This window comes from Dictyobacter halimunensis, assembly GCF_036245075.1.
Window position 1 is genome coordinate 1,151,998 of sequence record NZ_BSRI01000001.1, and the last position, 57,671, is coordinate 1,209,668.

The window sequence follows — 57,671 nt, forward strand, 5'->3', positions numbered from 1 at the left end:
CGTGATCACGAATGGGGGCAAGCGCTTCGCCCACGAGTGCTTCGTTGGTGAAGGGTCCATAGACCTGGGCCGTGTCGAAAAAGGTTACCCCTCGGTCTACAGCTGCTCGCAGGAGAGCAATCATTTCCTGTTTGTCTCTGGGGGGACCATAGTTGATACTCATACCCATACAACCGAGCCCGAGAGCTGAAACTTCCAAGTGGCTCGTTCCAAGTGTACGCTTTTGCATGTTTTCACTGTCCTGTCTTTGTATGAAAAGGCGCAATCATCGTTCTCTATGATCAGCCCTGGTAGTGTTCCTCGCTGACCTGCTCCATCCAATTGGTGGTCTTCCCATCAAGCCGTTCGGTAATGGCAATATGGGTCAGAGCCGTCGTTGGTGTGGCACCATGCCAATGTTTTTCCCCTGGCTCAAACCAGATCACGTCCCCAGGGCGAATCTCCTGGATCGGCTCCCCCCAGCGTTGGACCCGACCGAAGCCACTCGTCACAATCAGCGTCTGGCCAAGGGGGTGACTGTGCCAGGCGGTTCGAGCACCAGGCTCAAACGTGACACGGGCACCACCGACACGGGCTGGATCGGGTGCTTCAAACGGGGAATCGATGAAAACCGTGCCGGTAAACGTGTCGGCTGGCCCATAGCGCGTCGGCTGTGAGCCAGTGCGTTTGATATCCATGCGTTTCTTTCTCCTGCTGCATCTCTCTGCGCCAGATTATTGCTCACCAAAGACGCGTTTAGCGACGGCGATGGCAGACATGGCCTTCGGCCAACCAGCATAAAACGCGAGATGGGTGATCACCTCTTTGAGTTCTGTCTCCGTCAGGCCATTGTCTTTTGCTCTCATCAGATGGCCGGTGAGTTGTTCGGTATTTCCGCCTGCAATCAACGCAGCAACCGTAATCAAGCTCCGATCACGTTTTGAGAGTTCTGTTCGTTCCCAGATGTCGCCAAACAGCAGATCATCCGTGAGTGACACCATCTTCGGCGAGAAGTCGCCAATGAGCTTCTGTGCCCGTGTTGGTTCTTGCGATTCAGACATCTTCCCTCCTTCTTCATTAACCGTCTACCATGCATGTTCGCTCCTGACTTTGTTCTTGAAGAAAAGTCCAGCTTATGCGGTCCAGGCAGAGCATCAGGCGCGCTGCCTGTGGATAGTATAGACCTGCCGAAGCCCAGGGTGATAGAATGATTGTCGAGAATGATTGGAGGATTCTGCAAATCTTCCCGGATGAGCGAAAGAGCAACTAGAGAGGAAATCACCATGGATGAACGAGATGGCCACCAGCGAGAACGCCAGACCGTGATGCAACACGCCTATCGTGAAGAACTGGTGGAGCGGATTGGGCGAGTGGTGCGCGAAGATGGAGTAGAAGAACCACTCCCAGGATTACATCTGGCCCGCAGTTCGGTGCCTTTCCAACCAATTCATAGCGTGGTTGAGCCATCCATCTGCGTGATAGCCCAGGGCAGCAAAGAGGTCTTACTCGGCGAGAGCCGTTACTGCTACGATCCTGAGCATTATCTGCTGACCACCATCGAGTTGCCCCGTGTCAGTCAGGTGCTTTCTGCCTCGAAGGAGCGCCCCTATCTCAGTCTCCGCCTGGATCTGGCTCCCTCCCTTGTCAGCTCCGTCGTTGTTGAGGCCGACTATACCTGGTTGAAACCGCATACTGCGGTCTCGGCAATCACGGTGAGTCCGCTGGATGAGAACCTGCTGGAAGCCTTCGTGCGACTGGTGAGGCTGGTAGATTCCCCTGCCCATGCACAGGTGCTTGGCCCCTTGATCACGCAGGAAATTCTCTATTGGCTCCTCGTCGGAGAGCAGGGGAGTCGGCTCCGTCACCTGGCTCTGCAAGGGGGCTACACTCCCGATATCGTCCAGACAGTCAAGCGACTTCGGCAACACTTCGACCAACCCTTACGCATCGAGGAAATCGCGCAGGATCTGGGCATGAGTGTTTCAGGGTTCCACCACCACTTCAAAGCGGTCACTGCGCTCAGTCCCTTGCAATTCCAGAAGCAGTTGCGGCTCCAGGAGGCTCGTCGTCTCATGCTCTCGGAAAACCTCGACGCCACAAGTGCGGCCTATCGTGTGGGATATCAGGATGCCGCGTACTTCAATCGCGAATATAAAAGCCTCTTTGGTGTCCCTCCCATACGCGACGTACAACGCCTGCGAGAAGAGGCCCTCGCTTTCCCTAACCGATGAGAAGGATGGGCACATCCCATACACAACATGACCTCCCTCACCTGGGCATCCCCTGCCCTCATACGGCCTTGATTGAAGATTCCGACCGGAGCAGAGCATAACTGAGCAAACTCAGCCAGTCATCCGATCAGAAGCGTCCGATAAATCAGGAGAGGGGACCAGTGTACAAGCAGGTACTGAGACGGGACGGCAAGCAGCGAAGATCAGATTACCTTTGCACGTTACCTGCCCACCTCGCGATTGATACAGGTGCGTATTGTTGTTTCAATCGTGGCTAACTTTTGCCTTGGCGGATTGTTGGAGGTCGCGTTGCCTACACTGGCACATGGTCCAATGCATGCGGGCGCAAGTGGATATGGGATGATTATGACGGCCTTTGGCGGCGGCGCGCTGGCTGGTGGCCTTTTGGCCAGCATGCTGGTTGGGCTGAAACGGAAAGGACTGATCGCGCTTCTAGCCGTGCTGATCATGGCCATCATGATCGCACTGCTTCCCTATGGAGGAGTTACAGGTGCGGTGCTCTGCATGCTGATCAGTGGTCTTGTGAACAGCATCTCCAACGTTTTGCTGATTACGTTGATCCAACGAACTATCCCGCGTCATCTCATGGGGCGCGTCATGGGACTGCTCCAGTTTGCCTCGTTCGGCACGTATCCGATCTCCGTAGCCCTGGGTGGTGTCCTGACGAACCTGCTCGGCCCGGCAATCCTCTTCCCCTTCAACGGATTCATCCTCTTCCTGGCGATCCTGTTTGGGATTACACAGAAGGAGCAGAGGAATTTATAAAGTCTTCGCGAAAAAAAGTGGTCATGTATTTTTCACATTCGCAGGCATGAATGGCTATCCTCCAGCACTCTGATAGCGATTCATGCCGTACGTCCATATGCGATAGGAGAGCCAGAATATGAGAGGGCCAACCAGGGGAGCTACCCAGCCGATCCAACCTGGCAGGAACTGCCCACTCTTTGAGAGCAGGGTAGTCGCGGGATAGAAATTGACAAAGGCAAGAGGAAAGACCACGGTCAATGCCACCTGCACCGCGGCACCATAGATCGATATCGGATAAGCAATCGCCGCTTTGATACTGTAATACAGGCCAAAGAGCATTTGAGAGCGAATAACAATGAACGTGAGCGAACCAAGAAAGGTAATAAACGCGGCCTGAAGCAGCACACCGCTGACCAGGATCAGCAGAAAATAGAGAAACAGCAAGGCAGTCCAATGGAACGATAGCTGGGTAGTAGCCCAGATCAGGATGAGACCCGAGAGAATCACATGGGCCGCGTATCCAACGTTATATTTTCGAGCGACCAGGTAGAGATAGGGATTCAAGGGCTGTACAAGCACCCCGTCAAAGGTCCCCTCCTCCACCATCTGTTCGAGTTCTGAAAACGGACTGAAGGTGAAAGCCGCCCCGAGTGCATAGGTAAAAAGGTCCAGGCTGTAGAGAAAAGCGATCTGGGGCCAGGACCACCCGTGGATCGTCTGAAAGCGGCGCAAGAGAAGCCAGACAACAATATATTGCCCTCCATACCCCCAGATTTGAGCCAGAATACCCAGGAGGTATGCTGCCCGATACTCCATGCGCTCTTTCATGCGTAAACGCACAAACTGCCAGAAAACGGAAAGTGACATCGTTATCTCCTTCCTCTGCTTACCCACCCTGAACGACAAGACGCTTCATAGAAGTAGACCAAAGCCATCCGGTGAGGCCCAATAATCCAAGGGCCCAGGCCATCCCAATGCTCAGTGTAAGCCAGGCACTCCCGCCTGGAATTTTTCCCATGTAGAGAGCAGCAGGCACGTAGCCGAGAAATTGAAATGGCAGCGCCTGTGCCACTTCTAACCATCCAGGCGGGAAGAACCAGATGGGCAGATACGAACCGGAAAAGACCGCCATCAGACCGATAAAGGTCCACTCGAAATGCATCGTCGTGAGAAACCAGAAGGAGAGGAGCGCAATTAAATAGCCCAGGGCAAACGAGATCAGTAACGCAATGAGCAGCGCAACAAAAAAGGCCAGCCCAGAGCTAAACGAAGCGGGAGCAGTGAAACCGAAGAACAGTCCTGCGATCAGCAGCGTCGGAAGAGCGGTAAAGATCAGGCGAAACGCCGATTTCCCTAACTGATCGATGAACAGGTACAGCGGATAGTGTAACGGCTTCAACAAATCGAGTGCGATATCGCCCGTATTTAAACGCTTGTTCGCGTCACTGATCAGCCCATTCATGAGCACCGCTGCCACCGCCGTGTTCAGGATGGTGTAGATGATCATATTCGGCAGAGAAACGCCACTCACCGATCCTGAGCCAAGCAGCGCTTTCCAGATCGCGATCTGAATCGCAATCGAAATACAATTGCCCACAATCGACAACCAGACCTGGGAACGGTACGCGAGACTTTTCTTGAATGATTTCACGAAGAACGCCAGATAGGTGCTCATTTCGTAACCGCCTTCCCTCGCGTCCAGGTATCTAATTGTTCCCTTTCCAGAGCTTGCTCTCCCATCGAGTTATAGAGCGTACGGATAATATCTTCTATATCGGTGTCTTCCAACGAGATATCCACCACCGGATACTTCTCGGCGAGAGCGCTGAGGACCTCATAGGTGGACAGCACGGCTTTATCAAATTGGAACTGCTTGCGGGAACCATCGTCCTGGAGCAAGGTAACCCCACTGATCGTAATCGGACCAGGATCATGAGAAAATTCGATCGTGAGGGTACGTTGGTTGCCCAATCGCGTCTTCAAATCGGAGACGGCCCCATCGTATGCTAGATCTCCCTGATTAATAATTACGATGCGAGAGCAAATCTCTTCTATATCCTTGAGATCGTGTGACGTTAAAATAATAGTGACCTCGCGCTCACGGTTGACGGCCTGCAGAAATTCGCGAATGCGGTCCTTGGCCGTAATATCAAGTCCGATCGTCGGCTCGTCGAGAAAAAGAATGTCTGGATCATGCAGTAATGCCAGTGCTATTTCCGCGCGCATGCGTTGGCCGAGGCTGAGTTGCCGTACAGGTGAATGGAGAAACTCTTTCAGACACAAAAGCTCTTCAAAAAATGCGAGATTCTTCGCATATTGATCATGACGAATACGATACATGTGCCGATGGAGATCGAATGAATCGATGACCGGCAATTCCCACCACAGTTGACTCCGTTGTCCGAAGATGACCCCGATGCGCCTGGCATTCTCCTGACGAGCTTTATGCGGCATCCGACCATTGACAAGCACCGTACCAGACGTGGGTACGAGCACGCCGGTCAACATTTTGATCGTCGTCGATTTACCAGCCCCATTCGGGCCGACGTAGCCGACAGCCTCTCCTCGCTCAACCGCAAATGAAATATCCCTGACAGCCTGACGCGTTATATACTCGTGCGTAAATAAGGTACGAATCGCCCCCCAAAAACCAGGGAAGCGACGATGTTGCTGAAACGTTTTGCTGAGGTGATGTGCTTCAATAATAGCCACAGATAAGCCTCCATATGCCGACAAGCGCCCCAAATAAAGAAATAGGCCAGACCGTTCTCTTTTCAATAGAATCTGTACCGCATAGTATATATAACCTAACACATTGTTCTCGTCAAATAGAAGAGCAGCACAACCTTCGCACACCTTTGAATCAGCAACGACTTGACTTCGGTGCCACGGTGTCTCTGCAATCAGCAACCAGGTTTATTGGTGGCCACTTCGGCTTATTATAGCAAGGGCTAGCAGCTCCGGCATCTCTCTATGTATCTATGTGCATCAACATTTTCTCATCTTCAGATCATTACATAGTAGACGCTAAATGTCCCGTACACCTGAAACCCAATGCGGTGATAGAGCGCACTTCCCATTGGGGAGGCTGCCAGCAGACCGATGTGATACCCGCACGATCGTGCCTCATGCAGTGCGACAAGCGTCATCGCTGCGCCAACACCTTGACATCGATAGTGAGGGAGCGTAAAAATACTTCTCAATGACGCCGCTTCCTCACCGCAAAACAAGAGAGACGTCGCCACCGATTCACCATCGATGGTTCCAAGATACAGACGCAGTGGGCTGTGATCGTCAAGGTGCAAGCCGGAGTAGAGGATAAAACACTGCTGAATGAGCTCTTCTAAACATTCAGAGAAACACACACGCAACCATTGTAACAACTGCTCGTGGGTGCAAACACGATGAATGGTTAATCGAGATGATACTGGGAGATCTATGTTCATGTGCAGTAGATCCACAGCCATGATAGGTTCCGTTTCGGCTTGGATAAATCCATGCTCCTCTAAGACCTATCCCACATTGTCTGGATGAGAGGAGGGTCTATGAGAGAATACACGGGCAATCGCTTTCTCCTGCGTAATAGAACTGCCAATGCGCAATGTAGTGAGTTCTTGCTGAGATCCATGATACCAGGTGCGGCGGTAATCCCAGTCTTCCATATTTTTCTCTCTCCATAGCTTTTTTCGCTCAATTCTAGCATGGTAGGAACGAATCGGGCAAGGCAGGCTGCCACAGCAAGAACGCCCATAAAAGCAGTATAATAAATATTGTTTCTCAGCCTACAGACAGTATGATATATGAAGGAGGCAACCGTGGAGATACATCCCCTCGATCAATCAAGCATACAAGAAACCAATCGCGCCGGTTGGAATAAAGCAGCACAACAATTCTATGGAAGCACAGCACTCCCCCTGTATGGTCCATTGGCACCAACAGAGGACGACCTGAGATTGCTTGATCCCATTTGCGATGCTCGTGTTCTTGAAATCGGCTGTGGCAGTGGGCATTCTCTCCTCTACCTGGGTGAGCACGATGCAGCCGAACTTTGGGGCCTGGATCTCTCAGACACACAGATCGGCTATGCATCCGCACTGCTTCAGGAAAAAGGCTATACAGCTCATTTCTTCTCATCTCCGATGGAAGAAAATCCCGGCATCCCGGCTACCTATTTTGATATGGTCATCTCGATCTTCGCACTCGGCTGGACCTATGATCTTGCCCGTACGCTCTCTCTTATCACGTCCTATCTAAAACCAGGTGGAAGCTTCGTCTTTAGCTGGGAACACCCCATCTATGGATGCCTCAAAAGTCAGGATGGCCAGATGGTTCTCAAGCGCTCGTATAGCGATGAGCATCCCATTACACGTTCTTCGTGGGTCAACGATGCAGCCGTCATTCAGTATCCCAGAAAATTGAGCACCTACCTGAATAGCCTCATCGAGGCCGGCTTGATGATAGAACGTGTCATCGAAGGTGACGTCAATCCCTCTCTGGCCACGGAGGACGACCAACTCTTTGAGAAATGGTATTCTCTTGCGCGAGCCCACATGATGCCAACAACATTCATGGTGAAGGCCCGCAAGCCTGGCATCCAACAGAGATAGTCCTTGTGCTCAGATGGCAACGCTAAATCTAATCCCTTGCACTTCTATATATAAAGGAGCTAGAGCTCCTTTTAGACGTCATGCCGAATGGTGTGTATGATCAGTCCGAAAAAAATCTCTTCAATCCCTCCATGCGCTAAGCCCTACCAGTAGAATAGTGTCACGTGTAGAAGCGAATGCACTACAGCTTGTAGCGGCTTAAAGTCCTTTTCGATCATAGTACATATCAATATAATTTCTGGTATACTTTGAGTGGTTGAAAAAATTTAAATATTGTAGAAGTAGGTGAGTTCTTTTCTCACTCCGCAATCTCATTCCAAGGACGAAGAGGGATGAGCTGCCGGCAATATTTCGGAGGTTTCCGCCATCTGAAGCAGGTGCTGAGCAGTAAAGCGATCGGTAATCAAGACATTAATAAAACGGCCCTGTAGGGCACCGCGAATGGCACTCAGCTTCTGCAGGCCGCCCGCAATGCCCACGGCTCTTTTTGCTTTCCTCAACTGATCCAGGCCCATGCCAATCACACGATCATTGAGAGGCGTGACGACGGGATTGCCTGAGGCGTCAAAAAAGCGCAGGCAAATATCGCCCACGGCCCCGGCGGCACGCAACATGTCTAGCTCCGCAGGAGAGAAGATGTTACCGCTACTGGCCAGCAGACCTGATGGTTCCAGTGTCCCAATGCCAACCAGTGCGATCGTCACCTGGTCAAATAGCGACATCGCGGCCTGGACATAGTGATCTTGCAATAAGACAGGGACGACATCGGGTGAGCCAACGATACCAGGCGCGGGCAAGAAGGTCGCGGTCCCACGCATCAGATTGGCCAGGCGATCGACAAGGCGACTGGCATAGACCTCGGCCGAAGGGCTTCCCAATCCTCCGAGAATCTGCAACACACGAATCTGCAATGGACGCGCTAATGGCTGGAGCGCATCCACCATTGCCAGCAGCGTCGAACTCCAGGAGGAGACCCCGATGATGTCTCCTGAACGCAACGTCGTTTCAAGATAGTAGGCCGCCGCCGACCCGATATCGCGCAAAATCTGGTCACTGTGCTCGATGCTATCAACCACGATAGCCTCTTTTAAGCCATACGCTTTTTGCAGCTGTTCTTCCAGGTGAGGGTATACCCCATACGGCATGTTGACCGTCACACGGACGATCTGCTCTCTTTTGGCGCGTTTGAGCAGGCGTGACACCGAGGCCTGCGAAAGATCTAATTTGGCAGCAATCTCAGGCTGGGTCATATCCTGATCATAATAGAGATGAGCAACCTTTACCATGAGGCGGAGTTCATCAATTCGCGCCATGTATTTCTTCCCTTCAAGTACGATGTAAAATTAAAATGCGCATGTGCAACTCTTATGCTCTATGTTATATCACAAAAGCGCACGTGCGATGGCTGTTTGCCACCCTGCATAGAGTGCTTCTCGGCAAGAAGCAGACATGTGGGGCTCAAAAATATTCTGTTGCCTGGATAATTGGGTGATCTCATCAAGTGTCTGCCAGTATCCCGTGGTCAGGCCAGCCAGGTAGGCGGCCCCGAGCGCGGAAACATCAGCGGAGGTATTCTGCAAGACGGGATGTCCGATAATATCTGCCTGGAACTGCATCAACGTTGGATTTTGACTGGCTCCTCCATCGGCAAGAAGTACCTTGAGCTCTGTCTGCGCCTCGGTCTCCATAATATCAAAAACATCGCGAATTTGATAGGCTATCGCCTCAAGGGCAGCACGAGCCAGGTGCGCGGCTGTCGATCCATGCGTCATCCCACAGATCAGGCCACGAGCTGCATCATTCCAATGGGGAGCCCCCAGCCCGACAAAGGCCGGGACCAGGTATAGTCCCTCAGCGCTCTCGACCTGGTCAGCCAGCCGGGCAATCTCCACCGTTGGCTCTTTCGTTCCGAGAAACTCGCCCAACCATTGCACCGCCGCCCCCGTCACAGAAATGTTCCCTTCCAGCGCATAGGTCACGTGTTCCCGATCAAGTGCCCAGGCAATGGTCGTTGAGAGACCGCACTTTGACACGACCATCTCACGCGTTGGCGTCATTAATGATGAACCCGTACCATACGTCGCTTTTACCGATCCGGGGACAAAACCGGCCTGCCCAAATAACGCGGCGTGCGAATCGCCGATCATTGACATAATTGGCACACCAGCCGGGAGATGACCGAGCGCGACGCTGCTCCCAAATCTCGCTTTAGACGGATGCGCGTCTGGCAATGCCGCCCTCGGTATACCAAATACCGAGAGCAGATCGTCACTCCATTCCAGTGTACGAATATCAAATACCTGCGTCCGCGCGGCATTGGTGAAATCACAGGCATGAACACGCCCCCCGGTCAGATTCCAGAGCAACCAGCTATCGACCGTCCCCAGGCAGATTTCACCGCTGGCCGCGCGCTGTTGGCCGTTCTCCAGATGATCAAGCAGCCAACGCATCTTGCTGGCGGAAAAGAGGGGATCTAGCGTCAGGCCAGTACGCTCCGCGATAAACGAGGCCAGTCCCTGCTCACGCAGGTGCGTACAAAAATCCGCTGTGCGCCGACATTGCCAGCCAATCACCGGAGCAAGCGGCCGCCCACTCTTTCGATCCCACATCACGACTGACTCGCGCTGGTTGGTAATGGCGATCGCCTCCGGTCGGGGAGCATCCACCGACGCCAGGCACGCGTCGATGGCCTGGCACACGCTCTGCCAGAGATGATCAGCATCCTGCTCCACCCACGATGGCTGCGGATACCATTGCGCGACGGGCCGCGAACTTTGCGCAACAACGCGCCCCTGCCCATCAATGAGCAGAACCTTGGTATTGGTCGTCCCCTGGTCGATCGCCAGTATCGTACCATTCTCCCTCATCATTGCGAGACCTTTACTTCTATCAGTTCCATTGCCGCGTCAAAGATTCCCTGTGCCGTCAGGCCAAAGTGGTGCAACAACCATGATGCCGAACCGGTAGGCGCGAACACTCCCGGGACGCCAAGGATGCGCATGGGGACAGGGCATGCGGTCACCACGGCCTCCGCAACGGCACTCCCTAATCCACCAACGACCGTATGCTCTTCTACCGTTACAATGCCCCCGGTTTCCCTGGCGGCCGCGACCACAGCCTCTCTATCCAGTGGGCGAACTGTCGACATATTGAGAACGCGAGCTTCGATACCTCTGGCCGCGAGCAGATCAGCGGCCTCTAACGCCTGCGCGACCAGGACACCGTTCGCGATCAAGGTCACATGACTTCCCTCGCGCAGCAGCGCGGCCTTGCCAATCTCAAAGCGATACTGCTCAGTATGCACAAGAGGGACCGGCATTCGGCTGATGCGCAGAAACATCGGTCCACTGGTTGTCGCCGCCACCTGGACGGCCTGCACCGTCTCTATCGGGTCCGCTGGCACGATGACCGTCATATTGGCAATCGCCCGCAGCCAGGCCATATCTTCAATCGAATGGTGGGTTGGGCCCAGTTCACCGTACGCCATACCACTACTCATGCCACATAGTTTGACGTTCGCGTCAGAATAGGCAAGGTCAGCTTTAATCTGCTCAAGCGCACGCGCGGTCAAAAAAGGCGCCGCGCCACAGACGAAGGGGATCAGACCTGCATGAGCTAGCCCGGCCCCCACACCAACCATATTCTGCTCAGCAATACCAACGTTGATCAATCGATCGGTATAGTTCTTGCCAAATTGCGTCAGTTTGCTAGAGCCAACGGAATCATTGACCACGGTGACGATACGCTCATCCTGCTCGGCCAGTGTCCGCAGTGTCTCTTCAAAAGCATCGCGGCAATCATAAAGCTGGGTCATAGAACTTCCTCTTCCAATTCCTTCAGGGCGATGGCGAGTTCTTTCTCGTTGGGAACCCTGTGATGCCAGGCGACGTTGTCCTGCATGAATGAGACACCTTTTCCCTTATGGGTGTGCGCGATAATACAGCTCGGTTTACCCTGTTCAAGTGGAAGGCTTGTAAAGGTCGACAACAACTGTTCGTGATTATGCCCATCAACCTCGCGCACCGACCACCCAAAGGCTCGCCATTTGTCGGCAAGCGGATCAAGGTGCATGGTATGCTCGGTCAGGTCACCTTGCTGCAAGCGGTTGCGGTCAACGATCACCGTCAGGTTATCCAGCTGAAAATGGGCCGCTGACATGGCAGCCTCCCAGTTACTGCCTTCTTGTAACTCACCATCTCCGGTCAGCACAAATACCCGCCACGGCTTGCCAGTCATTTTCGCCGCCAGCGCGGACCCAACCCCCACGGGCAACCCGTGGCCGAGCGGCCCGGTATTGGTCTCGATACCGGGCACTTTCTTCCGATCTGGATGCCCATTCAGCCTTGAGAGAGGTTGAACGAATGTGCTGAGCTCGTCGACGGAAAAGAAACCAGCATGCGCCAGGGTAGTATAGAGCGCTCCTGCGCAATGTCCCTTGCTCAGGATAAAACGATCCCGATCAGGCGCCTGGGGATGGAGCGGATCGATATTGAGCACGCCAAAGTAGAGGGTGACCAGGATGTCGGTGGCCGATAAATCGCCACCGACATGCCCAAGCCCGGCATCATGAATCATCTGCACGTCTCTGCGACGCACCGTGTTTGCCATTTGAGACAGCGCATTGACGTTATCTGTAATCATCAGTCATGATCCTTTACCAGCCCTGTTCCCAATAGCAGATCAAGGACTACGCGCTGCGCGGCGAGCGCGTCGTGTCGCCCCTGCGCCGCGGCCAAAGCATTGAGGTCCAGGCGGTCCAGTACACGCTCAAGCGCACGGATGGTGAGAATGCTGCTCCGTGCAGCCTCGACAGAGTTCTCTCGAAATGGAAATTGATCGAGCAACAAGGGACCTTGCCACTGAATCGTGCGCAGCGCGGCAAGAAATTCAAGCGTCTCGATCAGGTGAACCGTCCCAACAGCCATATCGTCGTCCCACTCACGCCAGTTATCATTGAGCTCTATGCTGACCAGTTTGCCACGCCGCGCGACAAGCTGTACCGCCTCGGCCGGCGTCTCTTTGGCGAAGAAGGAGTGCCCCAGATCAAACACGATGCCAACATTGTCCACACCCATATCCTCGATCGCCAGCAGGGTACGCGCCGAAGAGTTGAAAAACATATGGCTCCGCGGCTCTTTGGCCTTATATTCGATGGCAAACTGCATGGAGGGATCGCTCTGTGCCACGCTGCGAATCCCCTCAACCGAGTTATCCCAGAGACGCTGATAGTCAACCTGAAAAGGATAGTCAAAACCATCCTGGCCGGGCCAGAACTTGACATAGCGCGCATCAAGCTCATGCGCGATCTCTATCGCCTTCGTGCCCAGATCAATGGCCTTTTGCCGGATCTTCGGATCAGGATGGGTGAAGCTTCCCAGCTGAAATTCACGCATATAGAGGTGCGGCGTAATGGCCTGGGCTCGTATGCCCGTTCGCTTCAGCGCTTCCCTGACCTCTGCGACGGTAACACCATCGCCCGCGAATGGATAGTTAATATCAAGGACGCGAATATCTCCTACTTCAGCCGCTTTCTCAATCGCTTTTATGGTGTCGACTTCCGGCCCATAGGCATCGGTCGCATAACGATCAATGAACTGCTGGAACATCCAGATACCTGCCCCAAATTCGTAATTGGCCATAGTGTCCTCCCAAACATATATTCAATGTCCAATTTTTTATACATGTATTACATCAAAGAAAACTCGCTAGTCAGCACGGCGCAGGACGAGCGCGTGGTAGGGCTTCCCAGGCAACTGCACGACGGCGTTGCGCACAACCGGTTCATCCAATGGTGTGACGGTCATGTCCCAGATATTGATCACCTCGCCCTGGTACCGTTCGCCTTCCGGCAGCCTGAACGTCATCTGCGCTGGCTGATGGGTGCCGAAGTAGGTCAGGTAATACTCATGGGGCTGCCCGACGCAGGAGAACATAAACAACACATCCGGGATCGGATCGAGGCCAGCGGCCGGGCTCTGCCCCGTGACCTTGCGGAAGAACGCAAGGCGAGGTGCGCATTCTCCATGCAAGACGCCACCCTTAGCCCACCAGAGAATATCTTCCGGGTGCAAGAATGTGTCCCCATGACCAACATAGCCGCCATGGGCCGTCCCCTCCCAGAAGCGGTGGACCATCTCTAAGCCAGAAATATTGCCCCAGCCATACGGGATGTTGCCCTCGTAGCAGCATTCATCGACCACGACAGGCTTCTTGTACTCTTCGCGCCAGGTAAGGGTGTGGGCCAGGTCCGAATGCTGGATGCTCTGGTGCGTCACCCAGGGCTTCGCATGGTCATAAAATCCATGGCAGTTGTGGATCGAGCGCAGATGCTGATAGGGGTCGCGCTCCTGCACGATGCGGAAGAAGCGATCCCAGTCGTCCATCGTCTTACTGCGCATCAGATCATATTCGTTCGCCATCGACCACCAGACGTTCCGATAGGCGGAGAGGCGGGCCACGATATAGCGCAAGTAGCGATCATCGAGCTCGGGGCTCATCGTCGAAAATCCCCAGCGATCATAGGGATGGAAGAGAATGATATCAGCTTCAATACCCCGCTCCATCAAATCGGCCACGCGCTGCTCAAAATGCTGAAAGAAGGCCGGATCAAAACGGCTAAAATCAAACGACCAGCCTTCAAATACATCGGCGTCCCATTTCCCCTGCCACTTACTGGACCCGCGTGAGAGACAGGGGAATGGGTAGAACTCGGGCTCGTTCTCGTTAAAGGCATAGTGCTTGGGGAAGACGCACATCCGCAGCTTATTAAAAGGAGCGCTACTCAAGGTCGCCAGCGTCTGTTCCTCAAGTTCATCTCCCTGGTGCGTCCAGGCGTAACAGGTCGTACCGAGCTGCTTATACGGTGTGCCATCGGCATAGGCAAAGTGATAGGTATGGGCGACACGCACGGGACCATGATTCCCTGCGTCAGGAGCATGGCAGCTAAAGCTCCCTTCGACATCGCGCAGCTCGGCACAGTTACTCTGCGTGCGATACATCCACTCGCCCTGCGTATCCGGCATAAAGCGGATGCGATACGTGCCGTCCCCATCGTAGAAACCATCCACTTCAATGGCGCGGTGCTTATACCTAAACTGGGCAGTGAGCTCGACGTCCTGAAAAGGATTTCCCTCCCCAGGACCATGCAGCGTTACTTCAAAGATCCCCCACTGTTCAACACTTGCAGTTTCGTTCACCATCGTTTCCCTTCCTTAATAATATAGATACAGATAGGAAAATATCGTTATAGGCATTTCGACACGTTCTCAATCATTCCTTACGCGTTCCCACTTCTGCTTGAGGGTAGGAATCGAGCTTAAGAGCAGCCGTGTATAGGCGTGTTGTGGATCGGACAACACCTGCCTGGCCTTCCCAAACTCAACGATACTCCCCTTGTTCATCACCACAATGTAATCACTGATGTAATAAGCTGTGGCAAGATCATGGGTAATATACAGAATGCTTGTTTGGTACTCCTGCTTGAGCGAGCGGAAGAGGTTAATAATAATCATACGCCGCGAGGCATCGATCATGCTCACCGGCTCATCGGCGACAAGAATGTTGGGATTCGGGATGAGGGCCCGGGCCACCGAGATGCGCTGCAGTTCTCCACCGGAGAACTGGTTGGGATACTTGCCCCGTACGTCTTTGTATTCAAGCCCAACTGAGGACAGGACCTCTTCCATCGCCTCGATCGCTCGCGCTTTGTTGAGGCGTTTAACCCTCGTCGCCGTCTCATACAAATAGGAATCGATAGTGCGATAACGGCTAAAAGCCTCGAACGGATTTTGAAAGATGGGTTGAACCATACTCAGAAAATCCGCTCTGGCCGGCTTTGCGCCCTCCCCTGCTATCGGCTGATCGTAGATGATGGCCTTGCCCGCTGTTGGCTCCACCAGTCGCAATATCACCTTGGCCAGGGTCGTTTTGCCGCTGCCAGACTCCCCAACAACGCTGACGATGACCGGTTCGTCGCTCTCAATAGTGATGTTCACATCCTTGAGGGCCTGGATATCGACATTGCGTGGAAAACTGCCCAACCGGTACGTCTTATTGAGATGCTCGGTTTTCAAAATGGTCTTCATGCTGTCTTCTCGCTCACCTTCTGCTCATTCCCCGCATAGTGGCAGGCGGCAAAGTGCCCCGGCCGATGCTCAATAAAGGCTGGCTCTTTCTCGCGACAGAGATCCGTGGCGAGCGAGCAACGGGCGGCGAAACGGCATCCCTGCGGGACACTCCACAGGCTGGGAGGGCTACCTGGCACGCCCTGGCGCATCTGATCATCTCCGACCATCGGCAACGATTCGATCAGCATGCGCGTATAGGGGTGCAGCGGCTGCGAGAACACCGTTTCGGACGATCCATATTCCACCGCTTTGGCGGCATACATCACCAGCATGCGATGCGTGATCTGATAATGGACCCCCATATCGTGGGAGACAAAAATGATGGTGTTGCCCATCTGCTCCTGCAGGTTCATGAGCAGTTGCAAAATACTTTTCTGCACCACGACATCCAGAGCCGTGGTTGGTTCGTCCGCCAGAATGATTTCTGGCTGGAAGAACGTAGCCATCGCCACCATGATACGCTGCCGCATCCCCCCCGAGAGCTGATGTGGATACGAGTCGATCGACTCCTCCGGCAAGCCTAACTGCTGAATATATGCCCGTACCTGCGTCAGAATTTTGGCTTTGTTCCTTCCCGGACCCTGAAAATCCACAAACTGATCACGAATACGCGTCACGGGGTTCAACGAGCTCATCGAACTCTGAGGAATATACGAAATGTGGCGGAACCACTGCCTGCGGATCGTCTTACTGGTGATCGCTTTCCCTCGCTCATCGTTCAAGCCATACTCAATATTGCCCGAGGAGAGCGTCAGGGGAAAGCCCAGGTCGCCGTAGATCACTTTCATCAGGGTTGATTTGCCGCAGCCAGATTCACCGGCAATCCCCAGAGTGATGCCGTCAGGGATCTCCAGATTGATCCCATCGACCGCATTAATACTGCCACGCCGCGTGGTATAGGTGGCGACAACATTATTCAATCGGATCATTCGACACCTCGTCTCGTTGCAAAGGATTCGTTGTAGCCGGTAGATATCAGGAAGAGGCCCAGGAAGAGCAGCACGGTCGCCACAATTGGCGCCACGATCCAGGAGAGTTGCCCGATAAGCAACGCATTGTAATTCAAGGCCCAGAAAAGAATCGACCCGAGGGTGGGGACGGAGACCTTCGAGAGCCCGATGACCGCCAGGGCTGCCTCGGTATTGATCGCGAACAGGATCGTATTGATGAAATGCACGACCATGTACGAGTAGACATAGGGGAAGATCTCTCGGATCAGAATATCGAAGGTCGTGGCCCCCGAGAACTTCGCCATGTTGACAAACTCGCGCTCCCGCAGCGACAGCGCCATCGAACGCACGGTGCGTGCCCCCCACGCCCAGCCAAAGATGATCAGGATCGCTCCGATCACCAGGAATGACGTATTTCCTCTCACCAGAGCACTTAAGACAATCAAGATTGGCAACACCGGGATCGTAATAAAGGCATCGATGAACAGCGTGATAATACGCTCATACCACCCTCCGATATAGCCCGCGCTGAGACCCATGATGGTTGAAATAATGGTAATACCCAGGCTGACAACCACGCCAAGCAATAACGAATTGCGCACGGCGAACACCAGGTACCAGAAGATGTCCTGCCCCAGAGCATTCGTTCCGAGCAGATGTTGTCCACTGAGGGGCAAATTCTTCAAGTACGTTCCTTGCAGAGACGGGTCGACAGGCGTAAAGAACGGCAGAACCAGGCATCCAATCACGAAAACCGCCAGAATAGCCGCCCCTAGTACGAGGCGTACATTGCTCGTCACTCTCCGTCGCTTCGTCGGCACCGCGCTGGCCGATGCGGCATGCCTCACTCGTCTGAGGCGAAGACTCAGATTCATAGCTATCACCTATATCGAATACGTGGATCGAACAGCGGATACACGAGGTCAAGAATCAGTCCGGCGGTCGCAACGGCGATGATCGACATCGTAATCGACCCATAGAGCAGGTTGTAGTCTCCGCTCCCCGCCGCGGTTCGCATCAACAGTCCGAGTCCTGGATAAGAAAACAACATCTCGGTAATCAAGGCCCCGTTGAAGATCGTGCCGATCGAGAGCACCAGTGACGTAATCTGAGGAAGCATGGCATTGCGAAAGACGTAGCTGCTCATCCTCGTCCAATCCGAGGTCCCCTTCAGACGCGCAAAGACTGCGTAGGGCTCTTCTTTCGTCGCGTATGCCAATGACTTCATGCTCAAGATATTCCAGCCAAACCCCGTCAGGACCAGGGTTAACGCAGGCAAGGCGGAGTTATAGAGGATCGTGCTGATCTGCCCAAACGATATCCCCGCCGTCTGAAATGTGGCGGAAAGCGGGAAGATCGGCCAGACATAGGCCAGCAGCAAGATCACCGACAGCGCCATCACGTAGTAGGGGATGGGATAGAGCACCACACCCACCACTTCGAGCACAGTCGCGGCCCGATTGTTGTTAAAGTACCCCGCAACCAGCCCGATACCATTTCCCAGCAGCCAGGCGATAATCGTCGTCGAGACCAGCAATCCGATGGTCCATGGGAGCGCGGCAAAAATCATCTGCGATACTGGACGTGGATAGGACGAGAGAGAGGGACCAAAATCGAAATTCAGCACGATCCGCTTGAGATACGTGAGATACTGTGTGACGATATTGCCATTGAGCCCATAGAGTTGCTCAAGCGAGACACGCAACTTCTGGGTTGCCTCAGGCGTGAGCGTCTGCCCGGCCTGGTTCTGCATCTGCGCAATGTAGTTGTCGATCGGGTTACTCGGCAACAAGCGGGGCAAGAAAAAGGTAATCGTGATCCCGATAAACAACACGACGATGTAGGTCACAATTCGTTTCAGAAGATATTGCAGAAAACCCATGCTACACCTTATCCGTGAATGATGAGGGTCCCGTAAAGCGACCCTCATCCTACCTGCCCTACTATTTTCCGGTCGGCTGGATATGCAGCACGATCATCTTGGCCGAACTCCACCAGCTATATGGCGCCGAGTAGTAGTTACTCTGCTTGGGAAAGCCCCTCCAGTAGTAGCTATTGGTGGGGATCGTCGTGGGAATGTTCATCAGGTTAATATAGGCCATATTCGTGATGAACTCTTTAGAGATGGCCTGGCCATTGGCGATGAACTGCGGCGACGATGAGTCCATATGGCTACTCGCGTTGAGCAATGAGCTCACCGTGGGATCGTTCCAGCGGAAAGGGTTGCCATTGATCGACGTATTTGAGTCGGCAGGCAGCAGGTTGCTCGGCTGGATGCTGCGCCAGGAGTTCAGGTAATTCGAATTGAAGACACAGCTATTCCAGTTGAGCTCCATCGTGAGCTTGGAATTGGTGTTCTGCACCGTGGTAAATTCGCCATTGTCCACCTGCCGAACGTTCACCTGGATACCGGCTTTCTTCCAACTGTCACCAATCGAGAAACCGATGCGCTCCATGACCGTATTCCAGTCACTGGGAACCACCAGTTCCGGCTGCCAGATGCTACCATTGGGTAAGGTATACACACCGTTACTGTTCTTCTTGATCCCCACCGTGCTCAACAATTTCTGGGCTTCAGCCGGATCATACTTCCACCAGCCAAGGCCGAACGCGTCACTGGTTGCCTGCCCGGCCTGCGGCAGCGCTGAGGCTGAGTTTCCTGCCGACTGCAGTTTGGAAGACAGCTCATTGGCAAAGCTCGGATCGTAGGGATGATACCCATCCGACAGGGTCAGGTCTTTGAGCCAGGATTGCAGGGGATTAAAGTACAGGGGCCGCAAGATATGCGTATCTGACATCGGTAGGGCCGATGCTCTGAATTGCCCATTGAGTGCGTTCATACCCACACCCTGTAGATTCAGTGTCAGAGCCAGGGCCCAACGAACCGCCGCCTGGTTGAAAGGAGCTTTCTCCTGATTCATCAGAATGCCATAGGAACAGGCGTCACCCATATCGTTGAAGGGCATGGTTGAAGAGAACGTTGAAATAGCGGAATTCTTCGCCTCGGCGCCCTGAATGCTATCCGGGCTCATAAAGGTATCGACATCGTACTGATCTTTGATAAAGGCCAGGGTACGCGTCTCTTCAGTCCCAAAATCTTTGTAGAGCACATATTGAGCCTTGGGCTCACCCATCCACCCCCATGCGGAACGCTTCCAGTCCGATCTGCGCTGCCAGAGCTGCCAGTAGCCGTTCTTATCGTAGGATTTCACGGTGTATGGCCCCAGGGTCACAGGATTGGTGTTCAGGAAGGTCGATACGTCCGCCTGCTTCTCAAATACGTGCCTGGGAACGATGATAAATGCAGGTCCCCAGGTGTAGACGCCCATGACGGTGACAAAGTCGTAGGCCGGTTTCACGGTCGTCACTTCGAAGGTGTATTTATCGATCTTTTTGTATGACTTTACGTAGTTGGTAATGACGCTGACACCCGAACCGGTCAGCTTGCTCTTGTCCTTGAAGTAGGTGTCCAGTGTATAGATGACATCATCAGTCGTCAACTCAACGCCATCACTCCAATAGATGCCCGGCTTCAGTTTCACACGAAAGCCCGTATGCTGGCTGTCCAATACCTGTGGAAAACCATCGGCAAGCTCGCCGTACGAGTGACCCGTGGCAGTGTTCATCTCCCAGAGCGATCCCCAGCCAAGCTCACGGAAGCCGCGCCAGACGGCATATCCCGACATCATGGGGTTCATGTTGTCCGGATTATTGGTCTTGCCGTCGAAAGTTTGAAAAATCAAGGTCTGGTTACGTGGGGTACCGACATCGGTCATGACCCCTGCCGGTGGACTGGTATTGGCTGACATACAGGCACTCAAATTCAACACGACAACGAAAAATAAGAGAGGGTAGCGCATCAAACGAAACACTTTTGCCACGAGAACCTCCTTGTTGAGGCTATTTACGGCACATTCATCTGTGCCGATACACACCTGACAATAACCCGTGCAATACAACTTGAGATCTGGCTACGCAGTAGGAAAGCGTCCCTTCCTCGTGCTCAGTGGCTTTGCTGATTGAATAATTATTCAACCTTGAAATTATATTACGTCAATATTAGTAAGTATATGGATCAACTTACGGGTTGTCAAGTGGGTTGTATCGCAAAAAAGGAGAGTCTTTTAAGACGATCAGACAATCCTTCGAGACAATTGAACATAGATGTTCTCGGCGTCCGAAGATATACTCTGTTTATACTTGCAATTCGCAAGTGACCTATCCTCTTAAGCAGTTCTATCAAATACTTCAAGATACAGAGGAAAGAAAGGATCAGGAAACGTATGAACATCACAGGCAAAACCATTTTGATCACAGGCACCAATCGCGGCCTTGGGAAGGCGCTGGTTGAGGAAGCATTAAAGAGAGGCGCCAGGCAGGTGTATGCCGGTACGCGTGTTCCATTGGAATATTCAGATGAGCGCGTCGCGCCTTTGACCCTGGATATAACAAACGCAGCCCTGATTCAGGAAGTTGCTGAGCAGGTCACCTCTCTTGATATCCTTATCAACAATGCCAGTATATCGCTTTCTGAGAATTTGAACGATCGGACTGCGATCGAAGAGCATCTCGCCGTCATCTTCTACGGCACCTACGACATGACCCAGACCTTCCTGCCGCTCCTCACTCATTCTCGAGGAGCTATCGTCAATGTTCTATCCGTGGCTGCCCTGGCCGCCTTACCAGTCATTCCGCCCTACTCAATCGCAAAGGCAGCCACGTTCAATCTGACACAATCACTACGCGCTTTGTTGGCCGGACAGGGTGTAAGCGTTCATGCCGTCCTACCTGGACCGATAGATACCGAGATGTCCAAATCCCTGGACATACCAAAGGCTTCTCCAGAGTCCGTCGCGCGAGCTATCTTCGATGGAGTAGAGAAGGGAGAGGAAGACATCTTTCCCGATCCCATGTCTGCATCCCTGGCAGAGAGCTGGCGCAGCGGTGCAGTCAAGGAACTTGAGCGCCAGAATGCGACCTTCGTAGTCGCAGAGAAATAATGGATGATGAACCGAGGAGCCTCAAAACCGGACGGTTTTGAGGCTTAGCCCTCCACCTATCACGAGAAAAAGAAGAACGTCTTTCCCAATTCCTCGCGCTTACCGCGCATCGCTTGGGTAAGTTTCATAGAACGGATGTGTACTCACTGTGCGGCAGAGCGTATCGCCGAGTCGAGATCCGCCCAGAGGTCGTCGGCGTCCTCGGTCCCAACACTGAGTCGGAGGAGCGAGGGTGGAAGGTGTCCCTGTCCTGGGATCGCAGCTCTTCGTTCCATCGTTGATTCCACTGCTCCCAGACTGGTGGCATGGCGAATAAGCCTGACGTTTCGGCAGACTTCATCAGCAAACTCAGCTCCTCCATGCACATCGAACGAAATGATGGTTCCAAAGCCCTTGAGGACACGTTTGGCAGTTGCATGCGTCGGATGTGAGGGCAAGCCTGGATACCGAACATAAGTGACCAGTGGGTGCGCCTCAAGCCGCTCTGCAAGCATCATGGCTGTTTGCTGGGCCTGTTGTAACCGAAGCGCGAGGGTTCTCGCACCACGAACAGCCAGGAAGGCTTCAAGCGTTCCTGGTGTCGCACCTGTAAGCTCACGGGACCTCAAGAGCGCATGCCAGAGGGCCTCATCCTTTGTTGTAGCGACCCCTGCTAATAAGTCGGAGTGGCCACCAATAAACTTGGTTGCTGATTGCAGAGATACCGTGGCACCGAAGGCAAGCGGCTGCTGATTCAAAGGCGTGGCGAAGGTGTTGTCTACGGCGACGATTGCTCCAGGCTTGCGTGGTGCCGTGCAGACAGCCTCCAAATCTGCAACCGCGAGCAGGGGTTCGAGGGAGATTCAAGCCAAATGAGGTCAGCGACGCTGCAGGCGTGAATCCAGCCAGCGGTATCATCCACTGCCACACGCTGCACCGACCAACGTTGTCTTTCGGCACCTGCTGCGGCTAAGCCTGCAACCCCTTGATAGCAATCATCGGGGAGCATCACAACGGCACCAGCCGCAAGCTGATCAAACACGGCGGCAATAGCGGCCATGCCGGAGGCGAACGCCACGGCCTTCCCAGACTCAAGCCCACCAACGATTTCTTCAAGTGCTTCCCAGGTTGGAGTCCCATCATCACGTGCATATTCACGCCCCCTGCCGATGATAAAGTTTGATGCGGGGACCAGCGGGACGTTCAGTGGAGCGCCAGGTGAAAATTCGCGGCCTGGCGAGACGAGCCACGATTGCGGTTTGATTTCAGATACGCGTTTATCCATGGTTTCTCATGCCTCCAAATAGGAAGATCTTTGCTGGACGAGCAACGCTTTCAGCTGGATACGTTTGTCTCGCTGTGCCAGGGATTCTCGCAGGTCTTCTCGCACAACGGCAGTTCTTCTTCGATTATCATGCCTTACTTTACTCACTCTAACTCCGATTGACAAGTCTCTGCCATTCCCTCGAATGGACAAAACAGGGGGCAACTATCCGCTTATGGAATGGTTTCTCTGGGAAACAAGACCAATGGGAAAATTGCTCGAGCAAAGCGTATGTTCGACGACCAGAGCCATTCCATCCCTGAAATTCGCGCCGCCATAGGAATCTCCCGCGCAACATCCGTGAAAGCTCTTGCCGAGAGATGAACGGACGCGTGCGACCAATCTTCTCTTTTGGACACCTATTTGAGAGGTTCCAGAATCACACAAAATGCGGAAGATCCGGAGCATGTTGGGATTTTCCAGATGCGAACGGAAGAGAGCAAGATAGAAGATGTTTTTCCTGATCGACTTCTGGTAGGCTATCCGTACTTGCTCTTTGCACGTACCCTCCAGATGATAATGGAAGCGGCAAAGCAGGCAGAGCGATCTGGTCATCAAACCAAAGAGTAAAATGACTATTTTCCAGCATAAGAAGCAATTAACAACTTAGGAGTGATTTAATGAGAAGATACATTGTTCTCTATTATGCGCCGCTGGCAGTAGCAGAGCGGTTTGCCCAGGCAACACCTGAGGAAGCCATGAAGGGTATGAAGTTCTGGATTGACTGGGCAGAGAAAATAGGACCTGCACTGGTTGATCCGGGAAAACCACTTGGTAATGCCGTGAAGGTGACAAAGACCGGAACTACGAAAACCGATAGCAAGATCATCGGCATGTCTATCTTGCAAGCCAACACCATGGATGAAGCATTGGAAATGGTGAAAGGCCATCACCATCTGCATTGGGCAGAGGACTGTGAAATAGTGGTTCTCGAGGAAATGCCAATACCTGAAATGCAAATGGCTCCTGGCGCGTAGCTGCGAAATTTCCGAATTTCTGTCCTGGCCGCAAATCCAATGAATTAGATGTTCATCAGCTTTTCTAAGCGGAAGCAGGCGCGCGATCGGGGGATTGCGGAAATATCGCACAACATAAGCTGGGACTGAGCGGCCCCACGCAAGCGCAAAACACCTCACCCGAAACATCAAACGCCGGATAGTGGAAAGCTATCAAGCACAAAGAATATGCCAGGCCTCCCAGCACGTTGATACAGCAGGTGCTGGGAAGCCTGGCGGGAGCAGCGTCGACTACAAGGCTCGTGTCCAATTTGGCGCGCCCTGCCTATCGCTGAGCTTCTCTATCATCAGCATGGCAGCACTCCTGGAACTCGCAAAGCAAGCCTCAGCCTTTTCCCCTTCCGGGCCGACCCAATCGCCCGCGACATAGAGATTGGGGAGTCCTGGAACCTCTGGGCCGGGACGCCCGGAGAGACCACCATATCTCGCCTGGACAATGGCATTGGAGGCAATCATATGCGGCAAGAAGGACTGCTCTACGACTTCAGCCCGCCAGCCAGGCTGCAAAAGATCCATCAGTGCTTCCAGCTCTTGCCTGTTCACCTCTGGTTCCGCCGATTCACCGGGTCGCAGATATTTCATGAGATGGATCAAAGCGCTCCCCTCCGGCGCGAGATGTGCCGAGGCGGAATGCACCGAATAGTAGAGCGGACGATCCACGCACAAAGCGGTAAGGTTCTCTACTCTGGGGAGGCGGCGTAGAGCGATATCGAGGCAGGTCACAGAAGCCGGAATCGCCTGTGCAGCGAAGCGTCGCAGCACCTCGTGCGTCCCATCGGCAACCAGAGCACAGGCCGTCTCTGGATCAGTGGCAAGCACCACCGCGCTTGCATCGTAGCCTGAACTATCCGCCAGGCGCACGCGATATCCTTCTCCAGCTACTTCAATCGCCTTGATCCTGGCCTGCGTGATGAGACGTGCTCCCGCCTCCTGCGTTTGTTGTCGGAGACCATCCACCAGTGTTTGCCAGCCACCATCTAGATAGCATACCTGCCTGATCATCAGAGAAAGGGCCAGACCGGCAGAGAGCAGATCAGGTGCATCGGTATAGGTTGAGATGCGTGCTCTTGCAAGAAGAATCTGGCGGACCTGCGGATGCTGGACCTCCTGTTCGAGCCATTCCTGCATGCTTATCCCCTGGAGCTTCTCAAAGTTCAGGTGTGGGAGAAGACCAAACACGTGCGTCAATTCTTCTCTGACGGTGTCTGCCAGGAAAGGTATCTCCAAAAGGGATGCTCCAGCGGGCATGAGATGGAGCTTCCCATCCGCAAGGATAGAGGCTCCGGAGGGCTGCGATTGTGCAGTGCTGCTATAGGAAACGCCAAGTTCACCCAGCACCTGGTCACCTGATCCATGCAAACGGAACGCATGTGCTCCCTGATTGAAAAAGAAACCATTCTGCTCGCGGGTCCTGGCACGTCCACCAAGGGTGCTGGCCTTCTCAAAAAGCGTCACGGCATGACCGGCTCGCGCCAGATAGGCGGCGGCTGAGAGGCCCGAGAGGCCGCCGCCAACAATGATCACCGGAGATTGAGTATGTGGATGTGTCGTCATCAATATGTCCTTTGCTTCCTTTCTGTCTGTTAAAAAGCTACGGGCAGAGCCGTCAACCCCCGTACGTTGCTGCTGAGCCGCCAGGTGATGATCTCGCGGGGAACGTTCAGATGCAGGGCAGGCATACGTTTGAGAAGCGTGGTAAAGGCAATCTCTCCCTCCAGGCGAGCCAGCGGTGCACCCAGACAGATATGGATGCCTTGCCCAAACGCGATGTGGCGGCCCAGCGTACGCACAATATCCAGTTCGTCTGGCTGCGTAAACTGCGTCTCGTCCCGGTTCGCCGAGGAGAGCGCGATCAACAGGACATCGCCTTTGTTGATGGGCTGCCCGGCGAGTTCCAGATCCTCGGTGGCAAAACGCGCTGCCCCCATCGTAACTGGCCCATTGAAGCGCAAGAGCTCTTCGACGGCAGCCGGGACCAGGCTCAGATCGGCCTGGAGTTTCGCCAGCTGATCGGGGTGATCCAGCAGCGTCAGGGTGCCGATCCCGATCAGGTTTGAGGTCGTCTCGTGGCCCGCGAAGATCAGCAGGGTAATCATCGAGAGCAGTTCGTCCTCGCTGAGATGGTCTCCTGCTTCTTTCATCTGCACGAGCTGGCTCGTCAGGTCATTGGCGGGATGCTGCCGTTTCTCCACGACCAGTTGCCTGGCGTAGGCGGCAAACGCTCGTATGTGCGCGAGGCTCTGCTCATCTCGCCTGCCCAGACCAGGCATTCTTCTTGCCAGCGCCTCAGACCAGACGCGGAGTTGTGGCTGATCTGCGTGAGGAACGCCCAGCATCTCCGAGATGACATTGATGGGCAGGGGATAAGCAAAATCCTGGACAAGATCCATCTGGCCCTGATCTTGCACCGCATCGAGCAGTTCGTCGGCCATGTGCTGAATAGTGGGACGTAAGCTTTCAATATACCTGGGAGTAAAGGCTTGAGAGACCAGTCGACGCAGTCGCCGATGATCTGGTTCGTCCACCGAAATCATCGCGTCCCGGAAGAGGAAATCAGATGGATCGGAGAGTGCATCAACGCTGTTTGCCATGAAAATATCTTCCATGCCAATGGACGTGGGATTGACAGTAAAGTGAGCCTGATCTTTGAGCACGCGCACGGCATCTTCCATGCGCGTAATCATCCAGGTCTGGTGCCCCGCTCCTATGGGCAGTGGGAGTGGCACCAGTGCGCCTTGCGATCGCATCTGTGCGAGCATCGGAAAAGGGTTCGCGGCAAGAGCGCCGCTCAACAGGCCAAAAGCCATTTCATCAGACCCTGTCCGGGGTAATCGGTTCTCCATACTATCTCCTTATTCCCTTGTTTTCTCCGTTGCCTGGGGCACCGAGCCCGCAAGCGGTGTGTGGTCAAGGTATCTGACCTCGTAGACGCGCTCGGCGAACTTCCAACCGTCCTCAGTGCGCTGGTAGCGGTCGTGGTATACGGCGTAGTTTAGCCCGGACCTGCCGTCGCGCAGGCGCGCGAGCTCACTGATGTAGGCCCGACCGACCGCGGTGGAACCCTCCAGTTGGATCGTGCCTGGATGCGTCGTTTGCACGAAGTAGTCCCACTGCCCCTGCAACCGCTTGCTCCCGGCACGGATCTGCTCCCGGCCAGTGAGTTCGACAATGGGGGGTATCCGCCACACGCCGTCCTCGGTGAACAGCGACGCCAGGCGGTCGGGGTCACGCATCATCACCGCGTCAGTAAACTCGCCGCGCAGCGCCTCGATCTCGAAGCGATCAACAATACTCTCTACATTGCTCATTGATTTTCTCCTTCATCTAAGTGCTTCAATCGCCATGACTCCTCGGAGTCATGCGCACACCATCTGTCTTTCACGGGCGTTCTCGTGCCTGCTCACGCACCTTCCACCTGGCTCGTTTCAAGCAAGAGCAGCACCAGGCCAGGCCCGATAAGCTGTAAGAGCACCCTATAGAGCACCGACTGATCCGGCAGCACTCTTAAGAGCCGCGTGGCGCCAGTCTCCTGCTGCTCGATGTGCAATTTCCCCAGACACGTCTTGCCAGGATGGCTCCAGATGTTGCTGGATGCGAACGCGGTAGTACATCGGCCTCCTCCTCTGTCTCAGTGGAGTGCTCTGCTTATGGGGAAAGTATAGATGGGCGTGTCCTCCAACACAGCCCTCAAAAGTGGAAGAAAAGGAGGAGTTTTGAAAGGCAGGATAACACCCTGTTGGGGAGAACGGGAGGCTAGAGCAGCGAGTGGGCACGCGCCAGGACTACTGCCTGTGTGCGGCTGCTCGCTCCCAGTTTGCCGAGTAGGTGGCTGACATGTTTCTTGACGGTGTCCAGGGAAATCACCAGGGTCTGAGCGATATCCTGATTGGAGGTTCCAGCTGCCAACAAGCGCAGGACTTCCTGTTCTCGCCTGGTCAGGGAAATCCCCGACACAGAAGGGATGGCCGATGACTGCTGGACCGAGGAAGGTGCATGCTCGGATGTGGGTGCCCCCTCCAGTGATCTGTGCTCGTCCGACTGCTCCTGCTCGAAGGCAGCGAGCAGCTTTGCGATGAAAGCCCTGGTAGAGACTGCCCATTCAGATTGCTGGGAACGTGGGGTGAACAGCGCCTGGAGCGCCTCCCTCATCGGTTCGCCTTCATCCAGGTACACGCGCAGGTAGCCTTCTGGCTCCGTGAGAGCAAAGAGGCGCTCCGCGATCACGCGTACCTGCTTGTGCTGGTCTGCCTGGTGCAGCGCTACCAGCAACTGCGTTAGATATGTTATGGTGATCCTGACATTATCCGGCCGATCCAGGTGTCCGCTCCAGCGTTCCAGCAAGTTCAATGCCTCGCGAAAGCGACGCTGCGCGAAATACACGCGGATCACGATCGGGAAGGCGTCATAGAGGTTCCTGTTCCACGGTTCCTCTGGAAAAAGGACATCACTCACCCAGTCAGACGCCTCCTTGAGCTGTCCTTGCGCCAGCCACCATTGGGCTCGCAGCGTCAATAGCCAGTCTGAGTAGGTCCAATAGCGTTCGCACTCTACCAACTGCTCCAGATCATGCAACGCCAGCTCGGCGAGCGACCACTCACCCCTGGCGAGTTCGACCTGGATTAAGCAGGCGTATCCCATTCCGAGCACATTCAGATGCGGCCAGGCTGTGGCGTCCTGCACGATTGTGTACAGCAATCTGTGTGCTTCCTCCAGACGGTTCCACTGGTAGAACACAAGTGCCAGGCAGATCTGGAGAAATCCTTTCAGCGGGGCATAGCCCGCGATCTGTTCAACCAGGTCAAGGGTATCCAAGCTCTCCTGATAGGCCAGGCGCAGGTGTCCTGCCTCCACATGCGAGAGCGCCAACCATTCCCTGACCCTGGTGATCGCATAGAGGCTTGCCGATTGGCTCACCCGCTGCTTTGCGGAGAGCAGTTGCGGCACAAGCACCGCCCCCTCTTGCCGATCCCAGTAGTGGAGGAGGAACCGGCAGAGGAGCGGAAAGATGTGCCAGATGACCTCCTCATCCTGGTCAAGCTCCTGGATCTCTTGATACAGAGCGCTTAAACGCCCATACTCCCATATGGCCATTGCCTCATAGCAAGCCATCTCTGCGTGTAACAGGCGCAGGCGCCGATAAAACCTCACCTCCTGAGCCTCGGCGGAAAGAACACCATCCGTACAGGTACGGGTGGTTACAGTCAGGTGGCTGTTTTCGTCCACATGGAGCGGCAAGGAACTCTCGACACGCGCCATGAGCTGCTGTGCTTGCTGGTAGACCCTGGCCCGCTGCTCGCGGGTCGTCTGTGTGACCGTGTTGAGGAGGTAGAGGGCAGTCGTGAGCAGCAGGCGAGCGTGCTCGTGCACGAGCGGTTGGGGCAGCGCGAGCACCCAACGAGCTATCGTCTCAGCCTCCCCACGCAGCCAGAATTGCTCAACGGTTTGCTCCATCAATCGTACTGCCATGGAGTAGTCAGCAGCGGCAAGCGCATGGGGAATGGCCTCGTACCATTGCTCCTGGGCCACATAAAAGGCAGCGGCCCGCTGGTGCAAGAGCGGCACCAGCTCAGGTTGGCTGGTGTGGAGAACCGAGAGCAGGGCTTCGCGGAAGAGATCATGCAGCCGGTAGGTGCGCCGCTCCTCATCCTGAGGCACCACAAAGAGATTGGCCCGATCCAGGAACATGAGCCTCTGCTGACTGGCCGCCCTGGTCGGTGATTCGGTTACGGCCTGGCACACGGCGGCATCCAGGTGTGAGAGGATGGAACAGTGAAGCAAAAAGTCACGTACGCGCTCAGGTAGACGGGCCAGGATCTCCTCTTGCACGTAATCCAGGAGATAGCGCTGACTGCCGGTCAACGTCTCAAGATAGGCTGCGCGATCTGAGCGTTTCTGCAGGGTGAGCGCGACCAGATACAAGCCAGCGATCCAGCCCTCGGTCCGGCTCACCAGCCTGCGCACCTCGTCGGCTTCGAGCGCAGGGGAGAGCAGATGGCCCAGGTACTGGCTCGCCTCCCCCTCTGCAAAGCGCAGTTCGTCTGCACGGATCTCAGTCAGGTGGCCGCGCACCCGCAGGCGTGCAAGGGGCAGATCCGGGTCTATGCGGCTGGAGAGGATCAGATGGACGTGCGCAGGCAGGTGTTGCAGGAAGAAGCGCATGTCCTCGTGAATGGCTGGATCGCCGATCACCTGATAATCGTCCACAATCAACACGATGGGGGCAGCATACCCCCCGCCGTCTTCCAATTCCTGGAGCAACGCCGTGAGCACAGTGGACAGTGGTGGCGGTTGGGGGGACTCAAGCCACACTATCGGGCTCGCTCCAAAGCTTGAGGAAATGCTGGGGCAATGGCGCAAGGCTGCGATAAGCGCGACCCAGAAGCGCGTCGGCGTCGTGTCCAGCTCATCTAGCGAGAGCCAGGCAACCTGGCTCTTTCGCCGACTGGCCCAGGTCGCCAGCAACGTCGTTTTGCCAAAACCTGCCGGCGCGGAGACCAGGAAGAGCCTGGTAGCAAGCGCTTCGTCAAGGACAGCAAGCAAGCGCTCGCGCTCCACCAATGCATCCGGCAAACGTGGCAGGGAGAGCTTACTGGAAAGAGATACAATCCTCTGGGAAGTCGCGTGCGCAGGCTTCTGTTCGGGCCAGAGCATCCTGGCGGTCTCCTCTAAGCGGGCCAGTGAGAGGGTCTGCGTCCGTCCGAGATAGCGCTTGCGGGTGCGGCGATGGTGCGTGCAATAGGCATACCAATAGCCGCTTCCACGCGAGCGAGCTTCTTTGAGGACCGAGATTCTTCCTGCTTGCCCAAGAAAGGCAAAAGCAGTGTGTCCGTCCAACCAGTGAACAAATGCCGACTGGTCTTCTGGAAGGAAATCCTGCTCGGGTTGGCCGTGGCTATAGAGGGTGTAGTGTTTGTGCTCGTGTGACCAGATGAGTGCATGGACTAATGGTTTAGGCATCGTTTTCTTCCCTTGCCGTTGGGTATTCCATCCACTCCCAATCCCCAACACGCAGAAGTATACTACACCCAAAGGTCGAACTGCAAACCAACCTGAGCAAGAAGGAGGGCTATGAATTTCAGCACATAACGTTATTGTTCATAGATGGTACTCAAGGAGGCTGGGGTATCTTGAGGGGTGACATCAGGCAAAAAAGGTGAATACTCGATCAGCTGCCAGCGCAGTGGAACAGCGTGCCGTGTCTCTATGGCTTCTTCAATAGTAAACTCCAGCAGGCGCTGGGCTCCTGGAAACGCCGCCACTCTCTCCCTTTCCCAGATCACATGTGCCTGGCCACTGAGTTGGAGGGTATCGCCGCTCTCGAAGTCCAGAAAGAGCAGGCCAGCATGCGGCTGGACACTGATATTACCCAGGGTCTGGAACATCTGATTGCCCGCGTAATCAGGAAAGACCAGCCGGGTGGCGCTCTCCACACGCACAAACCCGGGAGGGCCGCCACGATGCGAGGCATCAGATCCACCCGCTGGATGATTGCTCGCCACAAAAAAAGTATCGGCCCGCTCTATCCAGGACCGCTGCTCGCCAGTCAGCTCTTGCATGTGAGCTGCTGGCGCAACACCTGCCGTGGGAACAGGCTGCTCGTTGCTGTCTTCTGTGACCAGCGCGCGAGCCTGGATATACTTGGGGCAGTTGGAATAGACCTGTTCCACATGAACGACTATTCCATTCTGAGTATTTTTCCCCCGGCCATTCACCCTCATCCTCCTGCGTGTCGCGAAGTCGATCATGATCATTCCTATGGCTGCTCCTACGCGAAGGGACGTGGCGAGCGGATCACCCGGTCGAGGAACCGCCCTGATCTCCACAGTCTGGTCATCTGGTGTCTGTAGAAAGCCTGGTTTTCCAGTCAGCAACGATGCCCATAGGTGCCCTTCCTGATCGACGCTACTAACCACCACCATGCGTTGTTCGCGCAAGAACGTCTGTGCAATCACAGGGATCGTCTCACGGATACCTTTGTTGATCCGAACCGCCCCGGTTTGCACGCCCGCGCGAATTTGTACCTCAAGCTCTCCTGAATGATATGCTATCATGTTCAATCCTTTTTTCATGCCAGGGATGCTGTCCTAAAAGAAACCACAGGTGGGAGCTGAAGCATGCGGGGCAGGATTCTTGCTGGCTCCGCTGGGGGCAAAGATTTCCAATCGAATGCCGTCGGGATCCTCGAAGAAGAGGCCGCCCGAATCTTCTCCTTCACCATGAGGGACGACCCCATCGTAGAGCACATGGGCTTGAAGATTTTTCAGCCGTTCCTCGAAAACATGAACGTCGTCGATACTGCTGACGCGAAACGAGAGGTGATGAAGCCCCGGACGGTCCTTCGCGAAGGTGCCCTCGCTCTGCTCCCAAAGTGTGAGCACGAGCTGTTGCCCATCAGAGAGGAAGGCATAACGGCGCCCTGCCTCGTGTGACTCCCAGGTCACAGAGAACCCAAAAATGCTCTGATAGAAGTGCTTTGATTGTTCGAGATTGCTCACATTGAGGCCAATGTGGCCGGTCTGAAAGGCGGGTGTAATGCTGGACATTGAAATTCCTCTCTAAAAACGCTGATGAGCTGTTATGAAATATCCATATCTAAATCATATTTGACTTGGATATACAGAGCATAGCCCGAAAATATATCCTTGTCAAGAGGCAAATAGTATTGGATAATAGATGGAGGAGGAAATAGCTATGAGTCATGCCGAGCAAAGAAAAACACAGGACGACAAACCATTGATCTTTCAAGGGGAGATGCTCGCCCTGGACCTGGTGAACACAGAGGTCATGAGACGAGGGCAGCGGCACGATCTTCTCACCACACCGCAGGATGTCGTGCACTGGTGGCAAGCAACCTGCCAACACCATCCGGAACTCGATGGGGGCAGCGGCACAAACGAGGACACAACGGTGTATGATCAGGCATTGCTGGATGCGCTCAAAACGCTCCGCACGGCCTTACGGGCCATCTTTGATGCGCTGGTGGCGGAAAAGACGCCAGAGATGGCAGATATAAGCGTGCTCAACGCTGTCCTGAGAACCAACTACACTGCTCTAGAATATAGCGCGCAGGGAGACCTGGTACCCATGGTTCGTACGACAAATACAACGCAAGGGTTGGTGTTAGCGCCCATCGCCCTTTCCGCCTTATCTCTTATCAGCCAGGGCGAGAGAAAGCGTCTGCACCGCTGCGAAAATGAGCGCTGCATCCTCTTCTTCTATGACACAACCAGAAGTGCCACGCGCCGCTGGTGTAGCCTGGCCTGTATGGATAGGGCGCGTTCTAGCCGCCGCTATCACCAGGCGAAACAACATACAACATCATAGGGAAGCCAGGCAACAGTTTCTCTCCCAAAAGAGTCCTAGAGATGCCAGAAACGAGGGTGTACAATTCTTTGTGGAAGTGATTATACAAACCAGCGCATCATGCCAGGGAGAGGCGAGCAAAATAATCGATGACAAACTGGCGGAATTGCTGTGCCGCCATCGAGAGAGGGCGATCGGTCAGCCAGGAAAGGACAATCGTACGCTGACACATTGGCTCTGAAATCGGCATTTGTATAACGGCAGGATCGGCCAATCTGCTCCCGGAAATCGCCGGCCCAAAAGCGATTCCTTGCTCCGCTTTGATCAATCCTCGGATCGTCGAGGGGTCGTCACTTTCAAAAACGATCCTGGGACGAAAGCCAGCCTGTTGGCAGAAGCTATCGGTCAGTTCGCGCCAGTTGTGCCCTGGCTTCATGCTGATAAAGGCTTCCTGGGCAACCTCCTGCAGACGAATTTGGGAGCGCCGGGCTAACAGGTGGGTCGAGGGCAAAACAAGCCAGATATCCTCGGTCAACAGGGAAACGCTGGTGATGCCTGGCTGTTGGAGTGGAGGAGAGGAAATATACAGGTCACATGTTCCCCTGGCAAGTTGCGGCGCCAGGCTGGTGGCGGTATTGACCTGGTGCCCCGACAGCAGAAAATGAACCCCCGGATGATCTTTGCGAAAGGCACTGAGCAGGTCTGGAAGCAGGTGGGTTGCTACATCCATCGCTAGCCCAACCTGTCCTTGCCTGCCACCCGCGAGATCGCTAAGATCACGCTTACCCTGCTCAAGTTCCTCGAATATCCGCTCAACACGCTGGACATAAGCCCGACCAAAGTGATTCAGGCGAATGTTTCGTCCCAGACGATCAAATAAAGGCACGCCCAACTCTTCCTCCAGGCGAGCAATAGTCTGGCTGAGAGGGGGTTGGGCAATCCCCAACTCATCCGCTGCACGGGTCATGTGCTCCAATCGTGCAACTGTCAGGAAATATTTGAGCTGCAAGAGCTCCATGGTTTCTCTCCTTTTTAATATTATCTAATATATGAGATAGATATCATACTATATATTGGACGGTATTAAAAAGCAGTGGTATATTCTTCTCAAGAGAAACAGGCGATGCATTGCGAAGAAAACATATTTATTCTCGTGCTCTTGTTTCTATCAATATATGTATATAAGTGCATATATTATTGCATAACTCCGCTTGTGGTTTATGGCGGCCTGTGTGATCAGGGGCCTGTGACCTGTAACCTGTAAAGCGTACCTGAAAGTGATGATAAATCCTATGCTCCTCTCCTTCTTAAAGCCTCACCATAAGCATGCACCGAACGCGACCCATGCATATATTCGTACAATGATTACCCTTGATACTGCCGCCTGGCGGAGCGGCGTGCGCATGACTATTATCGTCGTGGTACCCCTTCTCATTGGCGTGCTCACAGCTCATCTCGCGTTAAGCGTTATGGCCCTCCTTAGCGCGCTCGGCGTCGCTTTCGCGGATGTGGGTGGGGCGTATCAGAACCGTGCCATATCCATGTTCAGCGCAGCCATCTGCATGGCCGTTACGGCCCTGATTGCGACTATCACAGGAGCTAATCCCTGGCTGGTAACGCTCCTCATGTTCGCCCTGGCCTTTTTCGGTAGCATGCTTGGTATCTATGGCCATCTGGCGGGTAAAGTCGGCTTCTCCACCACTTTAGTCTTCATTCTCGTTATGGGTCAGCCCGCGAGCATAGGAGTGGCCTGGATGCGCGTGCTCCTCTTCATCATTGGTGCTGCCTGGTCTCTGGCAGTCTCTCTCTGGTTCTGGCCTTTCCGCCCCTTTCACCCCGCACGCCAGGCGGTGAGCGGATACTATCAGGCGGTGAGTGCTCTGCTACGAAAAGCCAGCCATATAGAACTGGAGCAGCATTGGAATGAAGAGGTCAAGAAAGAACGGGCACGCTTGCAGGGGGCCCACGATAAGGCTCACCATATCGTTGCTGGTCAGCGCTCTCAGCGCTTGGGCGCTCATCCTTTCAATTACCTCCTATTGATGCTTGTTCTCAGGGCCGACTCTATCATGGAAGCCGTGATTGCCCTCGCCGAAGAACTGGCGGTGGCACGCACACATAACTATCATCAAGGCGAGCAGCCAGCATTTGCACAGACAATGGAGCAGTGTGCGAAGATCCTCGAACAATTGGCGCACACTATTGCAGGCAATAAACAGGCTCTCCGGCCAGAAACCCTGGAGCGCTCTCTGTATACCATCGAAACTCAGGAGTATGTCCTACGCAATTCACTTCCACAGTTGGAGAAAGACTATTACGCGCTCGCCAATACGCGCAAACTGGGAGACCCACTCGAACCCAAGCACTCGCTAGTCCATGCGTGGCTCTCATTACGTCTCGTTAACACGCGCAAACTGGCAAATCTGCTCAAACGTATGGGTGAGCTTATCGGCGAGACACGCGATCTTCTCATGCAATCGGACGACCAGGAGATCTTGAAGGAAATGCTTCAGGCCGGTGCAACAAGCAAAGGCAATTTCTCCTGCAACGCGCTCTATGCCGTTGTACGAGAACGGGTCTCGCTCTTCAAAGACAACCTGACACTGCGCTCGTTTACCTTGCGTCATGCCCTGCGCCTGGCGACTATCTCAGCCGCTGCGGTAGCAATCGCCAAACTGCTGCGCATCCCCGATGGTAGTTGGATCGCATTGAACATCCTCTTTATCCTGAGACCTGATTATGGCTCGACGCGTGAGCAAACAGTTCAAAGAATTCTGGGAACCGTCATCGGCGCCATCCTGGGAATGCTGCTGATAACTGCTCTACACATAAGTTTTCTCTTTTTTCCAGTGTTAATCGTCCTGTCATTCTTGTGCTTCTCCTATCAGGAGGGCAATAATACCGTCTTCATTCTGTTTTTCACGACCTTCATTATCATAATGCTCGACTTGACTATGCCGGAACACGGGCTAGTGCCCCTCATTCGCATCGCCACGACGCTGGCTGGCGGCGGTATGTGCATCCTGGCTAGCTATCTCTTCTGGCCTCTGTGGGAGCGTGAGCGTCTTCCCCAACAAATGGGGCGTACTATCCTGGCCAACCGAGCATACATTGCTAGTGTTCTCGCGGCCTATATGGCAGGCGGCAACAAGCAGACCGAACTGGAAGCGGTACGGCGGGCAAGCAAAGGCGCGCATTTGCAGAACGTGAACGCGGCGGCGGCTTTCCAGCGCATGTTGAGCGAACAAAAAGCCACTGAGAATGAAATTGAGCGCCTCCACATACTTGTCACGTATAACCAGCGTATCTGCGATAATGTCACCGCGCTCGCGGCTCACATTTCGACCCGGCCCGGGCATGACGAGTTTCATCAACTCGAACGTTTTAGCCAGCAGATGAAGTGGATGCTGCTCGACGTAGAGGATGCAACCCGTACCGGGCAACGCATTGCTGTCAATCCTCCATTCAAGGGGATGTTGCGCGATGTGCTAGCCTCGCTTTCGGCTGCATTGCACCAATGATGCCGCTGGCTCCGATCGATCAACGAGAGTCACCGCAGGTGCGCAACTGGTTGTACATGTGTGCCTTGAGCAACAAACGGTGGGATCCGGCGATGAAAGCATGCGCACAGCAGTTGCACGCGCGAGGGCAGAAAAAAAGTAAACCATTGTGGCGGTGATGCGCAAGTTGGTTCATCTGATCTATGGGGTCTTAACGCATGAAGAAGCCTATGATCGCAGCAAGGCCTTTCCTAGTGAATGAACAACCCCTTGCCGCTGGATATAGATCATCACAGAGACATCACACAGAGTGTTTTGCTGTACTCACGGCAAGTCAATCTCATCCAGGGAGATCAGCCCTTTCTTCAGAGCGTAAATTACCGCCTGGGTGCGGTGAGCCAACTGCAGCTTGGTCAGGATGTTGCCCACATGGGTTTTCACGGTCTCGTTGCTGACCATCAGGACTTCGGCGATCTCCTGGTTGGTGCGACCGAGTGCAAGCTGGCGTAGCACCTCTTGTTCGCGCTCGGTCAGTTCCACACCGGGTTTGCCCACGCGGGTCAGCTCTTGCATGACCAGCCTGGCTACGGTGGGATCGAGCAGCGATTGACCACGTGCAGCCGCACGAATGGAGGCGAGCAGATCCTCCAGCCTGGTATCTTTGCGTACATAGCCAATGGCCCCGGCTCGCAGTGCCGCACCCACCAGCGCGTCATCGGTGGAGCTGGTCAGGGCGACAATGTGTGTGTGGGGGAGTAACGCGCGAACCCGTTTGATCGTCTCGATGCCATTGATGCCACCAGGCATGAGCAGGTCCATGACTACGACATCGGGCATCCACGCCTCAATCTTTTGCAGTACCTCCTCACCGCTGGCGGCCTCACCCACCACCTCCAGATCCTCAAACGCCCTGAGGTAGCTCTGCAGGCCATGGCGCGCGACCTGATGATCGTCCACAAGAACCACACGAATCGGTTCAGCCATTGTTTTCTTCCCCCTTTGCTTGAGCTGATTGGTCGTTTATACACCGGCTGCGCCGGTGTCTCAAGAACCGGATGAGCCGATAGTTCCACACAGTGTTCACTGCGCCCAAAAGCAAGATGAGCGCCATCCCATCTGCGTTTTGCTGCGCCGGGGTGATTGGAGGCAGCACGAACAAGGAACGGGCGAAGATTAGACCGACCACGCTGACTATGCTCCAGATGATCAGTGCGCGGACAAACCATTGTTGGCGCCTTTCCAACTCCCTGACGAGTTCTTCAGGAGAGAGCAGGCGGTAATACCGCTTCATCCCTTGCACATAGTGCCAGAGCAACACCTGGATTGGTCCACCCAGGCAGAGCACAGTACCAGCGAAGAGCCAGAGGGTGGGAGTGGTACCCAGAGGCCCAACAACTCTGACGAGATAGAGGACTCCCAGGGCGACTGGGAGCAGCAGGCCCAGGCTCACACGATAGTGTTCTGGCACGAGTTCCAACGCGGTCCGGCTCTCCCGACCCGCGCTCGATGTCACTCTGGTACGATACCATATGCCGCGGGCAAAGCCAACAAGCGTTACTAGAAACGCCCCTAACACGCTCAGGCCCAAAAAGGTGTTCCACCACCCGTTGACGATGCCGACCCATCCCAGGGCCGTTCCCAGGAAGGAGGCGGTTGCACAGAGCCGATAGCCACGCCTGGCCAGTTCCTCCGCACGCGCCAGTTCGTACCGCTGGTGGGCCTCTTCCTCAGGGCTGCGCAAAGCCTCCAACAATGGGATGGTGATCAGCACACTCGTGCCTTGACCTGGCTGGCTGTTGATTTCCACCCTCCCATGCAACGCGCGCGTTCGCTCACGCAGGTTTGCCAGACCCATACCGCTGCGCACGCGTGCCGGATCAAAGCCCTGACCATCGTCGCGTACCGTGATGCACAGTTTCTGTCCAATCGTGCGCATTGAGAGCCAGATCGTTTGTGCTCGCGCGTGCCTGGCAATGTTCGCGAAGGCTTCCTGGGCTAAGCGGAAGATTGCGTCCTGCGTGCCGGGCAGGATGCAATCTTCCGGTAAGGCGGCAAGATCCACCTGGACCTGCGCTCCCGTGCGGAAGCCGAGGGCCTGTGCCTGAATGTGCAGGGCTTCAATCAGACTAGTGTTCTCCAGTGGCGCAGGGCGCAGTTGTTGTAAGAGCGCCTGCATTTCCACTTGCGCTCCTTGAGCGCTACGCTCGATATCTTCAATGGATGCACGCGCCCTCTCCAGGTTCTCACGTTGCCAGTACGCCCTGGCCGCTGCCGCACTGGCGTTGATCCCAAAGAGATGCTGTTTGATGGAATCGTGCAGTTCTCGGGCAATGCGGTTGCGTTCTGCCAGAGCTGCTGCTTCACGTGCTTGCTGCAGGGCTTGCTCGCGCACATCGACCGTGAGCCGTTCATTGGTGCGGTAGCGCTGAATACGCTGCTCGACCTCCCGCGCGCGCAGGAATAAGTAGCCGAGCGGCCAGCGTGCGAGCCAGGGGAGGTTATCGCGCTTATCACCTGCCAGGTGAAGCCGATCGTGGGCGAGACGTGAGAGCGTCATTCCGAGCAGATAGAGGCTATACTGAAGATTGAGCGTGCAGAGGAACCCGCAGACAACTGCTGTTGCCAGGGCGATGATCCCCACGGAGAGCAGCGGGACGCGCAGATGAGCCAGCCAGGAAAAGCATCCCAGTGCCACTGCGCTGGTCAGAAGGGAACTCAGACCTAGATAGAGAACGGTGCTGAGCGGTGAACTCGCTGTGTCCAGTGCTGTAGTAGAATCACTGTACTTGTGCTGATGTGTTGTGTTGTGCATCGTGCTTTCCCGTCTATGCCGGACTCGTTGCAAGATTCAGAGATGGTGTCTCCAGAAAAAATCTATCTCTTGATCATATCCTTCTTCTGGTCTCTTTGTAAACAGACCCCCTCCAATTTCACGGCAATTTAAAAGTCTTTTCTTGCCGCCTGCGGCGGTGGGAAGGAAGGAGTGAGCGGGGACATGATCGCCCGCACCCAGCAAGGAGCTAGCCACCCCTTGACCCCAATATGCGCTACTTTTAAATAGCCCTGCTCCAATTTGGAGATGAATTGTATGAATTAGAAGGGTGTGCTCTCTTCTTTCGCACGGGCCTGATTCGATGGCTTGCGCAAACGCCGGATGATCCATATCCCAATGATCCCGAACACACAAAGTATTCCATTGAGTACCAGTTGGATAGCTGTGCTTTGACCAAATGCCTGTGGAAGGGCAAGGGTGAGGAAATCAATCAGGGTATGGAAGAGAACGGCCAGAAAGAACCAGCGTCTCTGGCGCTGGCGAAACACCTGCAACACCATCACGGAAAGCGCTACCTGCAGCGGGAAACTCCACAGTCGTCCCCAGGCTACCAGCAAAGGAGACCAAAAGGGCATCGCATTGACAGACGCGATTTGTTGGATGGCGGCCTGTCTCGAAGTCTCTGGCAGGCTGTTGAGATTGATGGCGGAGAGGAGGGCAACACTGAGCAGCGGGAGTAGTATCTGGAGCCCTCCACCAAGCAGCGCCGATTCCAGACCCTCGTGTCCCAGGCCATACATCACCGCTTTCGCCCACGTTTTTGGCTCCCGGCTCATGAAAAGACGATATCCGATGTAGCGTCCACCTTCCTCAAAAAGCCCAGCAGTCACAGCCTGGATCACCACCCAGATCCAGGTGAACGTAATCGAGGTGTGCAACAAAGGAGCCACCACCGTACTCTGGAGTACTTCAATCAGGGGTACACGCGTCAGTGGTTGGGATACCAGCATCACAAGAGCACCAAACCAGAAGTATTTCCAGCCGACAGCAAATTTCTTGTGAGCAATGCTCCCGAGTATGAAGGGAAGCACAACAACAAAGATGGCTACCACGGTAGCCATCACGAGGAGGGCAGGTGAAATATGCAACGTTGACGACATATATTTTCCCTTTACATTAGATGAGCGACAGACAGTACAAGCGCGCACGAGCAACCGCGTCCCCCAGTTCCAGATGCCTACCAGATCGCGACGGCGATCCCACCGTTCCAGGTGGGAGAGCGGTGCTTTGACCGTACAAAAGAACGAGAAAGATGGTCAAGGTGAATAATAGGCTCTGGTATACTGCTCCTTTCAAGGCACCATTCACAAGAGGGCAACTGAGATGTGCATAGTGGATCTGCCTCGCTGCATATGATACTGAAAGGGGAAGTACATGCCATCACTTGAGCATGGGATTTTTGTTCTCCCCCAATTGGGGGAGAACTCCTGTCGAGGGGATCTCATCGGTACGTGTAAAAACATGATCCTTTGGGGTGGTTGTTGACATGCGCGAAGGCAAATCGGGCGCAAGACCCAATACTTTTAACATAACACGCTGGCGCCCCTTTGAGAGGAGAGATGGTTATCATTGGTGGAACGTGCGCGCCCGGGCACCCAGGCACAAGACCGCTGCGCAGCAAAGCCGGGGCAAGCCCGGCACCTACGATCTTCGTTTCCGATGCCGCTATATTGAGCACAACGGTCTCACCTTCCTGGTGTTACGTACCGAGGGCGTAACGCACGATCAGGAAGACCTGGGCGCTGGCTGTGCGTGTCAGAACGGGATGCGGGTCAGATGGGTTGTCCGCTGCGAGCGAAAGCGTCATTTGAGCATGCTGCGCAAGATCGGTCGTCGCCGTATCCGGATCGCTAACTCCGGCATGCCTGGTCATGTCCTGCCCATAGAGATCAAAACCGGTGACTTTGATTGGCTGGCCCTGCGTGAAGTACGGAAAGTAGTCCCTGCGAATAATAGCGGTGAAGCTGGCCGTGCCGTTGACAAACGCTGACCATTCGGAAGGGAAATCGTAGCGTAGATTGAAGAGCAGGGCCAGATTGGATTGCTCGCTCTGGCTGAACAGGCTAGCGAGCGCCTCTTTCACTTTCGTGGGATCAATCCCCTGGCGGGCCGTGTAGCGAATGTGCAGAATCACATCCGAGATGGTCGCGTAGTCAAACGCTGGATAGGTTACAGGTAGATCCAGCTTCCAGGTGCTCTCGGCGCCCGCACCCTCGAAGGGGAGAAAGCGCTCATCACGCAGATTGGTCTCGAACATACCATCGTCGTTGCTGGCTCCGCTGGTGACGATGGACTGCACCGCGCCGCTGTAATCGACGAAACGGTCGTCCTCGGCTCCCTGCCGCTCGTATTGGCCGAGAGGAGACCTGCGCAGGCTGCTCTTTAAGATCGATAGGGTGCAGTTGACGCTGGTATAGGGCCCGACAATCGATGGAATGGACAGAGCGACGTTCTTGATACGGCGCATATAGTGGCCGGGGCAGTCGAGGTCGTAGAGCCATTCGGGGATCGTCACCTGGCACGTACCAGTTGCCTTCAGACTGAGCAGCGCGACCGGGTTGAGCTGGCGCAGCGACACGTGCCTGGTCAGCTCAATCTCACGCTTGTTGTTCTCGTGATATGCCATCTCCATTCGTTTGATATCAAGATAGAGCGCCTCACCAGAAAGTAAGCCCTTGCGTCCACCATCCCAATAGTTGAATTTGACAAAGTCCTGCGCATCCACTTCGGGGCGCATCAGTTCCTGCTTCATTGTGCGCTCGGCTTTCCGCGCGGTATCAAACGCGAAGCGGTAGTATTCGTAGTAGAGCCGCGCGAGCTCACCTTGCATCCAGAGATAGAGGTCTTCGTTGGTAAACTTGTCGTGCAGGAACTGGTCTACCTCCTGCGCGTTGGCGATCTGCTGCTGTGTACTCTGGTAATCGTGGTAGGCGATCTGTTCTGCGATGAGCGAGGTGAGGATCTGCCGACCAAGCTGCTGCAATTCGCGAGCTGCCAGATTGTGCTGCAAGATCCATTCATCGGCTCTTCTCTGGTAGCCCGCTGTCTTTGAGGTATAGCCGCCCGCGAATTCCGAGATGGACGCGAGCTCGTTCAGTGCGTCCGCCGCCGACCGTCCAGCGTTGGCGAATTCACTCCCTCCAACCACGGCCGTGTGTCCACCAGTACCTAAAGGCAACATATCAATAAAGGTGTCTGGCACAAATGCCAGCGCTGATGTGGTCGTATGCAGCGCGGAGGCGGCTGAACGCAGGGCCAGGGCAGCCGGTCCCAGGACATTGAGATCCAGGAATTCGTACAGATTGAGATAGAGGTTGCCGGTTGACAGCTGCAAGGCGACCAGGTCCGACACCAGCTCCGGTGCACGGATCAGGTTTGGATACCCTTGCGCTGGCACCGCCCTGGCATACTGGTCCACCAGCGCGGCGTAGGCCTCATCGAAGTTGTTCTCGGTCAGTTCGCGCCGATCGATGGGCAGTGCTGCGGGTACATCAGCGTTGTCTACGCTGAGCCCGAGCAAGCGTCGATAATACTGGTAGCGTTCCAGCACGGTAGCGCGGCTGTAGAGCAATGCTTCCGTGGCCTCCTGAGCTTGCTTCCATTGCAAAAAGCGTACGTCGCGCGCCATCTGTTGGATCTGAATCTCGTGGCGCTGGCGTACAAGCGCGAGATGTTCGGCGTCGCCCTTCTCAAGCGCGGCAAGGAGAGCATTACCAAGGCCGCGTACCTCACCGCAGAGTTCCAGAGCCTTCTGAATCAGGATCAAGCAGCGGAGAGGTCCGATGGGCTGGTTGGATCCACTGATGATGCTGCCGATGTCGATCCCGGCCACCGTCGCTTTGACCAGCATGCCGGGGTCGATAGGCGGATCGAACAGGGCGAGCGGGCGCACGATGCCCGCGATGTTCATGCAGTGGCGGATCTTGAAGAGCCGGTCGGCGACGGTATCCCAGTAGCCCAGCAGCTTGTCGTTGCGCGGAATGCAGAAGTAGAGCGTACGCCCGATGCCAAAGAGCGCGTTCGCATCCCCGGCATCGCCGCCATCAGTTCCCGCATCTGGAGCGGCAAGATTGAACGGGAACTGGCTTTCCAGGTCCACCAGCGCATCGCCAATTGGGCCGAGTCCCTTCCTGAGTTGGGCGAAGGTTCTGGCCCCGACCTTCCCAGGAGGCGGGATCTGCTGCGGACGCTCTCCAAGGATATTGGCGGCCAGCACATATAGTTGCGTCGCCTCGTTGATGGATTCTACCGTGTCTTGCTGGAACAGGTTGTCGCCCCAGGCTATCAGGTTGTCCAGATACTTCATCACCACGCAGTATTGATAGGCCAGGTGGCGCGTTCGCGCTACCACATGGGGCTGGAATGGTTTATCACGGATGGCATCATACCCCTGCATAATATCGTCCTGGCTCAGCTGATCGCCGGGCGACAGCTCAGAGCGCGGCGTGCTCAGCAGCCGGATGATATCTTCGATGCGCTTGCCACCATCTGCTCTGCGGAAGGCCAGAAACTTCCAGAAGCGCAGCGGTGGGTCAACACTCTGATCGTTTGAGGTCGGGTCGAAGATATAGTGGAACCAGCGCTGCGCCTCCTCAAAGCGCTGTGTCTTACTCAGATGTACGGCGATCGTCAGGGGGATATGAAAGAACAATTCCCAGTTGTAGTTCGCATACGACCCCTGCTCGGAGACATCGATCTCCTTCGGGAAGGATCTCACCTGAGCAAGTTTGTTCTCAGCGGGATTGTAGAGGGCATTGAAAAAGTCTTGCTTGAGTCCGTCCTGCCATGTAGCGTCCAGCATGCCGGGCAGCGAGTCCCGGTTCAGTCTGGCGATCAGCTCGCCGACGAATGGGTGGAAAAAGTTCTCGAAGGTATAGGTAAACTGCGTGTCCATATGGATACGTGATATGGAGTTCTCAAGGTTCGCTATCAACATATCATGAAAGCCGACATTGATTCTGTTGTTTGCCATCGGTTTACCTTCCTTTATCTCTAGACGCTACCATTAGCAATCTCGCCCGCGGGCCCGATCTGCCGATCACCATAGCTCACGTTGCGCGTGGTTCCCAGCCCCTGGCGGATATAGGCGTCCTCGGTAACAAAGCGCTGCATCGACACCGGGTCTATCACGCCAGAATCTGATCCAATCGGGCCACCATCACCCCAGAACTTTGGCTTCGGAGGCGGCGCGGTTTGCACGACCAGCGGTGGGATCTGCGCCGCTTGCAGCAAGCCAGGAGGCTCAAGGATGCCGTACCCTCCATAATTGCGAATCCACACCGACTGCTCCTGGGTCGTGACCAGGAAGACATGACGGCTATCCGCGAAGAGGAACGGCGCATCCCAGCTATCCCGCAGGTCATGCTTTGGGGTAATCACCTCGAAGGGAAGCGGCGTCTGTAGAATCTCGCGCACGAGGTCTGGTCCCGTGCCATCACTGTACTTGAAGGCAAGGTCTCGCGTGTAGTCTCCCGCAGGATCGCGCCGCCTCGCAGGCGCTGATGCAGGCGGAACCGGAACGACGATATCCTCCCCGCGCACCGGAAGGCTATGGGTGTTATAGAAGAGAAACGAGCCGGGCCACATTTCGACGAAATGCAGCTGACCATCTCGGCCACGCATATAGAAGCGGACCGGTGCATCCTTAATGTAGACGCGCAGGGTATCTTCTTCGACCGCGACGCCCAGTCGCAGGGCGGCCCGATTGAACACGCCCGGTACGGATGTATCCAAGGTGGTCGGACGAGCGATGTCCGACGTTTTCGCCGCCTGCCATTTGCCATTGTAGTATTCACTCCAGCAGAGAACGGCCTGAACCGAGACCTGGGGATTGCCCGGCAGGTCATTCGTCGTGAGATCAGCGAGCCGCTTCCCGCGAGGTGGCGCGTTGCCCGCATCGGGCCCTTGCTTCAAGAGACGCAACCAGAAGAGCAGGAGCCGATCATTCCAGACGACAGGGATGACCGGGTTATCCTCGATGTCTAGCTTGATCTGTTCCCACGGCGTCCAGTACCCGTACTCGTAGCGGCGATAGTAGTATTTGCGATGGGCACCAGCCGTGCGGGCCACCAGGTGGATGACCTGGCCGTGTTCATTGGTCGGCTCGACATAGTACATGCCGCACGGCTCCAATCTGGCGACCTCCTCCAGCTTCGCCAGGTAGTTGAGGAGCGCAGCCGTGGCGGAGTCGTCCGTGATGTCGCTTTGCAGGAGCTCGCTCTCGATCTCTTTGAAGAAGGGAGATTTGTCGTCTCGCAATTCGGGCTCCAGCCAGTTCTCAGGGTAGAGGTAGACCTTGCGATTGGCTTCCCAGAGGCGATAGCGTTTCATCCATTGCCACTGGCCGGCGTTGATGGCGGCAGGAGAGACGCGCGGCTCCAGGTTCATCAGGCAGCGTTCAATGAAAAGCTGGATCGATGAGAGCGCGTGGCGGATACGCGAGGTCTGCATACAGGGGTCCATCTGCACGTCCATTAAAAAGTATTCGAACAGTTTGTCCGGCGTATCGATGTGGGCGCTGTCAGGGTGAGACCGCATCTGGTGAAGGATGTAGGCGACCAGTGCGTCTCGTTGCAGGCCGCGCATCTCGTCGTTGATGGGCCGAATGATGTCTCGCCATCTGCCGGCGTCGTAACGGGCACGCAGCGCGGCCTGCAGGGTGCGTACCATCTCACCGGTTGGCTCGTTCGTGGTTGCCTGGATCAGCGCCTGGGCGGAAATCCCCATCTTCTGAATGAGTGCAAAAGCGGCATACACGCGGCGGAACAGGTCGAACTTTCCCAGACCAGCCAGGTCGCCCCCAATATGGGCCAGCACATCATTTAATGACGTTGGATTCCAGCGCGTGATAGTGAAGAGCAGGCTATCCGCGTTCTGTGTCGCCGTCACCGGGTCTTTCAGAGCAGCCAGGAACGACTCATCACCGGGCGAGATGTCCGCCTTGATGCGGGCAAAATCCAGCAGGGCGCGCAGAGGGGTGAGCAGCGCGGCGTTTACGTGCTGCGAGATGGCGGCGTCCGCTGGATTGGCGAGGTGAAGATTGTCAGCATCTGGCAAGGCATTGAGCCAGTTCTGACCGTTGCTATCGATCTGTCCCTGCGCGTTGATACGGTAATCAGGCCGGGTGGCAAGGTAGGCCATTTCGCCAGTCGTCAGGCCGAGGTCCGCTGTCAGGGATGCGGCTTTCAGGAAGCGAATGTAGGTTTCCTTGAACGCGTCAAAGCACACCGACGGATAGAGATAGCGCGCGGGAACAACGCCGCGTCCCTGTCCCTTTGGCTCCCACTCCCATTGCATGCGCACGATGTCGCGCACCTTCTCGACCGTCACATCGAGCTCGTAGAGTGTTCCTGCACGCAGTTGCAGCGGCTGCGCGTTATGCCAGGGCGTTGCTGTATTTTCCTGCATGAGGGGAACTTGCCTGCCATCCAGCGCCAGTGTCACGATCGCGCCGGTATCCGCTTCGATATACAGATTAAAGAATCCACTCTCTGGCCCCTCAAGGTAGCCGCGCCAGGTGCCGGAGATGGGGGCCCCCGGTGTCGGATTCGCAGGCAAGGGATTGCCAACCCCGCTGACCAACGGGGAATAATCAAGCTCGGGAGCGATGTCGGGAGCCGGAAGCGCGGCCCCCGTGGCGGTGTCGCTGGCGTAAAACCGCGCGGAGAGTCCCTGCGTTTGCAGCGCGAGAAAGTCGTTCAACGCAGGCTGGTCATTGTGATTAGCAGCATGCAGTGGGAAAGGAGAGCTGGCAGGATCAAGGAACGCCTGCGCGCGCGCCAGGTCTGTGTTTGCCGCCACGCTCACCATCTGCAGGGCCTGCTGCCGCTTCTCGCGCTGCACCAGGTCGGGCAGGATCGCCTGGAGAAGATCGGCGCGCTTTTCAGCTGCCGCGTGGGTGATATCTCCTACATAGGTATGATAGGGAGATTGCAGTTCCGCGTAGCGAGCGAAGAACGGGTTAATAACAGATTGATTCTTATCATACAAATTGTCCACGGCGGTCGCGAACGCCGCTGATCCGCTTCCAGCAGCTGTCTTGATGGCGTCCCGCGTCTCGGCGGTAAGCACGCCAGCATAGGAGAGTCGCTTGCGAAAATCGTCGTAGGCAAGTCTAGGGATGCCAGCATCTGACTTGCCCGCAGCATTCTCAATCGCCTGTCGCACAGTATCCGATAGCAGTGTTCCGTCCGGGTCACTAAACTCAATCTCGACCGTCAGGGTGCCGTTAAGGAGGCCGAAGAAAAACGTGGCGGCATCGGTGCCGTAGACCAGTGCCATCCGGGCCTGCGTGATAGCACCATCGGGATCGTCAACGACCGCGAACGCAGCCTCGACGGCGGCGAAGCCGAGACGCAGTGTACGGACGAAGGCCGCGGCCTGCGCCGGGTCGGGCGCGGACTTGCCGCTCAAGTCCTGATTCCAGATCAGATACAGTGCCGCGGTGGACCTGAATCCCCGCTCCTTCATCGACTGCACCAGCTCGATAAGTTGCGAGATCACGGGTTGGGGCGGATCTTGCGCGGCAAAGGGATCGAGTCCGGTCAGTTGCGTAAGCAGTAAGAACTCGCGTACGCTGAGCTTCAGCGTGCGAGCCAGCCAGCCCCGACGGAAAACCGCGCTGATATGGGGGAACGTCAGCGCCGTGTTTGCGTTATACCCGAGGGCTGTGACGATCAGCTCATACTCTTGCGCGCTCAGGTTGAATGCCGACCGCAACGCCTCGACGTGGTCGGCCAGTTTCTTTCCCGTGTCAGTAAGGAACTGCCCGTAGCCGTTATCGGCGAAGACTGGATCTTGCTTCAAGAGCGTCGGGTTGAGAAACATCTGGCGGTAGAGCGCAGTGCCGCCCCAGGTACTGATATCGGACCAGCACGCCAGCAACGATGGCAGATCGTGGTCTGGCGCCAGGTTCAGCGCTTTGATAACGCGGGTGACTATGCCCAAGCGGGGGAGTAGGGTCAGGAATCCAGTATCCAGTCCGGCGACTGTATTGATCGTATCCACAAAAGTCTGAGAAGAGGTCGGCGGCGGATAGAGGGCGCAGATCGCCTCGTCGGTCTGCTCGATAGTCCAGCCTGTCTTTTTCCATAGGCGTATGAAACGCAGCAGGCGGACAAATTCGACGGCGCCGAGCCGGGTAGAGGTATCACCAGCACCCATCGTCGGTTTTGAATAGCGAAATTCGAGGTTGTCGAAATTACATGCATCAGGAGTCGCCGTCGGATCGGTGAGCGTAATGATCGCCATGATGCGATCGTAGTTATCCTGCCGTTTTACCCAGCCCTTGATATCGCCACCATACTCAGCTGGATCGGGCGGCTGCGGAAGCTGCGCCAGCAGGGCATCGAACCTGGCATCAGTCGCGGCGTCATTTTTTGTTTTGAGTTCAGCCAGCAAGGCGAACGAAACGCCCAGCCGTTCCAGCTTCGGGATCAGGTCGCTGTTGGGGTTGATGAAGCGGGCCCTGAGGAGAGCCACCAGGTCTGCGTAGGTAATGCCAATCCGGCGCGTGAACTGTTTGGCATTGGAGAGGCCTGTAATAACATTGTCGTCCGCCGTTCCAGCAGGGAAACCGTACATCCGCCACAAGGGAACCGCGTGGGAGTCGGTCAAGATCTCGTATTCGGCTCGCGTGAGTCCGATCTCTTCCATCAGAATATCGCGCCACCCATAGGCATTGGCGCCGCGCTCAAGGTCTTCGGCCTTGCGCAGGGACTCCATCGCCAGCGGTAACGGAACCTCAAACGTATTGAAGTAGCGGCGCAGGTTCTCTAACGGCTGTGAAAACGGCAATGGAAGCGGGAAGCGCTCGTTATACAGAGTTGTGTACGCCGCGCCGATTACGAATTGCGGGCTTGCCAGCAGGTCTTCAGACGCGCTCTCATCCGTGTCGTGTCCGAGGTAGCCATTCAGGGAGAGGGGGTGCTGGCTGTTGGCGACAAAGTATTCCATGGTCTCGTTGACCACGTCGATGTATGGCAGGGCGGTGTTTGTGTTCTCACAGGTCAGCGGGAGATGCTCGACATCCGGGCGGCGCGAGAGCAGGATATTCAACGGCGAGATCTCTGTGTCCTGCGGCTGATGCGCCACGTTCCACGCATCCTGACTGGCGAATGGATAGGGCGCGCCGCCATGTCCAGCGCGCCAGTTAGAGCAGAAATCACTCCATTCCTGGTCATCGGCATGCAGGAAGAGCAGCAGGTCAACCAAATAGGCGGCTGGCGACAGAATGGAGCGGCAATGGTCGCAGGCGCAGAAATCCATCGAGCCGAAGAGACTCTCCAACGTCGCGGAAGCGATGACATCACCTGTATTGGCAGGCGCGGGATCCACAACGCTGGGCGGACTGTGAACACCGATCGCGGGTGCGGTGCGCGCATGTAAGTAACCGAGAGTGATGTTGAGCACGGCATTATGGATCTGCACCGATCTGTCATAGGTCAGCGCGGCATGATCTTCCCCACCCATATCCGCCGCGAAGCTCTGCACAAACGTTTCTTTGTCGTAGCGCACCACATGGTAAGCTGCGTCAACCCCGCGCTTCAGTAGCCCAATCATCGCCTGGTCGCCCGGCGCGATCTGGTAGACACGCTGCAGCCGCTTCACCTGCTGGACCGTCTCGGCAGCGACCTGCACATTGTTGCGGGCGATGTACTGCTCAACCGGTTGCACGCCGATCTCGAATTTGCCTTGCTGCTCGGTTAAAAACGCGTGCACCTGGTCAGAGACACCAGCAGCTGCGCCTGTGAGTGGTAACTCGCCGCTCTTGACCATCTGCGCCACCGCCGCCGTCGGATAGCTCAGGCGCACCTGTGCTGCGAGGAAGTCGGCGTAGTTGGTCCGCTTCGCCTCCGGCGTGTCGCCCGGAATCTCATTCGGAATGGGAGTGTTCGCGCTCAACAGAGCGTTCCAGCTGGCCGCGCGGTGATAGCCCGCCTGCGCCAGTTGGAGCGGATCGGACAGACCCTGGTTCCCGGCGATTCCATGCAGCGCCTGCATGAGCGGAGCATTATTGATAGTGAGAAAAGCCAGCTTGCCATCCAGCTGCAGGCGCTGGACGGTGTCCTGTCCAAATGCCGTGCCGACGGCCTGCCAGAAGGCCGACGAGTCGTTGCGGTTGGCCGCGTAGAGCGAGGCGAACTGCTGCTGCTGGGCATCGGTGAGGCGCGAGGAGGCCAGCAGATCCTTGAGCGAGGACACGCCTGTCAGCGCGGGACCGGTCAGCAGCTTCTGGGCGCTGAGGGCATGGAACTGTCTCACGGCCGCTGGAATCGTACCGGTGGTGGCGGGCGAGATCACGCCCTGCTCAGCGGACTGGTTCCAGATCGTCGTCAGCGTCTGGGCATCGGTATGATAGAGAATGTCCTCGTTGGCGGGGAGCCCGGCGCGGAAGAGCGCATAGAACAGGGCCGGCGCAATGGCCGGGGCCGCCCCACCTGCCGGAACGGTCCTGGCACTGAACTGATCCGCCAGCGCGGCGAGCGCCACGGCCCGGGCGTCCCAGCCGGACTTGTTGGCGAGATAGGTGATGTCCTGGCGCTCATCGGTCTCCTGCAGGTCGCGCAGGTTGCCCTGGAAATAGGTGGAGAGTGTACCGGTCAGGGTCTCATGCTCGGATGCCAGCGCGGCATCCGCGCCAGCGGGCAGGACCACGTTCAACATTTCGACGTTTGAGGCGTTATAGCGCACCTCTGAGGCACCCAAGAACTTCTCGCCCAGCAACACGCGCGCCTGCAGATCGGCCTTTGCCTTGGGACCCGCGTAAGAAAAGACGGCGCGATAGCTCCCATCTCCGGCGCTTGCGACCTCGGCAAGCTGTACGTCCGCCCCAACATTCTTATCCACGATCTGAACGCGCAGCCCACCGACCCCGGCCCGCGAACGGCTGGAGATCTGACCCGAGACAAGATGGAACGGCGCCTCCTGGGGCACGGTCAGGTTGACGATCTCAACCGGCTTTGTGGCCGCGAGCGTCGTGTCGGCGCGCAGCCTGTTATCGGGATCGAAGGCCGCCACGCGCAGCTTCGCGCCATCGAGGCCCGGCCCTGAGTCGTAGCCGATGGTGTAGCGTCCCTCAGGATCGGTAACATCTTCACCCAGCCGGATGCTCCCCTGTTCGGCCTCGTAGAACAGGATCACCGTGCCTCTGAACGGAGTGCGGTCGTCCTGCACCACCTGCCCGGCAACCAGCGGTCTCTGACCATTCTGCGCGCCGTCCAACGCGCCTAGATCCTTCAGCATTTGATTGAGGGCGGCCGCCGTGGGAGCATCCACCGTCCCTGTTGACTGCGCCAGGTGCTGCTTCTGCTGAAACAGCGCCACCGCCTTAGAGGTGCCATCCTTGTAGATCTGGGCTTGCTGCTCCTGAGAGATCAGGTTCTTGAAAGTCTGGACTTCGGCCTCCGACAGCTGGATGCTGCCCTTATCGATCAGCAGCAGGAGCGCAGCCTGCAAATTCGCCACGTCCGCGCCGTGGTCGCCAGCCTTAAGCGGTGAGATCACTGGTTTCATTTCAACTGCCCTCCCAGAAGATGATAATTACTTTTTTTGACACTCAGCAAATATAGGTTGGATTCCATCGTCACTCCAACCAACGCGGATATCTATCATTGAATTACTTGCGCACGTGCCACAGTGCCAGGCGAAAGCCAGCCCAACTCTTCCCACCAGGTAGCAGTCGATCTTGCAACAGCTATACCCCCGATATCGACTGCGGGATTATCCAAAACTCCGGCACCAGCAAAGCGCTCGACCGTCAGATTTTGGACCTGATTTTCCCAAGCGCTCTGAATCATCAGCCTTTCTCCTCCCAGTTTGTCGCTCATAATGTGCCCAGCTTCCCAGATATCGGGGTTCTCGATAAGACTAGCATGTGCGCGGCTGGTAAGTTGCTTAAAACCGGTGCTACTGCTATCATCAAGAAGGAAACGAAGCGGATGGTTTGGATCATTCCTTATAGTTGCGAGAACATCCGCCCTGAACTGCGCCCGGGTACCGGTGCCAACGAGCGGTCTTTGCATGGACGACTCGCCAGCCGTCGCAAGAGTTGGCGCGGATCTGGACAGAGATACATACGCTGAGGCTCCGCCCCCCGCAGCGTCTGTAAGTCCACCTACAAAATTTGCGGCCTTGTCATTTGCCCCCAATTGTTTTGCTACCCCGTAGCCCATTTGATGAAAAGCATTGGGTGTTTGATTACCACTCGACAACGTCTGCATGTCCGCATAGAGTGACGTTGTCGCATGAATACAACCAATAGCACCGATACCAGTCTCTGCTAGCGGACATGCGACCGCCGCTTCTAATGTGTGGCCGATGGCTTGCGGAACAGCAGCAATTCGAGTCCAAAAGCGTGCGCTCTTTGCTGATTTCTCAGCCTTAATGGCAGCTTCTTCAGCTTGCTTTATTGCTTGCTCAGCTCTTTTTCGTTTAGTAGCCAGGTCTGCCTGAGCAGCTATAAGTTCTCTCTGCTTTGCTGCTTGTTCTTTGCGTAGCTGTTCCAGCCGTGATTCTGCAGCTTCCAGGCGTGCCAAAGGTTCATATTCTTTACTATTCTTGAATTTATCCATTTTTGCGTTAGCAGCTTGAAGATCACGCGCTGCTTGAACATAGTCACGCCACTCTTTGCTTTTCTTGAAGTCATTGAAGGAGGTGCTACGGCCGTCAGTACCCGTAGGATCAACAAAACCTATAGGATTGGATCTAACATATAAATATAGGTTAACTCCACCTGTTAGACCTATTGGATCGCACTTTGTCCACCGCCCCAGCCACGGCGCGTAATACCTGGCTCCGTTGTAGTTCAGCCCGCTCTCTTCGTCCCGCTCCATGCCGGTGTAGCAATAGCGCTTCAGGCTGACCTCGGCCGCGCTCCTTCCCGCTTGATACGCGGTGCTGCCGTAGGGGGTATATTCCTCGTAGGAGATGATCTGCCCGGCGGCATCCAGTTCCAGCGAGACCGAGCCGAGATGGTTACCATACTGGTAGCGGATGAGGGGCTGAAGGGTAGAAGTTGGGTCATGGGCGTCGATGGTCTTCGTTTCCACCAGGGCGATGCGCTGCTTATCATCCATCACGTGCAGGGTCTCGCGCTCCAGGGTGAGGCTGGTTCCGCTGCCGTCGTATTCTCGATAGAGCTCGAAGCCACCGAGGTAGATGCGTTCGTGCTGGCGCGTGCCGCTCTGGCGCGCGGTGATCTTGCGCACACGCTGGCCGGCCGCGTTGTAGACGTAATACGTCGTCGCGGGCACGCTGTCGGGGGGCGGATTCCCATTGCTGACCATCCCGGTTGTCGCGCTCAACTGGTCTTTGAAGTCCCAGTTCATCTGCGGCAAGTGCGGCATGGCAGTGATATTGCCATGCGGATCGTAGGTGTAGGTGGCACTGTAGCCAGGGGTGGCGACGTAGTCGGGCAAGCTGGCGGGATCGCCGGGCAGGCTGGTGGCAAGCAGACGATTGCTGTCCAGCGCGTACTGATAACGCCGGTTCCACAGTACCTGGCCTGGCTGCTCTAGATTGCGTCCCGCCTGGTGCACCATCTGCATGATGTTGCCGACCGGATCGTAGCGGTACGTCTCGACGTAGTTCTGCAAGAACTGGCAATCGTTGGGCAACGTCGAGGCATAGCGGGAACGATCATCCCAGTCGTATTGCTGACCGTTGCCCTTGTGCTCGCGTCCACTGGCCGCCAGCAGGCGATAGAGGGCGTCATAGCGATACTGCGCGCCCGGCAAGACGCAGGTGTTGCTGTGGTAGACGCGATCATTGGCGTTATCGACGATCTGGGTGATGTTGCCAATCGGATCATAGGTATAATTCAGATTCTGCAGCAGCGCATGGTCGCTGGCGCGCGTGGTCTTGAGCCGGCTGAGACGGAACGTGTCTGGCTCGTAGTCGTAACTGGTCTCTGCGCCATTGCCATACTGCAGCAGCAGACGCTGGCCCTTCGCATTGTAGTCGATATTGGTGACAGCGTGCAGGCTGGCGGTGGCAGGATCGAGCAGGGTCGCAGGCTCGGCAAGCTGGTTGAGCCACACGTCGATGCGTTCCAGCAGCCCCGCCTCGTTGTAGATGGGCTGGGTAATGTTGACGCGTTGCGTGCTGTGCGGTGCGAGCATCTGAATCGGCCGGTTCAATGCGTCGTATCGGGTGCGGCTGACAAACGCCTCGCTTTCAAGGAGGAGGGGCAACGGCTGCGGAGGTAATTGCGGTTCCGGCCAATCAACCTGAGCTTTATAGTCGCGCAGCAATACTCGTTCGTTCTGAAGCAGGTTGCCCTTAAAGTCATAGTTGCTATTGGTAACGACGCCCGCGCCATCGTAGAGCTGGTATGGCTTGCCGAGGTGATTGGTCTGTTTGGCCCGCGCCCTGGCGGTCGCATCTGTCTTCGCGGGACCGAAGGCCGTCTCTCCATACACTGTGCGTTCGGCAACAAAGGTGTTACCATCTTTGTCGGTCACGATCAAGGCGATTGGTCGGTGCAATTCGTCATAGGTTATCCGCGTGATGAAGCCCCGGCTATTCCAGGCGAACATGGGCTTGCCCGCCGCGTCGTTCAGCATCCAGCGATCACCCGCGTCCATGCTGTGCTGGAAGAGCTGGTTGCCGGCGATGTCGTAACACGGCGCGAAGCCCTGCGCGTCCAGGTTGTTGGCATCGTTGAACGGGTAAGCGCCATCGGGCAGTGGCGGCATGATGTACTGCATCACACGGTTGCCACGCGGATCCTGTATCCACAGTGTTTTGCCCTCGGCATCGAGCTTGCTAAACGTGACATATTTCTCGTCAACCGGCGCGCTGGCCGCTCCCACGCGGTTGTGGGCGATCGTGACGACCGCGCGCCCCAGGCTATCAAGGACCGTCACGGCAGGAGTGTTGGCGTGTTCAGCGGCCAGGCGCGCTGCGCGCTGCTCTTCCACAGACGCGGTCGGCGCGCTCTTGTGGGCGAACCAGGCATTGCCCGCTTCGCTCACGGTGTCGTTGGCATCATAGTGGGTCTCATGCCAGGGCGAGAACTCAACACGGCTGTAGGAGCCATCCGGCGACTCGGTGCGCACCACACGTCCGACCGCGTCGTAATACATCACGGGCGTTACGCCCATCTCGGCAGGTTCCTCGAAGCGATGCCCGACGGTGGGAGGGCTGAAGTACGGCTCGTACTGCTTGACCGGCTTGCCTTTGTTGTTGAGGATGGTCTTGCCGCTGGCGATCCAGCGCAGAGGACCACCGGGCAGTTCAGGCTCAGCCTGCACCTTCTTCACCAACACGTTGCCCGTGCCATCCGCATACTCAAACGCACTCTGCAGCGCGCTATCTGGCACGTCAGCAGCATGTCGCTCTCGCACGATGCTACAGGCGCAGGCGGGATGCTGCCCCCAGAGCGTCGTGCCGTCTTTGATGGTTTCGCCAAAGTAGTACACGTGCCGCGCACCGGCATCGCGCAACAGGTTTCTGGCATCGGCGACGTCATAATCCCCCGTAACAAAGAACGCCTGCACGGCAGCCAGGTCCGGGTTTAGCAGCGCGTCATCAAAGGCGTTCAAATTGTCACCTTCATGCCCCTTCCCCATTACCGCCACCGCCGAGGGCATCCCTAAAACATCGAAGCGCACCTCTGAAAGATTGTCATTGGCATCTTTCACCTGGCGCGGCGCCAGTACGCGAAAGTCGAACTTGGTTACCTCCGTGAGGTTGCCCAGCGCATCGGTGCTGGATTGGATGAAAAGATCATAGGGGTCATAGGTGAGTGTAGTCGGGTTGCCGAATGGGTCGGTATAGCGTTCGGGCACATAGAAGTGTTGCGCGGCATCTGGAGCAAAGCCAGCCACACCGGAGCAGATCCAGTATTGCCCTGGCACAGCCTCCCCTCCGAAACGTGTAGTAAGATCAGCACCACTCAGATAGCCGCCGGTCGTCTTGTCCGAGAGTGCTGCCTGGACGCCTGGCTGAAGCCTGTCTTTGAAGACCAGGTCAAGCATATCATTGGTGAGCGCCAGCCGGTAGCTCTCGTAGGGTAGCGCCAGCGCATTGAGTTGTCCCAGCGCAAGCGGCGCGTCCAGGGTCGCAGCGAAGAAGAGCGAGCGTGCATACTCCACGAGGCGTTTCTGCGGCGAGGTACGGTTGGGCAGCAAATGATAGGCAATCTCCTCAACCGCCGTCCCATCGGTCTGATAAAGGTCACTCAGTTTGTAGGCGCGCAATTCGTCCAGAGTAAAGTAGTGGTCGCGGGAAGCGATGCCAGTCAATTCATAGGTCAGCGCCTCGCAGGGCAGGCGCAAACGATAGCTATCCGGCTCATGCACATCGTTCACGTCGTTGGTGTAGCGCGTCTCGCTATAGGCCAGGTGCAACTCGGACTGCACGTGCTGGATCAGTTCCTGCGCGCCGTCCTGTAATGTGGCATCGACATATGTGCCCAGGCGAGGATAGACTACGGCGACCGCTTGCAGGATGTTGCCGTACTCGTCGATCCGCGTATTGAGCGTGTGCGCGACGCGTGGATCGGGCGTCAGTTGGTCAGGACGCAGGTCAAGCTCATAGTGATAGGTGATCGCTTCGCCTTCGGTGACATGAAAGACCGCGTGCTGATTGATCGCGCGCGGTTGCAGGCGGCGAATGTGGCAATTGTGATACGCGGTCGAGAACAGCCTGACCGGGGTATGAACGCCAGTCGCCAGCGCATCCACATCGAGTTCATAGACCTCCTGTCGCAGCATCATGTCCTTACAGGCCCGCAGCGCCTCGCGCCACTCATCAGAGCTCAGATCGAGGGTATCAAGGTCAGGTTCGGGCAGGCTCTGCTCCTGAAATGTCCCTGATACCTGTTGACCAGATTGCCCGTCCTCAAACCAATGCGGAAAATATTCATGCTCATAGTGACTCAGGATGCGCTGGCGATCGAGAAAGGCGCCGGTGTGATACCAGGTTACGGTCTTGACCGGGGGCTGATAGAGCGTCTTGTCGTCGGTGATGTAGGGACTGCTGGCATTCCCGGCGGCAAACGTGCCATAGTCCTCGACATCGACCTGCTCGACGCGACCAAAGCCGCGAAATT

General features: G+C 55.8%; 40 protein-coding genes and 1 pseudogene (2 of these 41 only partly in view). 7 read left to right on the forward strand and 34 right to left on the reverse strand.

Annotated elements, in window-relative coordinates:
* The 3 genes in view from AABA21_RS04625 to AABA21_RS04635 are tightly spaced (at most 52 nt apart) and all read right to left on the reverse strand, a layout consistent with a single transcriptional unit that may run on beyond the window.
* On the reverse strand, positions 1 to 229 hold the 5' portion of the coding sequence (locus AABA21_RS04625; RefSeq protein WP_338247819.1) for an aldo/keto reductase. Its footprint begins 752 nt before the window's first position; only the first 229 of its 981 coding nucleotides appear in the window; its start codon is at positions 227 to 229; the stop codon falls past the left edge of the window.
* A 52-nt stretch (positions 230 to 281) separates the two neighbouring features.
* Positions 282 to 677, reverse strand: coding sequence for a (R)-mandelonitrile lyase (locus AABA21_RS04630; protein WP_338247820.1), 396 nt, complete (start codon positions 675 to 677; stop codon positions 282 to 284).
* Positions 678 to 713: 36 nt separating this feature from the next.
* On the reverse strand, positions 714 to 1,040 hold the full coding sequence (locus AABA21_RS04635; RefSeq protein WP_338247821.1) for a carboxymuconolactone decarboxylase family protein: 327 nt from the start codon (positions 1,038 to 1,040) through the stop codon (positions 714 to 716).
* A 222-nt stretch (positions 1,041 to 1,262) separates the two neighbouring features.
* Between AABA21_RS04635 and AABA21_RS04640 the strand changes: the two genes are divergently transcribed.
* Positions 1,263 to 2,210 carry an AraC family transcriptional regulator gene (locus tag AABA21_RS04640; RefSeq protein WP_338247822.1) on the forward strand — a complete coding sequence of 316 codons (948 nt, stop codon included), beginning with the start codon at positions 1,263 to 1,265 and terminating at the stop codon, positions 2,208 to 2,210.
* Between the two features lie 270 nt (positions 2,211 to 2,480).
* Positions 2,481 to 2,996, forward strand: a complete 516-nt coding sequence (locus tag AABA21_RS04645) for an MFS transporter (RefSeq protein ID WP_338250997.1) — start codon at positions 2,481 to 2,483, stop codon at positions 2,994 to 2,996.
* A gap of 54 nt (positions 2,997 to 3,050) precedes the next feature.
* On the opposite strand, the gene AABA21_RS04650 is transcribed toward AABA21_RS04645, so the two are convergent.
* From AABA21_RS04650 to AABA21_RS04670, 5 genes are all read right to left on the reverse strand, one after another.
* The gene (locus AABA21_RS04650) at positions 3,051 to 3,845 is read right to left on the reverse strand and encodes an ABC transporter permease (RefSeq protein ID WP_338247823.1); all 795 of its coding nucleotides are present in this window, start codon (positions 3,843 to 3,845) and stop codon (positions 3,051 to 3,053) included.
* Between the two features lie 19 nt (positions 3,846 to 3,864).
* Positions 3,865 to 4,653: an ABC transporter permease gene (locus AABA21_RS04655; protein ID WP_338247824.1), complete on the reverse strand. Its 789-nt coding sequence runs from the start codon at positions 4,651 to 4,653 to the stop codon at positions 3,865 to 3,867.
* A complete protein-coding gene (locus tag AABA21_RS04660; RefSeq protein WP_338247825.1) occupies positions 4,650 to 5,690 on the reverse strand; it encodes an ABC transporter ATP-binding protein in 1,041 nt (346 codons plus the stop codon). Before AABA21_RS04660 ends, AABA21_RS04655 begins: the two co-directional genes overlap by 4 nt.
* A 293-nt stretch (positions 5,691 to 5,983) precedes the next feature.
* Positions 5,984 to 6,445 carry a GNAT family N-acetyltransferase gene (locus tag AABA21_RS04665; protein WP_338247826.1) on the reverse strand — a complete coding sequence of 154 codons (462 nt, stop codon included), beginning with the start codon at positions 6,443 to 6,445 and terminating at the stop codon, positions 5,984 to 5,986.
* Between the two features lie 45 nt (positions 6,446 to 6,490).
* A complete protein-coding gene (locus AABA21_RS04670) occupies positions 6,491 to 6,640 on the reverse strand; it encodes a hypothetical protein (RefSeq protein WP_338247827.1) in 150 nt (49 codons plus the stop codon).
* Between the two features lie 153 nt (positions 6,641 to 6,793).
* Between AABA21_RS04670 and AABA21_RS04675 the strand changes: the two genes are divergently transcribed.
* Entirely contained in the window at positions 6,794 to 7,585 is a 792-nt protein-coding gene (locus tag AABA21_RS04675; protein ID WP_338247828.1) for a class I SAM-dependent methyltransferase, read from the forward strand.
* Between the two features lie 311 nt (positions 7,586 to 7,896).
* Here AABA21_RS04675 and AABA21_RS04680 read toward each other — a convergent pair whose 3' ends face one another.
* The 11 genes from AABA21_RS04680 to AABA21_RS04730 all read right to left on the reverse strand — a co-directional run bounded on the left by AABA21_RS04680 (position 7,897) and on the right by AABA21_RS04730 (position 20,542).
* Positions 7,897 to 8,898 (reverse strand): sugar-binding transcriptional regulator, encoded by a 1,002-nt coding sequence (locus AABA21_RS04680; RefSeq protein ID WP_338247829.1) that lies wholly within the window; start codon positions 8,896 to 8,898, stop codon positions 7,897 to 7,899.
* Between the two features lie 69 nt (positions 8,899 to 8,967).
* Complete coding sequence (locus tag AABA21_RS04685) at positions 8,968 to 10,455, reverse strand: FGGY family carbohydrate kinase (RefSeq protein WP_338247830.1); 1,488 nt, start codon at positions 10,453 to 10,455, stop codon at positions 8,968 to 8,970.
* Positions 10,452 to 11,399 (reverse strand): transketolase family protein, encoded by a 948-nt coding sequence (locus AABA21_RS04690; protein WP_338247831.1) that lies wholly within the window; start codon positions 11,397 to 11,399, stop codon positions 10,452 to 10,454. The genes AABA21_RS04685 and AABA21_RS04690 overlap by 4 nt, the downstream gene beginning before the upstream one ends.
* Complete coding sequence (locus tag AABA21_RS04695; protein WP_338247832.1) at positions 11,396 to 12,226, reverse strand: transketolase; 831 nt, start codon at positions 12,224 to 12,226, stop codon at positions 11,396 to 11,398. Before AABA21_RS04695 ends, AABA21_RS04690 begins: the two co-directional genes overlap by 4 nt.
* On the reverse strand, positions 12,226 to 13,224 hold the full coding sequence (locus AABA21_RS04700; RefSeq protein ID WP_338247833.1) for a sugar phosphate isomerase/epimerase family protein: 999 nt from the start codon (positions 13,222 to 13,224) through the stop codon (positions 12,226 to 12,228). Before AABA21_RS04700 ends, AABA21_RS04695 begins: the two co-directional genes overlap by 1 nt.
* Positions 13,225 to 13,290: 66 nt before the next feature.
* The gene (locus AABA21_RS04705; protein WP_338247834.1) at positions 13,291 to 14,784 is read right to left on the reverse strand and encodes a DUF5060 domain-containing protein; all 1,494 of its coding nucleotides are present in this window, start codon (positions 14,782 to 14,784) and stop codon (positions 13,291 to 13,293) included.
* Between the two features lie 66 nt (positions 14,785 to 14,850).
* Positions 14,851 to 15,669 carry an ABC transporter ATP-binding protein gene (locus AABA21_RS04710; protein WP_338247835.1) on the reverse strand — a complete coding sequence of 273 codons (819 nt, stop codon included), beginning with the start codon at positions 15,667 to 15,669 and terminating at the stop codon, positions 14,851 to 14,853.
* Entirely contained in the window at positions 15,666 to 16,640 is a 975-nt protein-coding gene (locus AABA21_RS04715) for an ABC transporter ATP-binding protein (RefSeq protein ID WP_338247836.1), read from the reverse strand. Before AABA21_RS04715 ends, AABA21_RS04710 begins: the two co-directional genes overlap by 4 nt.
* Positions 16,637 to 17,536: an ABC transporter permease gene (locus AABA21_RS04720; RefSeq protein ID WP_338247837.1), complete on the reverse strand. Its 900-nt coding sequence runs from the start codon at positions 17,534 to 17,536 to the stop codon at positions 16,637 to 16,639. Before AABA21_RS04720 ends, AABA21_RS04715 begins: the two co-directional genes overlap by 4 nt.
* A 5-nt stretch (positions 17,537 to 17,541) precedes the next feature.
* The gene (locus AABA21_RS04725; RefSeq protein ID WP_338247838.1) at positions 17,542 to 18,543 is read right to left on the reverse strand and encodes an ABC transporter permease; all 1,002 of its coding nucleotides are present in this window, start codon (positions 18,541 to 18,543) and stop codon (positions 17,542 to 17,544) included.
* Positions 18,544 to 18,604: 61 nt separating this feature from the next.
* Positions 18,605 to 20,542, reverse strand: a complete 1,938-nt coding sequence (locus tag AABA21_RS04730) for an ABC transporter substrate-binding protein (protein WP_338247839.1) — start codon at positions 20,540 to 20,542, stop codon at positions 18,605 to 18,607.
* A gap of 402 nt (positions 20,543 to 20,944) precedes the next feature.
* On the opposite strand from AABA21_RS04730, the gene AABA21_RS04735 reads away from it, so the two are divergent.
* Positions 20,945 to 21,661: an SDR family NAD(P)-dependent oxidoreductase gene (locus tag AABA21_RS04735; RefSeq protein ID WP_338247840.1), complete on the forward strand. Its 717-nt coding sequence runs from the start codon at positions 20,945 to 20,947 to the stop codon at positions 21,659 to 21,661.
* A 143-nt stretch (positions 21,662 to 21,804) separates the two neighbouring features.
* Here AABA21_RS04735 and AABA21_RS39245 read toward each other — a convergent pair.
* Positions 21,805 to 22,925 (reverse strand): annotated as a pseudogene (locus tag AABA21_RS39245) (trans-sulfuration enzyme family protein).
* Between the two features lie 659 nt (positions 22,926 to 23,584).
* Here AABA21_RS39245 and AABA21_RS04750 point away from each other — a divergent pair.
* Positions 23,585 to 23,941 (forward strand): hypothetical protein, encoded by a 357-nt coding sequence (locus tag AABA21_RS04750; protein WP_338247843.1) that lies wholly within the window; start codon positions 23,585 to 23,587, stop codon positions 23,939 to 23,941.
* Positions 23,942 to 24,211: 270 nt separating this feature from the next.
* On the opposite strand, the gene AABA21_RS04755 is transcribed toward AABA21_RS04750, so the two are convergent.
* From AABA21_RS04755 to AABA21_RS04785, 7 genes are all read right to left on the reverse strand, one after another.
* Complete coding sequence (locus AABA21_RS04755) at positions 24,212 to 25,534, reverse strand: phytoene desaturase family protein (protein ID WP_338247844.1); 1,323 nt, start codon at positions 25,532 to 25,534, stop codon at positions 24,212 to 24,214.
* Between the two features lie 29 nt (positions 25,535 to 25,563).
* Complete coding sequence (locus AABA21_RS04760) at positions 25,564 to 26,823, reverse strand: cytochrome P450 family protein (protein ID WP_338247845.1); 1,260 nt, start codon at positions 26,821 to 26,823, stop codon at positions 25,564 to 25,566.
* A gap of 9 nt (positions 26,824 to 26,832) precedes the next feature.
* Positions 26,833 to 27,288: a YybH family protein gene (locus tag AABA21_RS04765; RefSeq protein WP_338247846.1), complete on the reverse strand. Its 456-nt coding sequence runs from the start codon at positions 27,286 to 27,288 to the stop codon at positions 26,833 to 26,835.
* A 92-nt stretch (positions 27,289 to 27,380) separates the two neighbouring features.
* Positions 27,381 to 27,527: a hypothetical protein gene (locus AABA21_RS04770; protein WP_338247847.1), complete on the reverse strand. Its 147-nt coding sequence runs from the start codon at positions 27,525 to 27,527 to the stop codon at positions 27,381 to 27,383.
* Between the two features lie 206 nt (positions 27,528 to 27,733).
* Complete coding sequence (locus tag AABA21_RS04775) at positions 27,734 to 30,937, reverse strand: winged helix-turn-helix domain-containing protein (RefSeq protein WP_338247848.1); 3,204 nt, start codon at positions 30,935 to 30,937, stop codon at positions 27,734 to 27,736.
* A gap of 131 nt (positions 30,938 to 31,068) precedes the next feature.
* On the reverse strand, positions 31,069 to 32,031 hold the full coding sequence (locus tag AABA21_RS04780) for a pyridoxamine 5'-phosphate oxidase family protein (protein ID WP_338247849.1): 963 nt from the start codon (positions 32,029 to 32,031) through the stop codon (positions 31,069 to 31,071).
* Between the two features lie 33 nt (positions 32,032 to 32,064).
* Entirely contained in the window at positions 32,065 to 32,523 is a 459-nt protein-coding gene (locus tag AABA21_RS04785; RefSeq protein ID WP_338247850.1) for a VOC family protein, read from the reverse strand.
* Positions 32,524 to 32,671: 148 nt separating this feature from the next.
* Here AABA21_RS04785 and AABA21_RS04790 point away from each other — a divergent pair, with 148 nt between their 5' ends.
* On the forward strand, positions 32,672 to 33,304 hold the full coding sequence (locus tag AABA21_RS04790) for a CGNR zinc finger domain-containing protein (protein WP_338247851.1): 633 nt from the start codon (positions 32,672 to 32,674) through the stop codon (positions 33,302 to 33,304).
* 97 nt (positions 33,305 to 33,401) lie between these two features.
* On the opposite strand, the gene AABA21_RS04795 is transcribed toward AABA21_RS04790, so the two are convergent.
* Positions 33,402 to 34,301, reverse strand: a complete 900-nt coding sequence (locus tag AABA21_RS04795) for a LysR family transcriptional regulator (RefSeq protein WP_338247852.1) — start codon at positions 34,299 to 34,301, stop codon at positions 33,402 to 33,404.
* A 262-nt stretch (positions 34,302 to 34,563) separates the two neighbouring features.
* Between AABA21_RS04795 and AABA21_RS04800 the strand changes: the two genes are divergently transcribed.
* Positions 34,564 to 36,804, forward strand: coding sequence for an FUSC family protein (locus tag AABA21_RS04800; protein WP_338247853.1), 2,241 nt, complete (start codon positions 34,564 to 34,566; stop codon positions 36,802 to 36,804).
* A 303-nt stretch (positions 36,805 to 37,107) separates the two neighbouring features.
* Here the strand turns inward: AABA21_RS04800 and AABA21_RS04805 are convergent, their stop codons facing one another.
* From AABA21_RS04805 to AABA21_RS04830, 6 genes are all read right to left on the reverse strand, one after another.
* Complete coding sequence (locus AABA21_RS04805) at positions 37,108 to 37,767, reverse strand: response regulator (protein ID WP_338247854.1); 660 nt, start codon at positions 37,765 to 37,767, stop codon at positions 37,108 to 37,110.
* The gene (locus AABA21_RS04810) at positions 37,760 to 39,595 is read right to left on the reverse strand and encodes a sensor histidine kinase (RefSeq protein ID WP_338247855.1); all 1,836 of its coding nucleotides are present in this window, start codon (positions 39,593 to 39,595) and stop codon (positions 37,760 to 37,762) included. The genes AABA21_RS04805 and AABA21_RS04810 overlap by 8 nt, the downstream gene beginning before the upstream one ends.
* A gap of 281 nt (positions 39,596 to 39,876) precedes the next feature.
* Positions 39,877 to 40,716 carry a YhfC family intramembrane metalloprotease gene (locus AABA21_RS04815; protein ID WP_338247856.1) on the reverse strand — a complete coding sequence of 280 codons (840 nt, stop codon included), beginning with the start codon at positions 40,714 to 40,716 and terminating at the stop codon, positions 39,877 to 39,879.
* A 599-nt stretch (positions 40,717 to 41,315) separates the two neighbouring features.
* Positions 41,316 to 44,588: a Tc toxin subunit A-related protein gene (locus tag AABA21_RS04820; protein ID WP_338247857.1), complete on the reverse strand. Its 3,273-nt coding sequence runs from the start codon at positions 44,586 to 44,588 to the stop codon at positions 41,316 to 41,318.
* A gap of 20 nt (positions 44,589 to 44,608) precedes the next feature.
* A complete protein-coding gene (locus AABA21_RS04825) occupies positions 44,609 to 52,129 on the reverse strand; it encodes a neuraminidase-like domain-containing protein (RefSeq protein ID WP_338247858.1) in 7,521 nt (2,506 codons plus the stop codon).
* A 95-nt stretch (positions 52,130 to 52,224) separates the two neighbouring features.
* Positions 52,225 to 57,671, reverse strand: partial view of a toxin TcdB middle/N-terminal domain-containing protein gene (locus AABA21_RS04830; protein WP_338247859.1) — the 3' portion only. The gene runs 364 nt beyond the window's last position; 5,447 of the gene's 5,811 nt are visible here — the last part of the coding sequence; the start codon falls outside the window, past its right edge; the stop codon is at positions 52,225 to 52,227.

Coding starts and splice junctions, on each gene's coding strand:
- AABA21_RS04820 (WP_338247857.1), bottom strand. CDS start 44,588: ATGGCAAACAACAGAATCAATGTCGGCTTTCATGATATGTTGATAGCG.
- AABA21_RS04750 (WP_338247843.1), top strand. CDS start 23,585: ATGAGAAGATACATTGTTCTCTATTATGCGCCGCTGGCAGTAGCAGAG.
- AABA21_RS04790 (WP_338247851.1), top strand. CDS start 32,672: ATGAGTCATGCCGAGCAAAGAAAAACACAGGACGACAAACCATTGATC.
- AABA21_RS04735 (WP_338247840.1), top strand. CDS start 20,945: ATGAACATCACAGGCAAAACCATTTTGATCACAGGCACCAATCGCGGC.
- AABA21_RS04725 (WP_338247838.1), bottom strand. CDS start 18,543: ATGGGTTTTCTGCAATATCTTCTGAAACGAATTGTGACCTACATCGTC.
- AABA21_RS04825 (WP_338247858.1), bottom strand. CDS start 52,129: ATGAAACCAGTGATCTCACCGCTTAAGGCTGGCGACCACGGCGCGGAC.
- AABA21_RS04720 (WP_338247837.1), bottom strand. CDS start 17,536: ATGAATCTGAGTCTTCGCCTCAGACGAGTGAGGCATGCCGCATCGGCC.
- AABA21_RS04795 (WP_338247852.1), bottom strand. CDS start 34,301: ATGGAGCTCTTGCAGCTCAAATATTTCCTGACAGTTGCACGATTGGAG.
- AABA21_RS04670 (WP_338247827.1), bottom strand. CDS start 6,640: ATGGAAGACTGGGATTACCGCCGCACCTGGTATCATGGATCTCAGCAA.
- AABA21_RS04805 (WP_338247854.1), bottom strand. CDS start 37,767: ATGGCTGAACCGATTCGTGTGGTTCTTGTGGACGATCATCAGGTCGCG.
- AABA21_RS04665 (WP_338247826.1), bottom strand. CDS start 6,445: ATGGCTGTGGATCTACTGCACATGAACATAGATCTCCCAGTATCATCT.
- AABA21_RS04810 (WP_338247855.1), bottom strand. CDS start 39,595: ATGCACAACACAACACATCAGCACAAGTACAGTGATTCTACTACAGCA.
- AABA21_RS04705 (WP_338247834.1), bottom strand. CDS start 14,784: ATGGTGAACGAAACTGCAAGTGTTGAACAGTGGGGGATCTTTGAAGTA.
- AABA21_RS04650 (WP_338247823.1), bottom strand. CDS start 3,845: ATGTCACTTTCCGTTTTCTGGCAGTTTGTGCGTTTACGCATGAAAGAG.
- AABA21_RS04710 (WP_338247835.1), bottom strand. CDS start 15,669: ATGAAGACCATTTTGAAAACCGAGCATCTCAATAAGACGTACCGGTTG.
- AABA21_RS04760 (WP_338247845.1), bottom strand. CDS start 26,823: ATGGAGAACCGATTACCCCGGACAGGGTCTGATGAAATGGCTTTTGGC.
- AABA21_RS04780 (WP_338247849.1), bottom strand. CDS start 32,031: ATGATAGCATATCATTCAGGAGAGCTTGAGGTACAAATTCGCGCGGGC.
- AABA21_RS04800 (WP_338247853.1), top strand. CDS start 34,564: ATGATAAATCCTATGCTCCTCTCCTTCTTAAAGCCTCACCATAAGCAT.
- AABA21_RS04775 (WP_338247848.1), bottom strand. CDS start 30,937: ATGCCTAAACCATTAGTCCATGCACTCATCTGGTCACACGAGCACAAA.
- AABA21_RS04690 (WP_338247831.1), bottom strand. CDS start 11,399: ATGACCCAGCTTTATGATTGCCGCGATGCTTTTGAAGAGACACTGCGG.
- AABA21_RS04635 (WP_338247821.1), bottom strand. CDS start 1,040: ATGTCTGAATCGCAAGAACCAACACGGGCACAGAAGCTCATTGGCGAC.
- AABA21_RS04655 (WP_338247824.1), bottom strand. CDS start 4,653: ATGAGCACCTATCTGGCGTTCTTCGTGAAATCATTCAAGAAAAGTCTC.
- AABA21_RS04680 (WP_338247829.1), bottom strand. CDS start 8,898: ATGGCGCGAATTGATGAACTCCGCCTCATGGTAAAGGTTGCTCATCTC.
- AABA21_RS04815 (WP_338247856.1), bottom strand. CDS start 40,716: ATGTCGTCAACGTTGCATATTTCACCTGCCCTCCTCGTGATGGCTACC.
- AABA21_RS04765 (WP_338247846.1), bottom strand. CDS start 27,288: ATGAGCAATGTAGAGAGTATTGTTGATCGCTTCGAGATCGAGGCGCTG.
- AABA21_RS04695 (WP_338247832.1), bottom strand. CDS start 12,226: ATGATTACAGATAACGTCAATGCGCTGTCTCAAATGGCAAACACGGTG.
- AABA21_RS04715 (WP_338247836.1), bottom strand. CDS start 16,640: ATGATCCGATTGAATAATGTTGTCGCCACCTATACCACGCGGCGTGGC.
- AABA21_RS04630 (WP_338247820.1), bottom strand. CDS start 677: ATGGATATCAAACGCACTGGCTCACAGCCGACGCGCTATGGGCCAGCC.
- AABA21_RS04755 (WP_338247844.1), bottom strand. CDS start 25,534: ATGACGACACATCCACATACTCAATCTCCGGTGATCATTGTTGGCGGC.
- AABA21_RS04685 (WP_338247830.1), bottom strand. CDS start 10,455: ATGATGAGGGAGAATGGTACGATACTGGCGATCGACCAGGGGACGACC.
- AABA21_RS04700 (WP_338247833.1), bottom strand. CDS start 13,224: ATGGCCAATTACGAATTTGGGGCAGGTATCTGGATGTTCCAGCAGTTC.
- AABA21_RS04785 (WP_338247850.1), bottom strand. CDS start 32,523: ATGTCCAGCATTACACCCGCCTTTCAGACCGGCCACATTGGCCTCAAT.
- AABA21_RS04640 (WP_338247822.1), top strand. CDS start 1,263: ATGGATGAACGAGATGGCCACCAGCGAGAACGCCAGACCGTGATGCAA.